The sequence below is a fragment of the Mesorhizobium sp. NZP2234 genome (assembly GCF_013170765.1).
GTDB lineage: Bacteria > Pseudomonadota > Alphaproteobacteria > Rhizobiales > Rhizobiaceae > Mesorhizobium > Mesorhizobium loti_D.
Map to the genome: position 1 here is coordinate 6464918 of NZ_CP033364.1, position 57671 is coordinate 6522588.

The 57671-nt window shown below is 59.5% G+C and carries 48 protein-coding genes and 8 pseudogenes (2 of these 56 running past the window's edge); 18 read left to right on the forward strand and 38 right to left on the reverse strand.

The features are described from left to right. Nucleotides 1-209, forward strand: the 3' portion of a protein-coding gene (locus EB230_RS31155) for an acetyl-CoA carboxylase biotin carboxylase subunit family protein (protein ID WP_172374693.1). Its footprint begins 1039 nt before the window's first position; 209 of the gene's 1248 nt are visible here — the last part of the coding sequence; its start codon lies off the left edge, out of view; it ends in the stop codon at nucleotides 207-209. A gap of 294 nt (nucleotides 210-503) precedes the next feature. On the opposite strand, the pseudogene EB230_RS31160 reads toward EB230_RS31155, so the two are convergent. Further along, nucleotides 504-632, reverse strand: a pseudogene (locus EB230_RS31160) (IS256 family transposase); the annotation flags it as partial. A 357-nt stretch (nucleotides 633-989) separates the two neighbouring features. Here EB230_RS31160 and EB230_RS32860 point away from each other — a divergent pair. Further along, nucleotides 990-1619: a transposase gene (locus EB230_RS32860; RefSeq protein ID WP_246738885.1), complete on the forward strand. Its 630-nt coding sequence runs from the start codon at nucleotides 990-992 to the stop codon at nucleotides 1617-1619. Between the two features lie 594 nt (nucleotides 1620-2213). Here EB230_RS32860 and EB230_RS31170 read toward each other — a convergent pair. The 4 genes from EB230_RS31170 to EB230_RS31185 all read right to left on the reverse strand — a co-directional run bounded on the left by EB230_RS31170 (nucleotide 2214) and on the right by EB230_RS31185 (nucleotide 8192). Beyond that, a complete protein-coding gene (locus EB230_RS31170; protein ID WP_210261333.1) occupies nucleotides 2214-3686 on the reverse strand; it encodes an aldehyde dehydrogenase in 1473 nt (490 codons plus the stop codon). Nucleotides 3687-4123: 437 nt separating this feature from the next. Next, a complete protein-coding gene (locus tag EB230_RS31175) occupies nucleotides 4124-4540 on the reverse strand; it encodes a DUF2267 domain-containing protein (RefSeq protein ID WP_172374695.1) in 417 nt (138 codons plus the stop codon). A 501-nt stretch (nucleotides 4541-5041) separates the two neighbouring features. Next, complete coding sequence (locus EB230_RS31180) at nucleotides 5042-5971, reverse strand: isopenicillin N synthase family oxygenase (protein WP_172374697.1); 930 nt, start codon at nucleotides 5969-5971, stop codon at nucleotides 5042-5044. A gap of 520 nt (nucleotides 5972-6491) precedes the next feature. Next, nucleotides 6492-8192 carry a GMC family oxidoreductase N-terminal domain-containing protein gene (locus EB230_RS31185; protein WP_246738886.1) on the reverse strand — a complete coding sequence of 567 codons (1701 nt, stop codon included), beginning with the start codon at nucleotides 8190-8192 and terminating at the stop codon, nucleotides 6492-6494. A 548-nt stretch (nucleotides 8193-8740) separates the two neighbouring features. Here EB230_RS31185 and EB230_RS31190 point away from each other — a divergent pair. Together EB230_RS31190 and EB230_RS31195 are read left to right on the forward strand one after the other, a co-directional pair. After that, on the forward strand, nucleotides 8741-9454 hold the full coding sequence (locus tag EB230_RS31190) for a hypothetical protein (RefSeq protein ID WP_172374708.1): 714 nt from the start codon (nucleotides 8741-8743) through the stop codon (nucleotides 9452-9454). A gap of 834 nt (nucleotides 9455-10288) precedes the next feature. After that, nucleotides 10289-10531, forward strand: a pseudogene (locus tag EB230_RS31195) (helix-turn-helix transcriptional regulator); the annotation flags it as partial. Between the two features lie 1197 nt (nucleotides 10532-11728). Here EB230_RS31195 and EB230_RS31200 read toward each other — a convergent pair. From EB230_RS31200 to ectB, 4 genes and pseudogenes are all read right to left on the reverse strand, one after another. After that, nucleotides 11729-12085 (reverse strand): annotated as a pseudogene (locus tag EB230_RS31200) (ISNCY family transposase); the annotation flags it as partial. A 323-nt stretch (nucleotides 12086-12408) separates the two neighbouring features. Further along, a pseudogene (locus EB230_RS31205) lies at nucleotides 12409-13061 on the reverse strand (transposase); the annotation flags it as partial. 379 nt (nucleotides 13062-13440) lie between these two features. Next, entirely contained in the window at nucleotides 13441-14283 is an 843-nt protein-coding gene (locus EB230_RS31210) for a hypothetical protein (protein WP_172374712.1), read from the reverse strand. Continuing rightward, a complete protein-coding gene (ectB, locus tag EB230_RS31215) occupies nucleotides 14273-15532 on the reverse strand; it encodes a diaminobutyrate--2-oxoglutarate transaminase (protein ID WP_172374714.1) in 1260 nt (419 codons plus the stop codon). Before ectB ends, EB230_RS31210 begins: the two co-directional genes overlap by 11 nt. 605 nt (nucleotides 15533-16137) lie before the next feature. Here ectB and EB230_RS31220 point away from each other — a divergent pair. The 7 genes from EB230_RS31220 (at nucleotide 16138) to EB230_RS31250 (ending at nucleotide 20031) form a co-directional block, all read left to right on the forward strand. After that, a complete protein-coding gene (locus tag EB230_RS31220; RefSeq protein WP_172374716.1) occupies nucleotides 16138-16506 on the forward strand; it encodes a hypothetical protein in 369 nt (122 codons plus the stop codon). Beyond that, a complete protein-coding gene (locus EB230_RS31225; RefSeq protein ID WP_172374718.1) occupies nucleotides 16503-16823 on the forward strand; it encodes an iron-sulfur cluster assembly accessory protein in 321 nt (106 codons plus the stop codon). The genes EB230_RS31220 and EB230_RS31225 overlap by 4 nt, the downstream gene beginning before the upstream one ends. A gap of 26 nt (nucleotides 16824-16849) precedes the next feature. Continuing rightward, entirely contained in the window at nucleotides 16850-17311 is a 462-nt protein-coding gene (locus tag EB230_RS31230; protein WP_172374720.1) for an iron-sulfur cluster assembly scaffold protein, read from the forward strand. 236 nt (nucleotides 17312-17547) lie between these two features. After that, nucleotides 17548-18183 (forward strand): 7-carboxy-7-deazaguanine synthase, encoded by a 636-nt coding sequence (gene queE, locus EB230_RS31235; RefSeq protein ID WP_172374722.1) that lies wholly within the window; start codon nucleotides 17548-17550, stop codon nucleotides 18181-18183. Next, nucleotides 18180-18533, forward strand: coding sequence for a 6-carboxytetrahydropterin synthase QueD (gene queD / locus EB230_RS31240; protein ID WP_172374724.1), 354 nt, complete (start codon nucleotides 18180-18182; stop codon nucleotides 18531-18533). The genes queE and queD overlap by 4 nt, the downstream gene beginning before the upstream one ends. A 123-nt stretch (nucleotides 18534-18656) precedes the next feature. Next, the gene (locus EB230_RS31245; RefSeq protein WP_172374726.1) at nucleotides 18657-18938 is read left to right on the forward strand and encodes a hypothetical protein; all 282 of its coding nucleotides are present in this window, start codon (nucleotides 18657-18659) and stop codon (nucleotides 18936-18938) included. Between the two features lie 55 nt (nucleotides 18939-18993). Next, nucleotides 18994-20031 carry a LacI family DNA-binding transcriptional regulator gene (locus tag EB230_RS31250; RefSeq protein WP_172374728.1) on the forward strand — a complete coding sequence of 346 codons (1038 nt, stop codon included), beginning with the start codon at nucleotides 18994-18996 and terminating at the stop codon, nucleotides 20029-20031. A 340-nt stretch (nucleotides 20032-20371) separates the two neighbouring features. On the opposite strand, the gene EB230_RS32865 is transcribed toward EB230_RS31250, so the two are convergent. Continuing rightward, entirely contained in the window at nucleotides 20372-20617 is a 246-nt protein-coding gene (locus EB230_RS32865; RefSeq protein ID WP_246738887.1) for an XRE family transcriptional regulator, read from the reverse strand. A 31-nt stretch (nucleotides 20618-20648) separates the two neighbouring features. Beyond that, nucleotides 20649-20819, reverse strand: a complete 171-nt coding sequence (locus EB230_RS31260) for a hypothetical protein (RefSeq protein ID WP_246738888.1) — start codon at nucleotides 20817-20819, stop codon at nucleotides 20649-20651. Between the two features lie 384 nt (nucleotides 20820-21203). Between EB230_RS31260 and EB230_RS32870 the strand changes: the two genes are divergently transcribed. Further along, on the forward strand, nucleotides 21204-21635 hold the full coding sequence (locus tag EB230_RS32870) for a hypothetical protein (RefSeq protein ID WP_246738889.1): 432 nt from the start codon (nucleotides 21204-21206) through the stop codon (nucleotides 21633-21635). Nucleotides 21636-22320: 685 nt separating this feature from the next. Here EB230_RS32870 and EB230_RS31270 read toward each other — a convergent pair. From EB230_RS31270 to EB230_RS31305, 7 genes are all read right to left on the reverse strand, one after another. Then, nucleotides 22321-23334, reverse strand: coding sequence for a 1-aminocyclopropane-1-carboxylate deaminase (locus EB230_RS31270; RefSeq protein WP_172375226.1), 1014 nt, complete (start codon nucleotides 23332-23334; stop codon nucleotides 22321-22323). Between the two features lie 1313 nt (nucleotides 23335-24647). Continuing rightward, complete coding sequence (locus tag EB230_RS31275) at nucleotides 24648-24968, reverse strand: exopolysaccharide production repressor protein (protein WP_172374730.1); 321 nt, start codon at nucleotides 24966-24968, stop codon at nucleotides 24648-24650. Nucleotides 24969-25005: 37 nt separating this feature from the next. After that, on the reverse strand, nucleotides 25006-25326 hold the full coding sequence (gene fdxB / locus EB230_RS31280) for a ferredoxin III, nif-specific (protein ID WP_172374732.1): 321 nt from the start codon (nucleotides 25324-25326) through the stop codon (nucleotides 25006-25008). Further along, nucleotides 25323-25526 carry a CCE_0567 family metalloprotein gene (locus tag EB230_RS31285; RefSeq protein ID WP_027033222.1) on the reverse strand — a complete coding sequence of 68 codons (204 nt, stop codon included), beginning with the start codon at nucleotides 25524-25526 and terminating at the stop codon, nucleotides 25323-25325. Before EB230_RS31285 ends, fdxB begins: the two co-directional genes overlap by 4 nt. Before the next feature lie 1546 nt (nucleotides 25527-27072). Continuing rightward, nucleotides 27073-29085 (reverse strand): class I tRNA ligase family protein, encoded by a 2013-nt coding sequence (locus tag EB230_RS31295; RefSeq protein WP_172374734.1) that lies wholly within the window; start codon nucleotides 29083-29085, stop codon nucleotides 27073-27075. 315 nt (nucleotides 29086-29400) lie between these two features. After that, nucleotides 29401-30180 carry a phytanoyl-CoA dioxygenase family protein gene (locus tag EB230_RS31300; protein WP_172374736.1) on the reverse strand — a complete coding sequence of 260 codons (780 nt, stop codon included), beginning with the start codon at nucleotides 30178-30180 and terminating at the stop codon, nucleotides 29401-29403. Between the two features lie 761 nt (nucleotides 30181-30941). Continuing rightward, on the reverse strand, nucleotides 30942-32246 hold the full coding sequence (locus EB230_RS31305; RefSeq protein ID WP_172375228.1) for a lysine N(6)-hydroxylase/L-ornithine N(5)-oxygenase family protein: 1305 nt from the start codon (nucleotides 32244-32246) through the stop codon (nucleotides 30942-30944). A gap of 721 nt (nucleotides 32247-32967) precedes the next feature. Here EB230_RS31305 and EB230_RS32505 point away from each other — a divergent pair. Next, a pseudogene (locus tag EB230_RS32505) lies at nucleotides 32968-33537 on the forward strand (GDP-mannose 4,6-dehydratase); the annotation flags it as partial. A gap of 85 nt (nucleotides 33538-33622) precedes the next feature. Here EB230_RS32505 and EB230_RS31315 read toward each other — a convergent pair. Then, entirely contained in the window at nucleotides 33623-34468 is an 846-nt protein-coding gene (locus EB230_RS31315) for a radical SAM/SPASM domain-containing protein (RefSeq protein ID WP_036241273.1), read from the reverse strand. Between the two features lie 1211 nt (nucleotides 34469-35679). Between EB230_RS31315 and EB230_RS31320 the strand changes: the two genes are divergently transcribed. Beyond that, the gene (locus EB230_RS31320) at nucleotides 35680-36423 is read left to right on the forward strand and encodes an acetoacetate decarboxylase (RefSeq protein ID WP_172374738.1); all 744 of its coding nucleotides are present in this window, start codon (nucleotides 35680-35682) and stop codon (nucleotides 36421-36423) included. 24 nt (nucleotides 36424-36447) lie between these two features. Beyond that, nucleotides 36448-36849 (forward strand): hypothetical protein, encoded by a 402-nt coding sequence (locus tag EB230_RS31325; protein ID WP_172374740.1) that lies wholly within the window; start codon nucleotides 36448-36450, stop codon nucleotides 36847-36849. Between the two features lie 725 nt (nucleotides 36850-37574). On the opposite strand, the pseudogene EB230_RS31330 reads toward EB230_RS31325, so the two are convergent. From EB230_RS31330 to nifH, 10 genes and pseudogenes are all read right to left on the reverse strand, one after another. Beyond that, nucleotides 37575-38186, reverse strand: a pseudogene (locus tag EB230_RS31330) (FAD-binding oxidoreductase); the annotation flags it as partial. 185 nt (nucleotides 38187-38371) lie between these two features. Next, nucleotides 38372-39259: a universal stress protein gene (locus EB230_RS31335; RefSeq protein ID WP_172374742.1), complete on the reverse strand. Its 888-nt coding sequence runs from the start codon at nucleotides 39257-39259 to the stop codon at nucleotides 38372-38374. A gap of 99 nt (nucleotides 39260-39358) precedes the next feature. After that, nucleotides 39359-40144 carry a response regulator transcription factor gene (locus EB230_RS31340; protein WP_172374744.1) on the reverse strand — a complete coding sequence of 262 codons (786 nt, stop codon included), beginning with the start codon at nucleotides 40142-40144 and terminating at the stop codon, nucleotides 39359-39361. A gap of 24 nt (nucleotides 40145-40168) precedes the next feature. After that, nucleotides 40169-40648, reverse strand: a complete 480-nt coding sequence (locus EB230_RS31345; RefSeq protein ID WP_172374746.1) for a NifX-associated nitrogen fixation protein — start codon at nucleotides 40646-40648, stop codon at nucleotides 40169-40171. Nucleotides 40649-40665: 17 nt separating this feature from the next. Further along, nucleotides 40666-41163: a nitrogen fixation protein NifX gene (gene nifX / locus EB230_RS31350; RefSeq protein WP_172375230.1), complete on the reverse strand. Its 498-nt coding sequence runs from the start codon at nucleotides 41161-41163 to the stop codon at nucleotides 40666-40668. Next, on the reverse strand, nucleotides 41129-42511 hold the full coding sequence (nifN, locus tag EB230_RS31355; RefSeq protein ID WP_172374748.1) for a nitrogenase iron-molybdenum cofactor biosynthesis protein NifN: 1383 nt from the start codon (nucleotides 42509-42511) through the stop codon (nucleotides 41129-41131). Before nifN ends, nifX begins: the two co-directional genes overlap by 35 nt. A 9-nt stretch (nucleotides 42512-42520) precedes the next feature. Further along, nucleotides 42521-44011, reverse strand: coding sequence for a nitrogenase iron-molybdenum cofactor biosynthesis protein NifE (nifE, locus tag EB230_RS31360; RefSeq protein WP_172374750.1), 1491 nt, complete (start codon nucleotides 44009-44011; stop codon nucleotides 42521-42523). Between the two features lie 60 nt (nucleotides 44012-44071). Beyond that, entirely contained in the window at nucleotides 44072-45613 is a 1542-nt protein-coding gene (gene nifK / locus EB230_RS31365) for a nitrogenase molybdenum-iron protein subunit beta (RefSeq protein WP_172374752.1), read from the reverse strand. A gap of 131 nt (nucleotides 45614-45744) precedes the next feature. After that, the gene (nifD, locus tag EB230_RS31370) at nucleotides 45745-47250 is read right to left on the reverse strand and encodes a nitrogenase molybdenum-iron protein alpha chain (protein WP_172374754.1); all 1506 of its coding nucleotides are present in this window, start codon (nucleotides 47248-47250) and stop codon (nucleotides 45745-45747) included. 104 nt (nucleotides 47251-47354) lie between these two features. Further along, entirely contained in the window at nucleotides 47355-48248 is an 894-nt protein-coding gene (gene nifH, locus EB230_RS31375) for a nitrogenase iron protein (protein ID WP_006331760.1), read from the reverse strand. A 369-nt stretch (nucleotides 48249-48617) separates the two neighbouring features. Here nifH and EB230_RS32875 point away from each other — a divergent pair. Beyond that, nucleotides 48618-49016: pseudogene (locus tag EB230_RS32875) on the forward strand (IS110 family transposase); the annotation flags it as partial. 34 nt (nucleotides 49017-49050) lie between these two features. After that, nucleotides 49051-49194, forward strand: a complete 144-nt coding sequence (locus EB230_RS32510) for a hypothetical protein (protein WP_157385576.1) — start codon at nucleotides 49051-49053, stop codon at nucleotides 49192-49194. A 147-nt stretch (nucleotides 49195-49341) separates the two neighbouring features. Here EB230_RS32510 and EB230_RS31385 read toward each other — a convergent pair whose 3' ends face one another. Beyond that, complete coding sequence (locus EB230_RS31385; protein WP_172352466.1) at nucleotides 49342-49773, reverse strand: PIN domain-containing protein; 432 nt, start codon at nucleotides 49771-49773, stop codon at nucleotides 49342-49344. After that, nucleotides 49770-50069: a hypothetical protein gene (locus tag EB230_RS31390; RefSeq protein ID WP_172374756.1), complete on the reverse strand. Its 300-nt coding sequence runs from the start codon at nucleotides 50067-50069 to the stop codon at nucleotides 49770-49772. Before EB230_RS31390 ends, EB230_RS31385 begins: the two co-directional genes overlap by 4 nt. A gap of 17 nt (nucleotides 50070-50086) precedes the next feature. Between EB230_RS31390 and EB230_RS31395 the strand changes: the two are divergent. Next, a pseudogene (locus EB230_RS31395) lies at nucleotides 50087-50563 on the forward strand (nucleotidyl transferase AbiEii/AbiGii toxin family protein); the annotation flags it as partial. 512 nt (nucleotides 50564-51075) lie between these two features. On the opposite strand, the gene EB230_RS31405 reads toward EB230_RS31395, so the two are convergent. From EB230_RS31405 to EB230_RS31435, 7 genes are all read right to left on the reverse strand, one after another. After that, nucleotides 51076-51936, reverse strand: coding sequence for an ABC transporter permease (locus tag EB230_RS31405; protein WP_172374758.1), 861 nt, complete (start codon nucleotides 51934-51936; stop codon nucleotides 51076-51078). After that, nucleotides 51933-52874: an ABC transporter permease gene (locus EB230_RS31410; protein WP_172374760.1), complete on the reverse strand. Its 942-nt coding sequence runs from the start codon at nucleotides 52872-52874 to the stop codon at nucleotides 51933-51935. The genes EB230_RS31405 and EB230_RS31410 overlap by 4 nt, the downstream gene beginning before the upstream one ends. Beyond that, complete coding sequence (locus tag EB230_RS31415; protein WP_172374762.1) at nucleotides 52874-53833, reverse strand: ABC transporter ATP-binding protein; 960 nt, start codon at nucleotides 53831-53833, stop codon at nucleotides 52874-52876. Before EB230_RS31415 ends, EB230_RS31410 begins: the two co-directional genes overlap by 1 nt. Next, a complete protein-coding gene (locus tag EB230_RS31420; protein ID WP_172352468.1) occupies nucleotides 53830-54861 on the reverse strand; it encodes an ABC transporter ATP-binding protein in 1032 nt (343 codons plus the stop codon). Before EB230_RS31420 ends, EB230_RS31415 begins: the two co-directional genes overlap by 4 nt. Nucleotides 54862-54866: 5 nt before the next feature. Next, a complete protein-coding gene (locus EB230_RS31425) occupies nucleotides 54867-56429 on the reverse strand; it encodes an ABC transporter substrate-binding protein (protein WP_172352469.1) in 1563 nt (520 codons plus the stop codon). 190 nt (nucleotides 56430-56619) lie between these two features. Beyond that, the gene (locus EB230_RS31430) at nucleotides 56620-57411 is read right to left on the reverse strand and encodes a DeoR/GlpR family DNA-binding transcription regulator (RefSeq protein ID WP_172374764.1); all 792 of its coding nucleotides are present in this window, start codon (nucleotides 57409-57411) and stop codon (nucleotides 56620-56622) included. A 54-nt stretch (nucleotides 57412-57465) separates the two neighbouring features. Beyond that, a protein-coding gene (locus tag EB230_RS31435) for a histidinol-phosphate transaminase (protein ID WP_172374774.1) crosses the window boundary here: on the reverse strand, nucleotides 57466-57671 show its final stretch. 1501 nt of this gene lie beyond the right edge of the window; 206 of the gene's 1707 nt are visible here — the last part of the coding sequence; its start codon lies beyond the right edge, outside the window — the gene reads right to left on this strand; the stop codon is at nucleotides 57466-57468.

Here is a 57671-nt window from a genome sequence, read left to right on the forward strand (position 1 = left end):
CTGCTGTAACAGGTGTCGCCGAGGTCAGATTGTATGTTAAGCCTGAGGCGCCGATCGTGAGGAAAGGCGATTACCGAGACTGCATCGGACATGTCGTCGCCGCTTCACCCACCCATGCTCAGACGAAAGCGATAGTGCAGCGTGCCGTCGCCTCAATTGGTTGGTCGATAACACCATTGCCCACTGTTGACGAGCGGGAAAAGGCATAGGAGCGCGGATACGAGATTCTTCGAGACCCGGCCCCGCGAGCAGGCCCTGGTCGACTTTCCCCACATGTCGTCTTCACCGACGAACCAAAGAGACCGACGATCACCTGGCTATTTTCTCTGGTGCTCGGCTTCAGCCGCTTTAGTTGGCGTGCTTCGACAGGATCTGCTGCTGCTTATACGTTGTCATGCCGCTGTTTTCGAGGCGTTGGGCCGCGCTCCTCGTGACGTGCTCGACGTTCCCATGGATACAGCGATAATCGGCGAAGGCGAAAAGGCGGCTTCATAGCAGACGAGCCTTTCGCCGAAGACGAAGGCGAACTGTGTGTCCTCGAACCACTCGCGCGGGGCGCGTTTCCATTCCTCGGCGGCGTGGTTGAGAACCAGTATAGCAGCTTCATTGCGGGCATTAGGAAAGTGACCCCGTTGGGTTCGACGCCTCGTGGCGTTTGTAACCGGTATGATCATGACGGCGCCATCCGATCCCTCTGTAGATGAGCGATTTTCGGCGTGGTGCAACCATCCGGGACAGGGGCGCCGGGAGCATGCCAAGTGCTGGCAGGCCGATCAATTCGATGAGCTGCGACTCGCGTTAGTAGCTGGCCGCCCTGCGACCTGCCCGGTTGCGCCGAGAGCGCGGATCCGTAGGTTGTCGCGTCCGTTGGCTCCCGACTATTTGAGGAGAGGGAGCCGATCAGACGTGTGATTGGGATGGATTATCAACCGCACCTTTGCGGAAGTGGCGGTTTGGGAAGATGGCCGCGCCATTATGGACGGGTCGACATGACCCGCTCGGGACTGGAAAATTTTGGCCGCAGTTTGCGACGGACGGATGGGGTTGTCTTCGAGGCTACGGGGAACGCCATGGCGGTGGTGCGGGTTCTGTCGCCCTATGTCGGCCGGGTGATTTTCGCCAATCCGACGCAGGTTAAGGTGATCGCCCATGCCAGTATCAAGACCGACAAGATCGATGCCGTCGTTCTGGCGCAGTTTCCTAGCGGCTTTCTGCCTCAGGTCTGGGTTCCCGATGAGCGGACCGAGCGGCTTCGCTGTCTGGTCCCGCCGCCCAACCAGGTCGTGCGGCATCGGACGCGCGTGAAGAGCGGGGTACATGGCATCCTGCAGGCGCACCTCGTGCCAAAGTGCCTGCATGCCGATCTGTTCAACCGTCGGGGTCGCGCCTGGCTCGAGCGGCAGGTGCCTCCTGGCAACGAGCGGGCCGCTTCGCCACCACATCCGCGAGATCGCCTGGCCGAAGATCTGGCTGACCTCGATCGCGACATCGCGTGGGAAGCGGTTGATGATGTGCAAACCGGCAGCGTCAGACGGTCACCGGCGTCAACGCCATCGTCGCGAGCGGTGTCATCGCCGCCGTCGGCGACATCCGGCGGTTCCGCGAAACGCAGAAGCTAATGAGCTACACGGTCTCACTCCCCGTGTGCGTTACGCCGGTCTTGGCTTGGCGCAATATGGGCGGATCGGCAAACATGGGCGTTCCCATGCCCGCGCCATGCTGGTCGAGGCCGCCTGCGCGGCGAAGGCGCCCGGACGCTCAGGGCCTTCTTTCTGCGCATCTGCAACAAGCGTGGCCATCAGGTCGCAGCCGTGGCGGTCGCCCGCAAGCTCACGAGGCTGATGTGGCATTTGCTGAGAAAAGAGCAGGACTACTTCTGGGCTCGCCCGGCGCTGGTGGCGGCGAAAGCAGAGGCAGCTCGCTCAAGGCTGGCGCGCCGGGCGAGCGCGGTGTAGGTCGCCGCGGTTCGGCTTACGCCTACAACGTGAAGGAGTTGCGAGACAGCGAGAAAGCCGCGGCCGAGAATGCCGAGCGTGCCCACGAGCAAATGCTTCGGCATTGGCGGCAACGGGGGCCGAAGCGGCGCACCGACGGCGAAGCCAACAACAAGCACGCGAACCTGGAAATTTTGAGCTCAAGTTCTGGTTCTCGCGCCAACGCCAATGCCTGCGCTTCAACAATCTCACTAATCCAGCGCAGTTGGGCACGCCGCATTACACTGCACTCGACCCTTGAGCCGGGAAGATCGACTTAATCTCGAGGAATGCTGCCAGCCCCTCAGGTCCGAGTTCCCGACCAAGGCCGCTTCCCTTGACACCGCCGAATGGCGCGTCGATGTGAAGTGTGTAACGGTTGATGCCGACGACGCCAGCCTCCACCCGACGCGCAATCGCGATGCCCCGCTCGGGGTCCGACGTGAAAACCGCCCCGCCAAGGCCATACGTCGTGCCGTTGCATATCGCGAGCGCTTCCTCCTCGTTGTCGTACGGAATCACTGACATTACCGGCCCGAAAATCTCCTCCTGGGCGATCCGCATCAAGCTGTCGACGTCGCGGAAGAGCGTTGGCTCGATGTAATATCCGACGTCAAGTCCCCGCGGACGACCACCGCCGGCCACTACCTTCGCACCTTGTGTCCGTCCAGATGCGATGTACTCCTCGACGCGATCGCGCTGCCGCTTCGCCACCAATGGTCCGACCTGTGTGGCGGGATCGAGCGGGTGGCCCACGACGAGACCGGCCATCTCGTTCGCAATTCCCTCGACGACTTCATCGTATCGTGCGCGCGGAGCTAGGACGCGGGTCAGGGCGTGACAGATCTGACCACTGAACGGGATGCACGCCGGCGCAACTAAGGGTAGAAACGCGTCAAGATCGACATCCTCGAGCAACAACGCCGCCGACTTGCCGCCAAGCTCGAGCGTAACGCGCGCGAAGCGCTTGGCGCAGGCCAGTGCAACCTGGCGGCCAGCATACGTTGACCCGGTGAAGGACACCTTGTCGACGCCCGGATGCGACGCGAGCAACGCTCCTGTTTCGCCCCCCCCGAAGACGATGTTCACGACGCCGGGGGGAATGCCCGCCTCGTCTAGCGCTTCGATGAGCAGGTATGAGTCCAGTGATGCTTCCGGTGAAGGTTTGATGACCGTCGTACAACCAGCGGCCAGCGCCGGTGCCAACTTCCACGCGATTGCGCCCTGAGGTCCGTTCCACGGTATGATCAATCCGGCAACTCCTACCGGCTCTCTCCGAATGACCGTTCGTAACTCGTGTCCGAGGCGCTCGGATTCGACTTCGAGCTGATCAGCTAGCTCGGCATAGTAGCGGTAGTACTTCGATGTGCCGCTGCCATTCGATTGCACCGAGCTTGCAAGGGGCATCCCGATCTGCGCGGTGACAATCGCGCCGAGTTTCTCGGCGCGATCCTCGATTGCACGCGCGAGCTTGCGCAGATAAACGGCTCGCTCAGACGGCGGCAGCTGCGGCCAACCGGAATTCCGGAACGCCGCGCGTGCGGCGTCCACAGCGGCGGAAACGTCGTCCTTGTCGCCATCGGGAATTGTCGCAAATTCCCGCTCATCCGCCGGGTTCACGACCGGAAGCCGGGCGGACGAATGGGCCGGCCGGAGCTCGCCCTGGACATAGATATTGGCGTGCTCGCCCGTCATCAAGTTGGTTGCCGTCATTGCTTTGCATCTCGCCACATAGTTTGATCCTTCCAAAAGGGGGGCTCAATCAGTTCTGTCCACTCAGCATGCGCTGCTACGCATCGACCTTGACGGCAGGAGCCGTTTGGCGGCTTTCCTGCATGCTGGTCAGCAACCAGACGCCGGCGGATGAATGGACGACTCGCACCACCAGCCGATCGGTTCATTGCTGTGGCACGAACTCGGCCAGGGCGATCGACAGCTTTGGCTCATTCGGTCATTCTTGTTGAATCACACTCAAACGCATTCTGGAGCTCGATCGAGGCATTACTAGGATCGGGGAATCCCCTCCAGTTCCAACCTTGCGGCCGCCCCCTACACCTCCGGAGCCAAACTCAATCCGTGCCAGAACCAAGGCCGGCGTTAAGGAAACAGGTGCCACGCGGACATCGGGCGCTCGTGGGCAGACGCCTGTCTCAGGGCCAAAGGTTTTGCAGCACTCTTGGAGTGGCAGCCTTGGCACGCTTGACCTCTGCTGTGGGCAAACGGTCGACAAATTGGGCCAGCACGAAGCGTGCAACCACTTCCGGATCGACCGCCGGGTCTCGCTGGACGCCGACGTGGATCCGTTCGAGAAATGAATTCCGGTTTCTGGCGTTAGCGCGCCGGCCGGGATTCCAACCCTCGTAGTAGAAGCCGCGAAGCAAAGTTGGCAACCGAGCGCCCATGTAAACGGCGTGGTCGCGATCCAGGCAGTCGCGCAGAGCGTGCAGCGTCGCAATCAGAGCTTGGTAGACCCGCTCACGATCGTGCCAGCGAAGTCTCCACATCAGATCGCTGATCCAATTCTGAGTTATTTCGAATGCGTTGTTGAATTCATGCCTCGCGCACATTAGTTTCTCTCATGTCCTTGAAGGGTTGTCAGGATCTCGAATGCGCCTTATCGGCCTTGAGGTTGCCCCTGGTCAGGCGAGGCTTGCGCTGCAAAGAAAAGGACCACAAAAAATGGCTTCCGTCGGTGGCCAGCCGGCGATGCCTGACAGATGCCCCCCTTGAAAGCTGGAGTTCACACGGTTTCACAAACATACCAACCGGAGTGTTCGCGAATCCTCGTGCGGGCACGGCTCGACCCAGACAAACACTCTCTTTGGTTCTGATCATCTCATTCCATCCCAGATTGATCGCTCAGCTTCCGTATCAGAAATCGCTAGGATAGTCGTTCGGCGCAACCTAAACAATTTGGCAATCCCTGGGTGGCTCATTCCAAGGGTCTAGAGGCTGCCGCGCTATACTCGACGGCGCACGAATTGCTTCTCGGAGAGTTCTTCTTGGGATCAAGTCGGCGTGTGCTACGTCGTCACCGCAGTTTGCTTAGGCTTCAAAAAGCCGAACACCTACTGCAACTCACGCGCGCGCCCGGCCCCATTCCCCTTTTCCCATATTGACTCGTAGTTTCGCAGCATCATCTCCGCGACACCAAAGGTGTTGCCTTGCCGCGAAGCCAGGCGAGCGTCGATGTCGGGATAGATAAAGAAGGGCAGGGAAATTCGTTCGGCCGGACCACTGTGCACTACCTGATGCGGCGTACTCTTGAACCGGTTATCGCTCAACACCTGTAGCATGTCGCCCAGATTGACAACGAGACTGTCGGGGAGGCTCGGCGCCGGTATCCAACGCCCGTGGAACCACACCTGCAAGGATCGCGTGGGGAGTTCCTCCTGCAGCAGCAGCGTGAAAAAGCCATTGTCGGTATGCTTAGCGGCCGCGCCACCGGTAGACGGATATCGGATCACGCGTTGCAGAACCGTCGGCGGGCTGAAATGGCGTTGGAACCAGCCTTTTTCCATATCGAGCAGGTCGGCCAGCGCGTTCCCGAGCTGCGGGACGACGCCATTAAGCACGGTAGCCTGCAAAGCAAGGAGGCTCCGCGCGAAACCTGGAGCTAAGGCGTCGTCCGGAAGGCGTGTGCGTCCGGCAAATGGACGCCGGTCGCTTTCATTCTCGATACCGAGGTCGAACATTTCCTTTGGGTCCGGCCCGGCCTCGGGATGTAGCATCTCACCGTGCAACGGACTGTATCCACGGGCGGTGGTGGGGTGAACGTTTTGAAAGGCGTGACCATAGCGTTCCTTCGTAGCCAGGGGCAACGCGAAGAAGCGCCGGGAAGCGTCGATCGCTTCTGTTATCTGTTCTTCCGGGATTCCGTGCTCGATAAGGTAGAAGAACCCGTATTCTTCGCAGGCCGTGCGTAATCGCTGATGCTCTTCACGTCGCGTTGGATCGGATGACAGTCTCGCCAATGAGATTTGTGGTAGTGTAGTCATAATCGCTCCTCCGTCGGTGCCGTGCCTTGTGGGGCCACCTAAGCCAAAACTTGTACTGCATACCTATATCTATTCTTGCCGAACCGGCGCAACACAAAATGCATTAAGAATATGATGAATTACTGTACAACTTATTTAAACGTCCTTTAACATCGGTAGCAGGCGAGGTTTATGCCCTCCTTGAGTTCAAGAAGCACTTTCCTGCAAACGCGAAAGCCTGTTCGAGGATATGCGCGGAGATCTGCCTAAATTTCACGCTGGCCTTCGGTACGGACCGCGTACATGCAGCCCGCATCGCCTTGCGATGTCGATATAGACGCCACGACCGCCACGCTCCAGTTCGTTCGCAATGCGCAACAGCAAGCATCAGTATGAATGTCGATAGGGGCGGAATTGCCAAACACGTGTGAGTGGAAGTGACAGCCAGTTCTGCCTCTTCGGGAATTGTCTGGCATTTTGACAGCTCATAAACCTCGATCGGCTTCGCGAAAGATGAATCCTCGCCAGAAGAAGTTTTTGATCACCTTCTCGCTGACGATTCCCGGTCTTCTTTCAAAATTGCGTCAGCCATCTTCTCAGCCACCATGATCGTTGGAATGTTTGTATTGGCGCGGGGGCAGAACGGCATCACCGAAGCATCGGCAATCCTCAAGCCCGAAACGCCACGAACCCGGCCCGACGGATCTGTCACCGCAGCAGGGTCGGAGGCTGGCCCCATCTTGCAGCTCGACGTCGGATGCCAATTGCCTGTCGCGTTCTGTCGGACAAACCGGTCCAGATGCTCCTCGTTGTTGATCAGATCTGAAATGCTATGACCATCGGTTATGAAATGGCTAATGAGGGCGCGGCGCAAGCGTGGAGAACTGTCCATGAGAAAAGCAAGCACCGAGGTGAGCCCGTAATTAACGCAATTGACCTTGCTGACCTGCTTCGCTCGTGCATTCCACGCTGACGGAAACGGGTCGAGCGCGACCGCCGACAGTGAATCCTGCTTCAGCAGGCGGGCCATGAAACAGAACCCCTGCTTCAGTCGCTCGGCGTCCCGCTTGTCGCTCAACCAGTTGAAATCTACCTGCGGCTCTACGGTATGAGAGCGATCCTTGAGCACGATCGTCCCTGTCGAGTAAGCTCGGTTGACCCACAAATAGAGGGAGCCGAGGCGCTTGCCCAGCGGGTGCCAGGCCGACTTGGCAACCCCCGATATTGCCATGTCCGTCGACGGGCACCCATTGTAGCCCGACGAGTAACGGGCGTGCATCTGGATGTGGCCGCTCACATTGGGCGCCATGCGATCCCTCGGTTTCAAATACGCAGAAACGGCGATCCCTGGATGTTCTTGAAGGTTCTGGCCCACACCTCTTACATCTGCCACAACCGAAATACCGAGATTTGTCAGTTGCTCGGCCGGGCCGACCCCGGAGCGCATCAATATGGTGGGGGAGTAGATAGCTCCCGCGCAGAGGATCACGTTTGAAGCGAGATACGACTGCTGGCCGAAGTTGTTTTCCGTCTCGACCCCCGTAATGGCGCGGCCTGAAAAGGCCAGACGCACAACCGTCGTTGTCGGCAAGATTGTCAAATTGGGTCGAGCGCGGACGCTCTCGGACAAGTAGGCCATCGCAGCGGAAACACGGTGGCCGTTTCGGTTGGTCAAGGGAACGACCGAGTAGCCGTCACCAAAACCACCATTGAAGTCCGGCCTGAAATGAATACCCTCATTTTCATACGCTCTCGATACCGCTCGGATAAAGCCGGACCAATCTGATCGCCGCACCCGTCTTATTGGCAGCGGACCAGCGTTGCCGTGAAATTCGCCGCCGAAATCTAGATCGCATTCGAGGCGACGGAAGTAGGGTAGAACCTCCTCCCAACTCCAGCCTGCTGCACCGCTCGAGGCCCAGTCATCGTAGTCTTCGGGACCACCGCGGTTGGCCACCTGGGCATTGATGCTGGAGCCGCCCCCCATGACCCGGGCCTGCTCGTAATGAATGGGCTTGCGGCCATCTCGAACCGTGGTCGCGTCGAGTGAAGGCCATTGATAATCAGGATTGAAGTAAGCACGTGTTGGATTGCCGTCCAGGATGTCTTCAGGCACGGCATTCGGGGGCGTATCAGGACCGGCCTCGATAAGCAGTACGCGAGGTCCATCGGCGGAGAGCCTGCTCGCCATGACGGATCCAGAGGAACCGCCACCGATCACGATATAGTCGAAAACCAACACAACCCTCCCACCATCGTATGATGCTTAGACGAGGGATAAGGGGCACTGTCAGCGCTCCCCAAGCAAAGGGACCACTCGTCAAGCTTCAAATATATTTGCTGCCGCGGGAAATCCACACTACACCCTAGTAGTTGGTGAGATGCCGAGAATCAGTTAGGATGAAGAAACATGGAGCGAACGTCCCTAGGGCGGCGTGATGAACGGATCACGTAGGCGACTCCTTCTGACAACCGTGACTTTCATTCAACCTCTAAGATAAGGGGCCGCAATGAGCTTCAGCGCCGACGCATGATGCAGCAGTCCGCTACTGTCGCCTAGTACGCAGAGGTTCCGTCAAGTCAGCCGCTTTCTTGCCGGGCATCGGGACGTATGCGACCGGGAAGATTCCGGAGCGGGTCTCCAATTTTTAGTAGCTTCCTGTTGTCTACGCTAAAAAGCCACTCCGCTTTATAAGCTGATGCGTCAACTACCAGATCCCATAGTATCGGTGCTTTGCTGGAAGCTCTAAATGCCCTGCGGGTTCAGCGCACTGGTTAGGGTGCATCAACATGCAGAGCGGCGTCACGACTCTAGAGCTTTCGAGGTGTATCTGTGCGGCAGATGAGTTGGGGCGCAAGATGGGCCTTCACATTACGATGGGTGATGATTTTGAGAAGTATGTTGAAATTACCAGCAGCCTTCCCGGGAAGTCACCGACGTATCCAAGCTTCCGTCCCGACTGTTCTGATCTTCCGCCTGGAAAGGCCTTTTGGATCGTCGGGCGGGATCGGGACGGAAGAGTAGCGCATGTCCAAGCACTGCGTTTAGATCATCTGTCCAACACAGACGTTGCCGAGCAACTTGGGTCATTGAGAGCCTGGTTCACGGATCCTACCTTAACAGCCGGGCCCGGCTCCTCGTCTCGTTGCGATGCGCCCACTGCCCGCAGCATAACCGGGCTGGTCGCCTATCATGGTGACATCTGGTTGCGGAAGGACTTTAGGGGTCGCGATCTCTCCACTTTTATCGGGCGCATTGCATTCGGACTGGCATGGGCTAAATGGTCGCCGGACTTCATCTATGCGCTGGTTGCCGACTGGCACATAGAAAAAGGCGTGGTCGATCAATATGGGTATCTACATCAGGAGCCACACGGATCAGTCCTGCACTTGCCCGCGTTCGGTATAGACGACGACGATTGGCTCGTTTGGCTGACGCGAGACGAACTGTTAACGACGCTTCGTACTTCTGCATCGCGAGCGCTCGGTGAGACTACCGTCTGACGGACGACTCTCCATAATGGACAATATCGCAACACGATTATCTGAACAGGAACCAGAGGCAGCATAAGGCCACGTCGCCCCGGTGAATGGCAGGTTTCCAACACATCCCCCCGGGAGCCTACCCTGCGTGAACTCGGCACCTCAGCAACCGTCAAGCGATCAGCGATCAAGTTGCAGAATTGGGCTCGGGGCGATAGGTTCGGTGGAATAGGATGCCACCATCGCTACACTTACCTGAGCTGCCGCCATTCCGGCTACACTGTTGGTCGTGCGTAGCATGCGGGTCAAGATCGCACTTTGCAGCTCGGCGTGGTCACATTGTTTATGTGGCACCCTCAGCGTCTCTGCCTGCTTGGACGTGGGTTAGAAGACACCGGGGGAATGGAATATCTCTCCAACGGAGTAATCCAGACTGGCTGAGGTGCCGAAGCTGGAATATTGTCCGGCAGGTCCAAAGAGGTCTCCGAGGCCGCTGAGCATCACCGGTTCAAGTGACAATGGATCAGGAGATTGAATGTTGAGCTATACTAATCAAAAGAAGGCGAAAGACGACGATCTCCCACGAGATATAACGCCCTCTATGGAGATCTAGCCAAGATAAATCACATTCAAAGATATAATAATCAAGTTTCTCGATTTGTACATTTTGACGCAATGTAATTTTAAAAGTAACAACTATTCGAGTAGCAACTATTTGCTTGAGCTTTGATGCCGACCTGTTAAGGACGGCGCGCCGAGCCTAGCCTTGAGGCTGGCATGCTATTTGCGCAGTCAACAATATTCGGTGCAAATGGCTGCGGAGCAGAGACTATGGAACGCCCCCCGATCGAGGAAATTCCCAACCTCTCCACGAGAGAGCGAGAGTGCATACTGTGGACCGCCAGAGGTAAATCCTCCTGGGAAATGGGAAAGATACTCAATATCTCCGAAAACACCGTGAACTTTCATATGAAAAACGTGATGCGAAAATTGGGCGCGGGTAGCAGAACGGTCGCTGCGATCAAAGCCGTGAGCTTCGGAATTCTCGAACTGGAGGAAGTGGTGACAGCCACTGAACTGTCATCTGGCGATGATTAGAGCTCAATCCCTTCGAGGGCTGCCGGGACCTCATAGCCGAGCAACGAACTTAGCCCTCGCGTGTTGAAGAAAACGATGCCCTCCGTAGCAGACGCTGCCGGACGCGCCTTATGCACAAAAAGCTGATAGTGCGCCTAATGCTAGACCACGTCTAGCTAACGTGCCGTCCTACGGGAGGAGCCCCGCATACCATCTCGCACGCAAGGCGATCGCGATGGCGATCTCGCCGGCTGTCGGTGTCGCGCTTCGCCCATAACAGCCGGAACTGGCAGTAGCCCATCAAAATGTGCCCCGTCGTTGACACGACCGAATTCATCTACAGCCGCGCGCAGCCGGGCAAATCGGCTTCACCAATACCATCAACGCCGGGCAGCCCAACGTGCTGACCTTGTGCGGGGTGCTTCCATTCGAGCCTGGCCGTCACCCTCACCGGCACTCCTCGGTCTGACGGCGGCGAAGTTCTGGACACGAACGAAAGTCAAGGGAACGCTCGCGGTCAAGCGGCACATCAATCCCACGTGCGTGCCTATGGAGGCGAAGGAGAGCTACCGCTGGCTGGAGAACCTTCGTCAGTCCATCGCGCTCGTTGGCGCGCCCGAGCGCTGCGTGCATGTGGGTAACCGGGAGAGCGACATTACGAGCTCTATTGCACCGCGCAGGACCTTGGTACCAGCTTCCTCGTGCGGGTCAGACGAACAGGCTGGCAGAGCGGCCTGCCGTGCAACCCCACACGATCCTACTCATCGCGTCTTTGCCCAACTTGCGGCGGTGCCTTGGGCGGGACGTCATCGCATTACGGTTGATCAGGACGAGACGACCTGGCTGCAGGTGAAGTTCGCCGCCATCACCACCTTGCCGGCCGGTGGGCAAGCAGAAGCGCTACAGTCCGCATCCACGCCCTCGAAGAAATCCGCCACCCGGTCGCGAGCCGATCGACTGGATGCTGATGACCAACTTGCCGATCGAAGATCTTTCCGCGGCGGTTGAGAAGCTAGATTAGTTTCCGTCCACAAAAGTGCGCATTTCGCAGCGTTTACAAAGAGTTACACCCGGCCTATTGGCCTTGACGACGGCATGGAAAGGATCATGGGCGCTGACTTGTCGTTGGCACGATCAGGCGCACGCCACGAGGGCGACAAATGGCCGGAGCGACGCAACTGCGATGCCGGGTTGGCGTCAGGTCGCCTTGAGGCGCGGGCCACGCCAGGTACAGCGCGCCAGCCCGTAGGCGCGCTTCAAGCACGATATTCCGGCTTCGATGCCGACACGGAAGTTGCGTAGCGTGCGATAGACCCACTTGCTTCTGACCATGTCCCCGATCCGGAGGCCGGCTTTCTTGTGAAAGGCCATGTCGCAGACGCCCACGCCCTCGCTGTGGCCAGGTTGTTGCGAGTGGCGAAGCCGCCATCGGCCGCCGCTTGCCGCGGCGCTTGGCCCAGATGCCGACGTGGCGCGCCAGCATCGGCAGCATGCGGTCGCTGTCGGCCGGGTTTCCTGCTCGGTCACCAAATCGAGGATCATGCCGCTCCTGCCGGTGCTCAGGTTGAGCTTATATGAGGACGGTAAAGACGGAACGGGTGTGTCAGGGCAACATTTCTTCACCTTCTCGATGTGTTGCGGAATCCATGGTCCGAGCCCGATGGCATGACGCGGCCCGTTTATCCGAGCCCAATCCAACTTATATACGGTCGCTGCTCGAAACAGCGGCACCAACATCCCGCTTGCGGCGGGTACGGGCTCAGGAGGACGGGACCATTCTTGTGGCGAGGCATTCCAGGCCATCCCAACCTTCGGTTCGTCCACCTGGATCCGCCAGGGCTGATCAGGCCCTTGAAGAAGTGCTTAGTTCACATTCCATGGGTGAGCGGCAATCGGGATCAGGCGCTCTTCATGACCGCCCCCTCAATGACGACGCCAGCGTTGACGTATTTCCACAGCGCCACGAGTAGCTTGCGGGCGAGCGCCACAATCGTCGCCTTCTTGAGGCGCCCGCCGTTCTGCTTCACCCGCTCCTTGAACTACAAGGAGAGCGCCGATTGCGATTGATGGCGCAGCCATAGCCACGCGAGTTGGATCAGCGTAGTTCGCAGCCTTGGATTGCCGATTTCGAAACGCCCTGGTCGTGTGAGACGGAGCCGCTTTGCCAGGGGGTCGCCGCCAAGCCGGCGTAGGCGGCCAGCTGTCGTCGGTTGTCGTAGTGCCGCGACAGGCCCTCCGTCCACAGCACGGCGGCAAACTCCTGCCCGATGCCCTTCAGGTCGAGCAGCATGGCCGGGGCTGGCGCGGCACTCTGCTCGGTCGCAAGCATGGCGTCGCGCTCGGCCTCGACCGCCTTGATCTGTTCCATCAGCAGCTCCAGCCGTTCGAGTTCGCGATCAATCTGCTGCTTCAGATAGTCCGGCAGCGGACGCCCGTCGCCGGTCTTCAGCGCCTCAAGGCACCTGCGCCGATCGCGCCGCAACGGCTCGTAGCCGGAGACACCCTGTGCAAACAGCAGGCCATTGATGCGGTTGACATGGCGGTTCCGCTCGGGAGTTGGACGCGATACGACATCGCGTTCGACATCTCCTTTGGATCAAGCCGATGATGTGGGTAATCGAAAGCCAAACCGGATGCGTACGCCGCATCCGACATCAGAATGCGAGCAGCTCGTTGAGCCTCGCGTTCTCCTTCTCAAGGGGTCTTCAGGCGCTTGGGGTCGGATGGGTCCAGTTGTACAGCGTTGCTTCAGAGGGGCCGCGCTTGCGAGCAACGGCGTCCGCGCCCGCTTTCTGTTCATCGGTCCGTACGTCAAACGGGGCCGGACTCTACTCCCAACTGGAGAAGGTCACTCCTGCCAGGTCACCGTAACGGATGACATTGACCCTTAACTGCTCGCGAAATCCGGTCGGTCGCTGCGATATCCAACATCAAGTCCACCAGAGAACAAGATCCGGCCGTGCAAATCCGAAAAAGCAATTCAGCAGCACGCGACGCTTTCCGTTGCCTGATTGACCGGTAACCCCATGAACGAAACCGCCGTCAAGTAGCGCGATATCCCCCGCCTCGAGCTGGATTTCGCGACTAGGCACGGCCTCGAGATAAGCTGCGGAGTAGGGATATCCCGTGGTCTCCACACCCTGCGACTTTCGATCCGCGACTGTCGGCTTGTGACTCCATAGCCTCAGATTGCCACCTTCCTCAGGCATGCTGGGATAGAAGTTGAGTGCCGCGACGGTGTTCTCCGCCACCGCAGAAAGCTCGTAGTCGTTGCCAGCACACAAGACTTGAGCGACATCGTCGTGGGGATCCAAGGAATACGTGCCGCTGCCAGACCAACTGAGCGCGCGACAAACATTAGCCTGACCGTGTTCTGAACGAGCCAGCCGCAATTCAATACCCTGGTTGTGAAGCCCGCGCTTCAACGCGTCGAATGTTGCTCGGACCGGATCAACCAAATTCTCAAAAAGGGCGTCGACGAAAGGCTTCGCATTTTTCGACTCCGCGAAATAGGTGGCGGCATCCTTCCTGTAGTGGGATGCGCCGACATATTGTCCGGGGACGCCATCTTTGCGCTCGTTGAGACCGGGACTGCTAACAAAGTTCGTGGTGATCTCCTCCGCTACTTCGGTGCTGAAGGCTCGCTTGATGTGCAAAGCCGTGATCTCACCTTTTAGGACCGAGATGATCTCCGCAGTGCTGATCGAGCCGGTTCGTTCTTTGATCCTAAGAGGCGAGATGGCCGGCGTTTGAGGTACTTGCTTAGTCGCCATTGGTTTTCTCCTGTAGTGCCTGATCGAGGATGGCAATGCCGTGATCGAGTTCGTCATCTGAGATGGTTATCGGCGGAAGGACTTTGATGACGTCGCGATTTGGTCCCGAGGACTCGATGAGCAAGCCGTTTTCGAATGCGACATCGTGCACACGGCCAACAACGGCCTGTGAACGGCACTTGAGGCCGGCCATCAGACCACGGCCGCGCTTTTGTTCGATGGACCCAGGGAATTTCGCAACGAGGCGATCAAGGTGTTCTTGCAGTTTGACGGCCGTCCGCTCGACGGCTGTAGTAAACTGCCTATCGGACCACATTGTGCACATGGCCGCGGAAGTCACAAAGGCGAGATTATTGCCTCTAAAGGTCCCGCTATGTTCTCCCGGTTTCCATATGTCCAAATCGGGGCGAATCAGAACTATGGACAACGGACTACCTGAACCGCTCAGGGATTTCGAAAGACACACGATATCGGGCTCGATTTTCGCGAACTCGAACGAGAAGAAATCGCCCGTTCGTCCCGAACCTGCCTGAATGTCGTCGACGATGAAAACAACGTCGCGCTTACGGCAAATGCGCTGAATTTCTGCGAGCCATGGTGCGGATGCGGTGTTCATGCCGCCTTCTGCCTGGATGGGCTCCAGGATGATTGCGGCCGGCTTTTCTATCCCGCTGCCTGGGTCGCCCAACACGTGATCAATGTAACTCGCGGAATCGAAAGTTTGGTTCGGATAATTCTCGTAAGGGACACGGATCACATCGTGGCGAGCAACGCCGCCAAGCTGTCTGGTTGACGCTGAACCCGACACCGCCAAGGAGCCGAGCGACATGCCATGGTACGAATTTGTGAAGGCCATGACACTCGAGCGGCCGGTATATTTTCGCGCCAGCGCCAACGCCGCTTCGTTAGCGTTCGTCCCGGTCGGCCCAGGAAACTGTATCTTGTAAGAAAGGCCCCGAGGCTTCAGGATCGACTCGACAAACACTTCGATGAAATCACGCTTTGCAGCTGTGTACATATCAAGCGACAAAACAATATTTTTATCCGCGAGATATTGAATTGCCGGCGCCATAATATCTTGATTGTTATGACCGTAGTTGAGCGCGCCGGAGCCCGCAAGAAAATCAATATAGGGCTTGCCGGCCTCGTCCCAGATTGTCGCCCCAAGCGACTTTGTAAAGACTGTTGGAAAGGATCGTCCATAGCGACGAACGTTAGACTCGTAAGCTTCAAAAATGTCGATATCCATTAAAGGGCCTCTCTGTATGCGGCTCGCGGTCAACGCTGCAGGTTCTATGTTCACGCATTCCAAACCATTGAGTTAGACGATTGGCTACGGCCAATATCGGACTTAAAGCGAACGTATCATGGTCAGCGACTTGCATTCGCAAAGAGTCTGTAAACTTGTTTGACGAATCTGTTGCAACGCTTTGGATAGCGATCGCGTGACAGTCAGTACCCGCCTTGCGGCAACGCTATCGGCGTTGTTGGCGGGGACGACTGACACAACCGCACTGGTTTTTCCAGCATGACTGCAACCACGATGCTTGGGTATTTCTCCATGTCGGCCGTGACGGGATCCTTGCCGACGAGTAGCTGTGACAGCTCCTTCGATGTGACGGCGAGACCGGTGCTCGCTCGAGTTTCGTTTTGGAACGCGGACGAGCCAGACCGCGATTTGCGATAGAACTGGGAACTGACCGCGGCCTCTAATCGAGGCCGTGGTCGCCGTGCCGGTGATTGGGCTGTTCCCTGGGCGGCGCGTTGGCCCACCTGGCTTGACGGCATTTACAATGCCTCAGTCGGCCGTCGCGAGATGACGGCCGCACTGCAGGCCACGGGCCGAGCACGCGAGTGGTGTTCACCACCCACGAGCTGACGCAGACGGCGCGGCTTCGACAAGGCGCGATCGAAGCGGTATCAACCCCGGTGTTCGCCACCGCACCGGTGGTGACGACGGCGCGGCTTTTGGAGCGGAGCACGACTAAAAGTTCCCACCCGGTCCACATTCATATGATCGAAAACGCTGGCTCAGGCGACGACACTGGCGATTTGTCCGATGCCGCTTTCTGTGCGCAAGGTTTCACTCTGTCCGACATCCGACAATTGTTGGATGTGAGACAGGCCCCAAATCCGCTAACAATGCCTTCTATTGAATTTTCCTCTCTGGCACGTTCTGTGCAGTGCGACTTGCGAATGCATCAGCAAGAAATAGTCCCATGATCACACTCACTGAAAACGCCGTCGCCGCCGTCAAGGCCGCGCTTTCCCGCGCCGACGAACCGGCGGAAGGCTTTCGCATCATGGTCGAGGCAGGCGGCTGCGCCGGCCTCAAATACCGGATGGGTTTGGAAAGCGTCTCGCGCGAGGGCGATGCCGTCATGGAGACGGCCGGGGTCAAGGTGTTCGTCGACGCAAGCTCCCAGCCCCATCTCGCCGGCACGACCGTTGACTTCGTCACGGGCCTGGAGTCCTCGGGCTTTGTCTTCGACAATCCCAATGCGCGGGACAAATGCGCCTGCGGCAAGTCCTTCGGCTAGCCGCCATCACGACAAGGATCGGCGCCGTGCGGGATAATACCAACAACGTCTACCTCTTCAGCGACAAGCTCTATTTCATCAACCCGCACAATGTCGGGGCTTTGGACATCCCCAATGCGGCCGGCGAGGTCGGCGCCGTTGCCTGCTGCGACGGGCTTAAATTGATAATGGGCTTCGACCCCAAGACCGAGACGATTACTGCCGCAACGTTCCAGACCTTCGGCCGCGGCTCGGCCATAACCGCTTCCTCGACGTTTACCGAATTCATCGTCGGCAAGACCATCGATGAAGCGCTTCAGATCACCGATCAGGACATGGCGGATTTTCTCGGCGCCCTGCCGCCGCACACGACCTACTCATCGCTCGACCGCCTCATTCTGGAGCGCGGCGTGCGGCTGATGAGCGAGTTCTTCCGTGCGGTTAGGAAGGCTTTCGAGAAGACACCAGGATTCTCACGCCTCGTGCTCGTCAAGGCATCCTCGCGATGAGCGGCGAGATCGAGGCGTTTCTCTTGGTGATAGGCTTCGAGGAGCGAGAGGCCCTTCCCCGCAGTCTCCACCCGCTGAAACCTAATTCTGCGTGGAGTTCGGGCGAGCGGGTTTTCGGTAACGAGCCTCGACGGTGGGACGCGCTGCAAAACGTGCAGTGGGACATTTCCCACCTTTTGCCGCGTCTCGTAAGCCAGCAGAGATGCTCCCTTGCTCACTCGAAGGCCGCTTAAGCAATGCCCTATGCGGTCAAGGAAATTTTCTACACCCTTCAAGGTGAAGGACGAAATGCCGGGCGGGCCGCCGTATTTTGTCGTTTCGCCGGCTGTAACCTTTGGTCGGGACGTGAAGGCGACCGGGCAAAAGCATTCTGCGGATTTTGCGACACCGATTTCGTTGGGGTATATGGCCCCGGTGGCGGACATTTTGACACCGCGCGGCAGCTTGCGTTGGCGATCGAACAAGCCTGGCGCGGGTCGGGAGCTGGGCAGCGTTTTGTCGTGCTCACCGGAGGGGAACCCCTCCTCCAGATCGATGAAGAACTCCTGGAAGCGCTGCATTGCTTGGCGTTTGAAATTGCCGTGGAGACCAACGGTACCATCCCCACACCCGCCGGCATCGACTGGCTGTGCGTCAGTCCGAAATGCAATGCACGCCTCGTGGTCATGGCAGGGGACGAGCTAAAGCTTGTATATCCTCAGATTGGCGCGGAGCCCGAACATTTCGAAGTTCTCGCGTTTGAGCACCTTTTGCTTCAGCCGATCGATGGGCCCGAGGGCGAGGCGAATACGACCGCCGCAGTGGCCTATTGTCTTGCCAACCCACGTTGGCGCTTGAGCCTTCAAACCCACAAACTTCTCGGGATCCCATGAAAATTACGCAAGCTTTCATCTTCGAGGCAGCGCACTGTCTTCCGCGGGTGCCAGAAACCCACCGCTGTCACCGCATGCATGGCCACTCATACTGTGTGGAACTGCGTCTGGAAGGGCCCGTCGATCCAGACACGGGCTTTGTCATCGATTTCTTCGATGTCGAGGCTGTGTTTGGACCGCTTCTGCAACGTCTCGACCATCAGTGTCTGAATCAGATTGAGGGTCTCGAAAATCCGACGGCGGAAAACATTGCGGTCTGGATCTGGGACCAAACCAAGCCGCTTCTTGGCCAAATGTGCTCGGTAACAGTCTATGAGACATCGCTGTGCTGGGCTGAATACGAGGGTTGATCCTCACAGCCTCAGTGTCGATGTTTGACGAAATGGATCTGCTCGACCGCCGGAAGACAATCGCGCAGACAATTCAGCAACGTCGATCTCATGTGCTGTCGAATCCAAAAGGCGGTTGCCGTCATGAAGGATGCGCGCCGCCTCAAGCGCGGGGGCGAAGCCATCCCTATGCATCAGGATGGCGAAAGTGTTGTTGAGGTCCCGAAAGCGCTGTCCGTTGAGGTCAGCCAGATTGGCGCCTTCGCGTTGCAGCGCGCCGCGCGGCTTCGGATCGCACAGCCGCTGCGCGCGTGGCTCGAGGAAAACGGGCGGCTGCGGGCGAACAATCTGGCGGATTGGGCGTCAGGCGGCGCGGAGATTTTCTTGCAACATGTCAGGCCTCTCCTACGCCTCTTTTGCCGCTGACATGGCATCTGCACTTGGAAGACGTCATTCACGAATTGCATATGGGAGGGGGCTAATGAACAGGCCAACGATCGCCGATCTGGCGAAAGCCGCGGGCGTAAGTGTTTCCACGGTCAATAGGCTCTTGCACGGAACTGGCACACTGCGACCGCAGACGGCCGACCTCATCCTGAGCGCAGCGCAGCAGATTGGCTTCCGCAGTTCGGGGCCGCTGCATGAACGCAGGCGGGACAATCTCCCGCATCGGCACTTGAGCTTTCTCATGCAGCAATCGCACCGGCCGCTCTGCCGGATCCGGGCCGAGGCGCTTCTCGGTGCCTGCGCGCGACGCACAGATGCGGTTATTGAGCCCTACGTGCTCTTCGAGGACGACCCTTCCCCCGAAGCGGTTGCTGCCAGTCTGCTCAAGATAGGCGGAAGCGCCGATGCAATCGCGGTGATCTCGGCCGATCACCCGCTCGTCGGCCAGGCGATTGATGAGTTGCGCGTCAAAGGCGTTCCGGTGATCGCCTACGTCACTGACCTGTCCGCCGCCAGCCGGGCCGGCTTTGTGGGAACCGACAACTGGAAGGCCGGCCGCACCGCAGCATGGTTTATCAGCCAGACGTCCGGTCGGCCCGGCAAGGTCTTTCCTCTCATCGGCAGCAACCGTTATCAGTTCCAAAACATATCGGATGCAAGCTTTCGCTCCTACATGCGCGAGCACGCGCCCGAGTTCCACGTCAGCGAAACCCTCGTGACCCATGAGGCGCCGAAGAACGCCTATGCAATTGTTCGCAGGCTGATAGCGGAGGAGCCGGAGCTCATGGGCATCTTCGTCAATGGCGGCGGCATTTCCGGCGTTCTGCGTGCCATGCGCGAGCTCGCTGTGGAGCATTGCAAAATCCGGGTCGTCTGCCGCGACATCGGGCCCGAGACACGCAAGGGATTGAGCGAAGGCTTGATTACTGCTTCCTTGTGCCATCCGGTCGACAGGATGCCTGAAGAACTCGTCGACATGATGCTGCGAATGATCGAACGCACGGACACACGGCTAATCGAACAGCGGAGTGTTCCGTTTGAGATCCTTACGCCAGAGAGCATTTGGACTTAAGAATCGGAAGAGCCATCGTCGTCCGGATAAGGTCATCCGTACCGCTGCGAGGCGACGACCGCTTTTGGAGGAAAACTGGGCGCAAGGGCAGTTCGGCACTCATGATCCTCGTTTCCAGCGAAATAGGCCAGGAGGACGAGGAGAAGGAAATCTCCGAGGAAGACGATCCTGTCGAGAGCTGGACCCCACGCTTCCGCCATTAGGCTGCTTCTGCGGCCATTCGTGCCGATTTGCGCGGCTTGTGGCGCGCCACAACATCCCTCAATCGAGGCCGCGCACCGGGCGATCTATAGAGAACTTGCCTGTTCGCCCATGACTTCGGCGGATATGTCGAGCTGTTTCATAGCGAGCAACCGAGCCGTTTGGCTTGAGTGAGGCGCCGACGGATAATGACGGCGCGGATCTCGCGGGCAAGCTTGGCTTTCCGCAATTCCTCTTCGGAATTGTCAAAGCCCAAATCCGCAAACACGTTGCCGCTGGTCATTTCGCCGGTGATTCTTCGGTCATGACTTTGTTTCCTTTCCGATAGTTTTCGCGATGCCGCCTTCAATCGCGCCTTAACGAGATCGATTTCGCACTTGGGCATCCCTGCCTTCTTCTGGAAGCAAAGATGTAGATCACACCAGCGAAGCGACGGCATGGACGGCGCGACAAGTATCCCCGCCTAAGTCGTCGACCACCGCAAGGATTCGGCCGCCAAATCCCTTGAGGGCTTTGACCGCCAGATGCTGCTCGCCATTTTGGGCATCGTTGATTGCAACACCCATGACGATGCAGACATCGACCAATCTGACTCCGCTCAGCCACTGAAAGAATGATTCGGGTCAAACAGCCGTTTTCGCCAAGTGATCATATTTCCTATGAACGCATTTTGGACTGCACGGACCGTTCCAGCTCGGCGCAAAACCCTCCCAGATACTCGTCAATCGCGCTCTGCAAATGCACCCAGTAGAGCACTTTGGCGGTGCTACATCGATAATGAGCCCAGTTTTGCTTTTTTTGAGAAGATGTCCCTCTTGCTTGGCCGCAGCGAATATCCCGGTAAAAATTGGCGGCAGCGCATCGCGTTTAGCGCTGGCCGGGCGGAGCTGGTCCGGGTTGCGAAGCCCGGCGAGCGCGGATCGTCTTGGGCGATGTGGTGATCAGGTACGGTTCTTGGAGCGCCAGGATTCATGTCCGATTTCGATGTGATGCGTGAGAGGATCGAGCAGTGCGGTCGTTGTTCCGTCGAAGTAGCCGCGCCCGCTGTCGCCTATAAGCGCCCGGGCGATGGCAATGGCCAGATGCGACTTCCCGTTCCGGGCCACCAATCAACACGCCATTGGACAAATGCCATCAAGGGCATCTCACCGCCGGGCGGCGGCGAACAAGAAGGAGAGGAAGTGATGGAAGGCAGGCTTGATGACGTGATCGCAGCCCTCCCCGAGGAGCGTCGGGAGCCTGTCGATGCACGTTTCGAAGAGCTACGGACGGAGGTCGAGAGCCTCGGCGATCTGCGCCGTGCGGCTGGCAAGGCCAGGCAGAGCTTGCCGCGACCCTCAAGATCAACCAGCCCTCTGTCTCGAAGATCGAGCAACAACCGATATGTATCTGTCGACACTTAGAGCTGCGTAGAGGCGATCGGGGGACAACTCGACCTCATCGTCGCCTCGCCGCGCGCGCCCCTCCGTATAGAGCGGCTCAGCGACGTCGTAGCCCCCAACCCCCTCCGCACGTAGTGCTAAAAGAGCGCCAGGTGGAGGAACCCGCCCGAAGGCAACGCGCCGGCTGAACGCGCCGTTTCGGTCAAAATTGCCGAAGGGACGACAGTCTCGTCGACGCTCGCAATAGGTATGAGCAAGCCCTCGTTAAGCCGGATACCGACTGCCCGCTGTCACGTCGCGGGGGACGCCTCTACCCTCCCCCATGCTGGCCCAGTTCACCGCCGCGCTGGCGGTGTCCGGCGATGTGCTCGCCGACGACGACCCGCTCGAGCACGATTGGTCACAGCTTCCATACCTGCTCAAGTAGATACCACGCGCCTGCGGATATCTTCGGTAGCTTACAATTTATGAAATTTACGGCGATTATCGCCGCACCGCAAAATGACAAAAAAGTCAAACGGCCATGTCCTCTTATGCGGCTTCAGGACACATTGAGTACAGGCAAATGCTGCCAAGCATGCCAGCACCACGACCCCACGGCGTGGCGGCTGTTAACAACTGCCCGCTGAAGTTTGCCAACGGGCCTTCGGTCAAACTTGGCGCAGCGCTGTTACGGCAGGCACAGCACGTGGAGATCTGTCGAGCATCAGCCATTGCGAAAGGTGTAGCCATAACCGTTGATGGCCGGCGCGCCGCCGAGATGCGCGTAAAGTATCCTCGAGCCCGCTGGAAAAAAGCCTTTTTGAACGAGGTCAATCATCCCTTGCATCGATTTGCCCTCATAGACGGGATCGGTAATCATACCCTCGAGCCGCGCACACAGACGGATCGCCTCCTTGGTTTCCTCGGATGGAATGCCGTACCGCGGGTGCGCGTAGTCCTCGAGCAACACCACGTCATCCTCGGCAAGTTCCGATCCGAGCTCGACGAGGGTCGCCGTATGTCGGGCAATGCTAAGCACCTGCGCCTTGGTCTTGGCCGGGGTAGCAGAGGCATCGATACCGATCACGTTGCGCTGCCGACCGTCCTTGGCGAATCCGACGAGCATGCCGGCATGCGTTGAACCGGTGACCGAGCAAACGACCATGTAGTCGAAGGCAAACCCAAGTTGTTCCTCCTGGGCGCGTACTTCCTCCGCGAACCCCACATAGCCGAGGCCTCCATTCGGGTGAACAGACGCCCCGGCCGGTATCGCATAGGGCCTGCCGCCCCTTGCCTTGACCTCATAGAGCGCTTTTTCCCAGCTGCGGCGGATACCGATGTCAAAGCCATCGTCGACCAGACGCACCTCTGCGCCCAAGATGCGGCTCAAGAGAATGTTGCCGACCCGGTCGTAGACGACATCCTCATGTGGAACCCAGCTCTCCTGGACCAGGAGACATTTCATGCCGATCTTGGCGGCAACGGCGGCGACCATGCGCGTGTGGTTGGACTGCACGCCGCCGACGGTGACAAGGGTATCGGCATCTGACGCGATCGCGTCGGGGATGATGTATTCGAGCTTGCGCAGCTTGTTGCCGCCGAACGCCAGACCGGAGTTGCAGTCCTCGCGTTTGGCGTAGATTTCGACCTTGCCGCCCAGATGCTTGCCGAGCCGGTCGAGCTTCTCGATGGGTGTGGGTCCAAAGGTGAGCGGGTAACGCTCGAATTTTTTCAGCATATTCTCTCCGGCGATGATCATTCAGCTGAAATAGCCACGCAAAACTCGTTCCATAAGCGCTGCTTGGATTGGTCGGCTGCGCTCTTCGACCTCCCATCAGGGCCTTGGGGATTTTCAGCGCTTTCCTTGCGATTGAAACGAAGCGATCCACATGCCGGCATGCTGCGATGAGGCGACCATCGCCTAGGAAACCTACGACGACACGCGGTCGGCATCTGCGTTTTTGCCAGCTTTGCGAGCGCAGCCAGACCGCCAAACCAACAGACTTCGATAAAAACGCAGTGGCTCTTGTTTGCGATTGGACCGGCAGGAACTGCACGGTTGCCGAGCCTAATTCCGCGAGGCGATTTTTGTGGCGCTCAACGCCTCACAGAGGTTTCAGCTGCTCGATCGAAGTGCTCGTCTACCTGATCGAAACGGGTGCCAATGCCCTCGAAAGGCTGGCCTCGCCGCGGCCGTAAGTCGTCGGATTGTAGTTGACGAGCGTGTCGGTCCTAGCGGCATCCAGCAACTGATTAGTAATCTGTGTCATTGTTGCTGACGTGAACTTGCTGCTGTTCTGAACGCGAGTCGTCTGAAAGGCATGCCCGGCAGAGACGGAACTCCCTGCCGGGCCGGGTTCGCCTTGGGAGGTGGCGTAAGCTAGCGACTTTCGTGGCGGTGGGACCACTCAATCCGTGCGTGTTGCGCAATAAAGAGCATGTACCGTGCCAAGCCAAAAAAGCATTTAAAAAACACCCAAGAGTCAGCTTCCTCTACGTTGCATACCCGACATTGTCGGTTATCGGACAATGCCGAACGTGCCTCTCGGCATCGACCTACGCCTGAACCCGAGCGCCCCCGCAAGCTCGTTCGCTGCCATTTCGACCTGGCGAACTGGTGGTGACCGGGTTTTAGCTCCGACTGTTCTCCGGCTGACGGATAGGGCGGATGTCGCTTTTAGAAGAGGAACTGTCTGTACCTTCAATTCAAAAGGGCGGGGCCACGAGAGACGGCGCGGCGAATGCGGTCGCGCAGATGATCGCGAGATCAACACATCCGGCAGACGCGCAAAACCGCAGCCTGATCAGGGTCCACCCCTAGGGCGCTCTCCAACCGAGGGTCGGACGCCGATTCCCCGCCTCAGGTGTCAAAATCGCACGCCGAAACACAGGACCGTCATCGGCGAATCCGCCCGGAGAACCGAAACTGCATTCCCCTGGGCGGTAGAACGATGAGAATGCCGTCGCCTTCGACCTTACCAGGGACCCATGGCCAGAATAATCAAACTTGAACAAAGGGATGAATCTGAGCTCTGATCTTGTTACGGCGCCTCAAGGGAGGAGAAGCGATATGCCGAGCGTTTGATTGCGCTGGGGCACATCTTGAGTTTCATTCCTATGCTCATCGTCGCGCGACTGGTACCGAACTTCCTGGGACCTATCGAAAAGCTCAGCCCCTTGCCCGGCTTTGCCAGCGCAGCTCGATCGCCAAATCAGAAAGAGGACACTTGCGAAATAGCCCAGCTGAAGAAGTAGCGAACAGCCCAGCGTCGTGACGACTGCTAGACGGAAAGAGTGCGAGGCGAAGTAAACCGTCACAGCGTTGCCGCACAGGACCAGCCCGAGTAGCCGACAAAAGATGATGAAGCGCATGCCGTTCTCCTGATTTTGTCTCGTCAAATCATGCAGCTCATGCTGCGATCTGGTCGGCCGCGACATGGGTCTGGCAGTTCTTTGGGCAGACGCGGCCGCAGGCTCCGCAGCCAATGCAGCGGCCGGCATGGTCGACAACCATGATCATACGATTGAGCTCACCATCGAAATCATCGTTATCGGCGTTGTCGCAGGCGCCGAGGATTTCACCCGCGCCATCGACGCCGTAAAGATGCATGACCTCGCGCGAGCAGACTTTGAAGCAGCGGCCGCAGCCGATACAGATTTTGCCATCGATAGCGATCAGATATTCCGGCACCCATATGGAGCCGTCGCGGCTGATGAATGTGCTCCTCATCGCAAAGTCTTCATTTTGGCAAGCTCTCTCCTGGCACCATCCAACTCGGCATAAACGGCATGCGTTTTCTCGGCGACTTCCTCTATCTCAATCCATTTGACCGGGAGACCCTCGGCAAGGTCGCGCAAGTTCGTCTTGGCAATTGCCGCGCGCAGTTGAAGCTTTCGGACTTTCTTCGCCATCTCATCCAGGTTTGACATTGATCCTTCTCGAAAATGGGTTTCTTCACGCCCGCGCCACTTTGGGATAGGCAATAGCTGCAGTCACATCGCCGACCAGTTTCGCGCCGGTATCCGCGAGTTTCCGGAGAGTCTCGAAGCCGAACCGGTAGACGTCTCGACAGAGGTCGGTTTGATTTCTGTTGTTGACTATGTCACGCCTGAGCGCTCCTCGATCGCAAGCTCCACTACGGTCTAAAACATGTCGCGCCCAGACAGCGCGTCCGGATCCGGATTCCCAATGATTGGATATTCCGGCGCAGTCCCTTGGTGATAATGAAATCGGCCAGCAGGCCCGGTGTCCGATTTCCGTTGGCATGAGCCGTGGAAATCCTGAGCACGGATCAGCGGGCGGGCAAGGGCCTCGCCACCCTTGTTGACGGCAGGGCCAAGCGCTGCGTGAGACATTTCGTTCCTCAATTTCAGGTCTCGTCCTCAACGGAGGATTTCTGCTTTCGGTTACGCTGACTTCGGGCCCGCTTACGCAGCCGACGTCCGGCCTCGCCAGGCCGGTTCCACGTGAATGCTGCCCCTGTGGCCGACCTTGAACAGGTCCTGGACTGTGACGTCTTCAACGACGGCCCAAATTCGCGTCGAATATCGCCGCCGCGGCTATTCGGTTGGAAGTCTAAGGTCCGAGCCCTGACCTGGAGCAAACCGTCGACCCTGTGCTCCATGAACACAATTACTGCGGGCGCGCCGCAGAAAATGGGCGAATTGACCAGGGGTCCATTCCACTTGTCATCCCGACACCTTGCCGGGCTGAAAGTTCGTGAGAGGTTAGCCACGCAGCCAGTCGTCCACTTTGATCAGAGGAGCCGGGGACTCTCTACGCAACATGTTGTTCTCCATTCCCGCACCTTTCCTGATGTTTATGCGCGAGCTGGTTCTTCTCTCAGAACGGAACACACCGGTTAGGAGACCATCAAAGTCTTGCGCGTTCTCATGCGATCAGCCCTCACTCAGTATTGCCGATCTCAACCAGCAAACGTCATGCCAGCGCGTTGCCCGCAGTAAATGCATGATTCCGCCTCGAAACCTTACAAGCCCAAGACGGCCGGTTGTTTTGAACCCGACATGTTTTCTGCTGCTGTCAGCTTTTGGACACGCGTCATGCGTCAGACGCTTGAGGGCGAGAGCGGCTTGGCTGTCTGCCCTGCGGTAATGTTGGCGTCGGCTCATCTAGCATCATTCGCCGCCGGCGAAGCGCGGGCGCGCACAGCTAGGCCGACCCAGCGCCCCGAACCGCATGACCTTCTTGATCGGCTGGCTATAGGTCGGAAATTCCGCGATTCCGAAAAAGTTGGTCAGCGCAGTGCAGCCCGCTCGGCATTTGCCGCACGAATGACAAGTGCTCGAAAGCTGTCAACCGAGCAATCCTCCAAGGCGCCGGACAGCGTCTCGACGATTTGTTGGTTAAGGCCGGCCAGTGTTTGTGTCTATGGTCTGGGAGCGGCCTTCGGCAGCCAGCGGTAGCAAGTAAAGGTTCGGCATGATCGGCTTTGATTGCCCCCAAATCTGGTCGAAATTACGATAGGCTATTTGCCTCCTCCTGACCGAGAACAGGAATGTCTGCTCTGGCGTAGAAGCCTAGCACGGGTCCGAGATCGAAGGTCGTTTCTGGCGCAAGGCGCCGGACGGACGTGGGCCATGTTTCGGTTGAGACGCCATCGATACCTCGCGCCAGCGTGCTGGCGAATCGGGGCATCAGCGGTGCGAGCGTCTGCGCCAGGATCGCAGCAGCCGTCGTCTGAAGGGCGAGCGAAGTGCGGGTGCGGGCGGGATAGAGACGTCGCGCCGCTTCATAGTCTTGCGCCTGTCGGTAGACTACGCAATCGCTCACGAAATCGCAGGCATGCGCGGCCGCGCGCCGCACCGAGAAGCCATCGTCCGAATAGGCGCGTTCCATCGCCGCGCGATGGATCTCTATCCGAGCAAAGAAAGCGCGATCGTCAGGAGCCCAGTCGCCTGCGTCGGGCACACAGCCGCCAAAGTCCTGCTTGATTTCCCGGTGCAGCGCATCGAGCCAATCCAGCCAGATCCCCTGGAACACCTCGTTCTCGGTGCGGCGTAGCGCGTCCAGCGTGAAGTTCGTCCGCTCACCCTCCGGGCGTGTCAGGCCCAAATGAAGACGGACGACATCGACTGTCTTTGGGCCTAGAACTTCTTTGCCCCAGACCGCATGGCCGCGGCTGGTCGAGAACTTCTGGCCGTCTAGCAGGTAGAACTCGTTCACGTGATACCTGACGTGCGGCGTCCAGTGGGAAAAGACCTCGGCGTAAACGGCGGGGCAAAGTAGCGCGTGGTAGAATGAATTGTCGAAACCGAAGAAATGGACTATCTGCCAGTCGTTGCTGGGCAGGGCCGCATTCCAGTCACGACCGAGCGAGCTAGCTAGCGCCTGGATGTTGTAAAGAAAACCAAACGCCATCTCTGGCCAGACCCAGGTCACCTGCCCCGGTAACCCTTCGGCCGGTAGCCCCCAGTCCGACGGGTGGGTGATGGGCACGGAAAAGTCGCCGCGTTGGCGTAGACGCGCGAAGAGGTCCATGATCCGAACGGGGGCGGCCGACTCCCTTAAATGCCGGTCGATATTGACGTAGCACCGTTCCAGCGCAAGTTCGGGACGGCGCATGGAGCCGACCACCGGCGCCTCGGCCGAGTGCCGCGACCGGACTGCACCTAGGTCGTGGCATAGGTTCGGCGCGCCGCATTCCTCGCAGATGTTGCCAGCAGCGGAGCCGCCGCAATCGGGGCAGAGGCCGCTTACATCCGGTTCGTAAAGGTAGTCGCCTGTCACAGCATCAAAGAGCGCAGGGCTCGGGCGCAGATCTACCGCCGTGCTGCTCAGAAGACTACGGAAACACGCGGCTTGAAACTCTGCATAAGCGCTATCGCCCAAAGTGGAGAGGAAACTGTGGACCTCACAGTCGAGAAGCGCAAGCGTGGCTTGAATCTCGCCGGCGTAGTGGCGCGCCACCTTTGCGGGCGTCGATTGATTGGCATCGGCATGCGTGGCGACGTAGCTCTGGTAATCGTCGCTTCCAGTCAGGTGATAGGCTTCGACCCCTTTCATGTGCAGGAAACGCGTGTAGACATCGGCGCCAAGATACGGGCCAGAAAGATGCCCCAGGTGCAGATCGCCATTAGGCGTCGGTGGCGCGGAGAAGACGAAGGTCGGCTGGTGGGGAGTCGCGACTTGTGCCGCAGCTTCGAGAGCGGCCTTGCCGTCGCGCCAGTAGACATCGACGAAATTTAGGTCTTCCTCTCCATCGTTGTGCAGCACATGCACTTCAAAAGGGTGGAACAGAACGACATCGCCGGCCGCGACCGGGATCTCCCCAAGATCGGTCCTGACCTTGCCCGCTCCAGACAGGATCACGAAGGCCTCGATTTCGTCGTGCCGATGGGGCTCGGATGTGACGCCCGGTGCCACCTTGCCGAATGAAAACCCGGTGCCCGCGCTTCCCGTTCCAAGCGTAGCCGTGTCAATACCGAACGCCCGCGACAGCTCCGTTCGAGAAAACGTGGATTTGCGCATCACGAACCTCAGCTATTGAAACAGTGATATCTTCGGCTGCCAACGCAACAGCTTCTGCTGCAAGTTGCGATGAGAGGCGGTAGCCCGACACGTTCGCCTCCGTCAGAATAATCCGGCTCTGGGGCCCCAGGCGGGCGACGACGGGCGCCAGGAGGGCTTTAGAAGACAGCCCGGCGACACCTCCACAATCGACATACCGAAGCGTCGTAACGGATTGCGGGTGATGATCCAGTAGCCAGCGATCAGAACGCCTCTCCGCGCATTTTTCTAGCGGCCGATCAGTTTCGTGTGCATGCCTCGCCTGGTTCCGTGAGTTCAATCGCGATAGAAAATACCGTTTGGGAGCTTCAGGTTGTCGAGATCAGCCACTTTGCCCTCTGGCGGATTAAGGGCGCGCTTAAGCACGTTATATTCAGCGCGGGTCGGTCCACCGGTTGAAGCACGCTGGAACACCAAGTAGAGCGTCCGCCGCGAACGATTGCTTTTATTCGGCTTTGAGTAATGCGGTGCATAATCGTCGAAGATGAAGATGTCACCAGCCTTCCACACTACGGGTTCCCAGGAGAATGTTTCGGCGACCTCAGGATCAATCACCCCGCCGGCATCCATGGGAAATACCCCCTTCTTGTGGTTGCCGGGGCTGAAGAAAAGGCCACCATTGTCCGGGTCGGAATCGTCAATGCTTATGGCAACGATCGCATGGACCATCCGGTCGGGCAGCCTGTGTGGAATGTGATAAATGTCCTGATGCGGGCGATAACCGCCGCTATCGGGATAGTGGAAGATCAGCAACTCCTTGAGTCTGCGCGAATCTTCGCCAAGCAAATCCTCGACCGCAGAGTTTATGCGCTGATCTTCTAGGAGGAGAAGACGCAATGGGTCATGGAAGTCGAGAAAATTCTCGGCCTTAGAGGTGATCTTTCGATCATCAGTCGTCTTCTCGAACCACATGAGCCATTTATCATCGCTGACATCCCAGCGTGATATGTCTTCAACAAAGCTGGATATACCTTCCACGGCCGCGGGATCGAAGAACCTTTCGAGCCTGATGTATCCGTCTTTCTGCCACTTTTCTCTTTGTGCATCAGTCAACATCGAAAGGCCTCCTGTTGGAAAAAAAGTGGTTGGTCGAACATTCCGGTTAGAGGCAGTTGGGCGCTGGCCAGGGTGTGGCCCACGGAGACGATACTCCACGGCATGTGGGCGGCGACGCTAAGTGCATTCTGCTCCGGCTGGATTTCAAGGCTGTGTTGTCCCTCCTCAATGGAGCGATTGTCCAGGCTCGTAAAGATTTGTCGATCCGGTACGTCTTCATAAGAGTCATGGCCGAGCATGCTGTTGGTGCGACTGCCCGATAAGGCGACCTTTCGTGCAGCTTGACGCGAAGCAAGCCGTGGGCCACGCGAATGTTTACGACAAGTTCCCGGTCCGGTCGGCCGATCAGGGAGGGCACGTCGGCGGCATGAGTCCATCGATCTCCAAGAACGGATACTATCCGCGGAGAGTTCAGAGCTAGACTGGCCATCCCAGGCCAAGCCGGGCCCAGGGCTTCCCTAAGCTCGTCCCGATCATTTACCTCACCCGGTCCAGCCACCACACGCATCGCTACGAGCCGGAAGCCTCCGCTGACGGCCGACGCAGCCATGGCCGCCAGGGCCACTGCGCACTTCGAGTGAGCGACCTGGTATGGTTTCGACGACCGTGGGGCAAATGGACGCCCGCAGAATAAAGCGATGCGCCCATAGGTCCAAGGGCATGGTCAGTGACGATGAGTTCGGAGCGGACTCCGGTCGTCGCCGCAGCGGAGGCGGATAAAATTCCTTGGATGCCACCGCCGATGATCAGTAGTCGCTGAGTCATATCCCGCTGCCCATTTCTTCGGCTACCGGGTCGGGCCAGCTCTCGACGGTGGTACGGCTGATAAAGCCAGGATGCTCAGGGTTCGCGCACGGCGCGCGCTGTAGAAGGCTGTCAAGAATGCGGCGAGCTCGCCAGGCCAGCAGGCTTAGGTTCGGATCGGCCAGCCCGCGCTGCCCGGGATTGGCGTTCTGTACGAAGATGCGTCTGTCACGCGGTCCGTCCCAGCACACCGAAAAATCCTCGTTGATGACCAACTCATTGTCGGTCTGTTGCAGCCGATCCGCCATCGGTTCCAAAAAGCTTGGCACGGCGTTCTCGTAACCGGTGGCCAGGATGACGATGTCGGCGGTGACTTCTTCGACGTCGCCCAAGCCGCGCTGCAGCGTCAAGTTATGACCCGCGCCGGCGTTGATGCAGCGCGAAACGTTGCAACCCGGCCGCAGTGCGATGTCACATAGGTCTGGCTCAAGAAATTCGTGGCGATACAGCGCCTGGTAGACCGCGCGCAAAGTGCGATCCGAAATACCATCCGAGGCGAGCACGAAACGCCGCAGGAACAGCTTGCGCTGCGGCTCGCTCATTACTGCGAAACGATCCGAAAAACAGGGCATGAACAACTCGTTTGTGAACGGGCTGTTGTCGAGGGGCAGGTAGTTTTCGCGCTGCGAGACCCAGGTGATCGAGGCAGGCCGCCGTTCTCTTGGCCCACCGACCAAATGCAACAGCACCTCGGCTCCCGACTGGCCTCCACCAACGACACAAACATGTTTATGTCGCACCTCAGGATGGATGTGCAGCAAATCGGATGAATGGAACAGGTTGCGTCCGATCCAGCCCTGAAATTGAGGTGGAATCCGCGCTTGCTTGCCGATGCCGACCACCAGGTCTCTGGCACTGAGAACTGCATCGTCCGTGCGCACCCGAAACTCGCCGTCATAGCGTATCTCGTGGACGGTCTCGCCGCCGCGCACAAGTGGGTTTCTGCGGAACGCCCAGTTCAGGTATTGCTCGAACTCAGCCCTGAGCACAGCATCGAACTGTGCATTCAGGAAGTGATACAGACGCCCGTTCTCGTGCAGGTAGTTTATGAAGGTGTAGCCAGACCGCGGATTCACCAGCGTGACCAGATCCTTGATGTGGCTGACCTGGAGCTCTGAGGACTCGAATGCACTGCCTGGATGCCAGCGGAAGTCGACTTGCCGATCCAAGAACAGTGCCCCGTGCCCGATTTGCTCGTGTATCTGACACGCAAGGCTCAAATTGGACGGGCCAGCACCGATCCCAATGCAAGAGAGATCCAGTTGTCCTGCTCCTGCTGACGCCTCCCAATCAGGCGCTATATGCGGCGAATGTCGGCCATGGCCGCTGGGCTTGCCCTTCCCGCACGCATCGTCGACACCGCAGGACTTGCAACAGTTTGTCCGCGCGTTCGTAGTATCGGGTGTGACGCCCGCGGATGCCGGCTCCGTGATGAGATCGGCACTCATGCCGGCGATATGTTGCGCGTGGCTGGCATCGAGAATCCCGCCTCGATGACCCCCGCGTGGTCAGTGACATGCTTTTGCAACCTATCCCTCATTGCAATTGGGCTCAGTTGCCCGCCTCGACCGCGATGAGCCGACCTTCGGCCTGCTTGGCGACCAGCGAGGGCACGGTCATCAATGCGGCGACAGCATTTTTCCGTGGGTTTGATCATAGAAGACCTCCGCTGCTGCTTTCGGGAGGTCCCCTGCATCGAACGTGCCAGAGCAAAACATCAGCAAAGGGAACGGAAGGCAGGTTCGCAATCCTGTCGAGTATCCGACATTGAGGCCGAAACCTTGCACCGGCGCCGATTTTTGCACGCAATCGTACTCTTCGACTTCATAGCGTTGCAGGCTCTCTTGGCACTTTCCACACGGCCGTCATCGAGGACTGGCCCGGCGCCGAGTGTCGATCCCTGAAAAGGAATTTCCGTTATCAAGGTCCTCATGAGGACTATCCCGACATGGTCCTGCATTACGGCGACACGACGGATGCGGCTATGCGGTGGCGAAGCTCTACGGCTACTGGAGCACCATGAACTACCGCGAGGTATACGGGCTCTATGGCATCCTGTTCAATCACGAAGGGCCGACGCGCGGCGAAACTTTCATCACGCGCAAGGTGACGCGTGCGGTGGCTCGATCATGGCCGGCAAACAGGACTGTCTCTATCTCGGAAATCTGGAAGCAAAGCGCGACTGGGGCTCGGCGCGCGCCTATGTCGAGGGCATGTGGCGCATCTTGCGGCATCAACCTGACGATTTCGTGCTGGCAACCGGCGAGACGCACACGGTCCGCACCTTTGTCGGGGCTTGCCTTCAGGCGAGTCGAAAAGGAGATCGTCTGGGAGGACGAAGGCGTTGACGAGGTGGGCCGTGAACGCATGAGTAATCAAGCGCTGATCCTGATCGACAACGCTGTTTCGGGCCAATCGAGGTTGACCTGCTGATCGGCGATGCCTCCAAGGCAACCGACAAAACTCGATTGGAAACCGAAGACCACTTTCGAGGAGTTCGTCTCGGAAATGGTCGAGGCTGACTGCCGCGCCTACGGGATCGTGTTAGCGTGACGTGAAAACACGATGACTTCGCGGGCATGTGCATCTTGCCGTTTCAGGGACGTCGGCATTTCAGGCCCGCCGCGGTCAGCCGGCGTCAGTCAGTTCTATCGTTTGGATCGGCAAATTCACACATCCTGCAAAGCAGAAAACCAGCCGCTCCATTCATGCGATCGACGATTTCGCAAAAAACTGGGCTTTTAAAGAGATCGCCATATTCGTCGCATAGAAGGTTGCCCAATACGTGACGCCGCTCAAAATCCATGGAGCAGAGAGTGACCTCGCCGTTTGGAAGGAGTACATTCCGATACTGCCGTTCGTCCACGCATATCAGCGCTCCGACGACTGGCTGCCGTGGTTCTACAATCTTAGGGTCTACGCTTCCACCCCTGCTGCTCACCGGTCGCGCGCGAACTAGGGCTTGGGCAGGGATAATGTCGGCGATATCGGGATGGGGCTCACCCAAAACCACGAATCGGATCGAAGGGATGTCGGCGTCGACGAGTTGACCAACCAAATCGCGATACTTGGCTCCGACAAGGCGGCTATTCATGTGGGCGCCATCATCAAAAACATGAACCACGAATACCCCCAACCGCAGCGCCTGCAAGCGTTGTAGATCCTGCCCCTTCATTCCCACAAGCGTCGTGAAAATCCTGATGCCGTGGCCTTTGGCGGAAGCGTGCTCGACCATTTCGGTGCAATCCGGATTGAGCCATGGCTCAGAATACCCGGCAAAACTAATGTCGACGGAGGCTGGTACGCGCGCCAGACAGCGCTTGAAATCTCCAAGACTAAGATGCTTCGTATCAGATACCTTTCTTTGCCGGTCAGCGAACTTGTCCTGCGGACAATATGAACATCCCACGATGCATCCTGTGGTCGTCGTTATCTCCAAAACTCTGCCGGCTGGGATAGCAGAGCGCAGTTCCGGTAAAATCATTCGTTGTGACTCCCACTCGTCTTGGTCATGCATAACGTCCAGTATGGTGTCTTTGGCTTCATGACACCGACGGTCAAGACAGTCCGAATGAGCCCAGCCATCTCCGCCTTGGCAGCAGTCAACAGCCGGTACCTCAATCGGCCGAGCGGACTATCAACGAACTTTGGGCGCATCGGCGCGGCAGGGCGGCGCAACCGCAAAGTCGCGCGTCAGCCGTTGCCAAGGTGTAGCCGTGACCGTTGAGCGAACGCGCCGCCGAGATGGCGCAGCAGACCATCAATCGTCTCGCGTTCTTATGCGGTCAGCCCCGACTCAATATTGCCGCATCTCCAGCAAAGGCCGTGCCAGCGCGCTTAGCCGCAGCAACTGCGCGAGTAGGCTTCGAGAAACCTCACGCCCAAGGCGGCCGGTTGTTTTGGACCAGACATGTTTTTTGTCGCTGTCAGCTTTTGGACATGCATTTCAGACGCTTGAGGACAGACTTGGCTGTCTCCCCTGCGGTAATGTTGGCGTCGGCTCATCATCTAGCATCATTTCGGCGCCGGCTGTGTGCGCGGAAGATCTACACGACCTGACCGCCGCGTGCAGCGACTGCCTGCCGGCTCATAGCTGATCTTTTGTCCTGAAGCCGGCGATGGGGCTAGGCCGTCGAGTGCGTGCTGCCGGATGCTGCGTATGCTGTTTGGCTAGACGGCGGATACCGCGTCACCTCATATTTTCGCGACAGAGGTTTGGTGGCGTCGCAGGCCTTCTTGCTACATCACCGCAGTGCTCGGGAATTTGTATCTGATCCGCGTGAGGCGAAGAACTTCTCTCTCGACTGGCTCGCCGAGGCCGTCTGTCCTGCGGGCACCGAACGATTTCTCATTTGGCATGGCGCATGCGCGTCGATCCGCAAACCCCGTCACAAGGACAAATCGGAGCTAGCCGCCACTCCACCTCCTCCTACCACGAGGGCAGACGGGAAGCAGCGCCTTCAAATAAGGAACAAAATCACTTTACCTCGAATCTTGCCTCTCTTTCACAACCGGAGCCATGGAACCGCGTCCGCGACCATCGCCTCGCGCCCCAAGGCAATTGCCCAGCGCAAATGGCTACGCGCGATTACGCCATGCATCCCTTACGAGGCTACGACAGCACCTCGGAGAGCCTCGCCGCCATCATGCAGACCGATCTAAGCCCACCTGATCCAGCACAAAGGAATTTCAAACATGCACCAAGATACCGTCCGTGGGAAAGCTTTCGCCATGCCCCTGATCAGCCCGGCCTACCCGGCCGGCCCATATCGCTTCCGCAACCGGGAGTACCTGATCATCACATATCGCACCGATCCGCAGAAACTGCGCGACCTTGTGCCGGAGCCGCTTCAGGTGTGCGAGCCTATGGTCAAGTTCGAGTTCATTCGCATGCCGGACTCGACGGGCTTCGGCGACTACACGGAAGGCGGACAGGTCATCCCTGTCTCCTTCTGTGGCCGCAGGGGGAGCTATACCCACTGCATGTTTCTCGACGACCATCCGCCGATAGCGGGCGGACGCGAGTTGTGGGGCTTTCCCAAGAAGCTCGCTAGCCCAACGCTCCGAACGGAGACGGATACCCTTGTTGGCACGCTGGACTACGGGCCGGTCCGCGTCGCGACGGGTACCATGGGCTACAAGCACCGAGCCGCCGACCTCGCGAGCGTGAGGGCCTCGCTCGCTGAACCGAATTTCCTCCTCAAAATTATTCCGCATGTCGACGGCACGCCGCGCATCTGTGAGCTCGTGGAATATCATCTAGAGGACGTCCATTTGAGGGGCGCCTGGACCGGCCCGGCAGCCCTGAACCTCTGGTCGCATGCGCTTGCCCCCGTCGCCGAACTGCCGGTGCTGGAAGTAGTCTCGGCAGTACACCTCGTCGCAGATCTCACGCTCGCGCTCGGGAAGGTCATCCACGACTATCTCGCGGAAGCCTAGCCTCGCCATCGGAAAGGAAGAACCATGAACTTTTACAGTGATATCTCATTGAACCAACGCGATGGGGAGCTGGTGGACGGCTTCTCGACAAGGAACGCCACTGACAATCTCATACAACGTCTTTCCAGCTACCTAGCCTTAGAGGACATTCCGCCGCTTTGCAGCGAGTGCAGGCGCCTCGCGAGTAAGAGCGATTGCCCTTGCCCATCCTCCCTGCTTTTGGTGCAACATATGCTCGCTGCCGTTTACCAGCGGCTTGACGCCATTGACTGCCTCTCAGAGCAAGGCGCCATAAGACTGAAGGCTTTTACCGATTATCTGGCGGCGGTCGTTCGAATAGCTTCAGAGAGCGGCGACGCGGCACCCTGGGTTGATCTAGCAACCCGGTTTAGCGCTCTTTTCGATCCCGACGAGGTTGCCCATTGATCTCGCGCTTATCGCTTTTTCGTGGAACGAGCAGCCTCGTCGGCAGATGCGTCATCGATCGCCAGCGGCGTGCCGGCGCATATGCGAGCGTAAAAGCGCCGAACAGCCGGTGATGTATCTCGAACGTGACGACGCCGATTGGCGCGATGCGCGTTGGCTCGGGGCCCTCGTGCCCAAGCATGGGTGCGTTCCCATTCCGCGGCATCGTACTCGCGATCCCGTCTGTGCCGTGCTCAAGCAAACGAGCGAACCGCCCCAGGTTGCGGATTTAGACAATCGTTGATGGAGTTGGCTGGCGAATTGGCGCGTTCGGCCTTCGGTTGGAAGACCGTCTTGAGGGGGGCCAACGAAACGGAATCGGCGAAGCCACGCTGGAGTATGCCTTCACTGGGGTCGCGTCCCTGCACGTGCTGTAGCGCAGCGTTCGCGAAGCCGCTCGCGAGCGCGCCCTCATAGCGCTGAGCGGGCGAGCGGCTTCGGGGCGGGCGCAGAGGCTGGGTAGACGGGCCGGACTCACCTCACCCGGTCCAGCCACGACATGCATCGCCAAAGGCAAGGACCCCGCTGACCGCGCCCGCAAGGGGGAGATTGGCCGTCATCGCTGCCTTCGCCAATCTCCAAGGCTAGAAGTTTGGAGCCGCCAGGGAAGCTGCCGGTCTCCCCCCCTTGCGGGCCCTTGCGGGGGAGATGGCCGGCAGGCCAGAGAGGGGGGCTGTCCGCCAGCGTTAGATCACATTCAATTCCCTGAACGCCCGCCCTTCAGCGACACGGCTGTACCCAAACGCCGAGCAGTCCACCGTGCGGTAGCCGCCGTGCACGATCAGCTCGGCCAGCGCCTTGCCGACCGCCGGCGCCTGCTGCAGGCCGTGGCCGGAAAAACCATTGGCGAAGAGGAAATTCTTAACCTGCGGATGCGGGCCGATCACCGCGTTCTGGTCGAGCGTGTTGTAGTCGTAATGGCCGGCTCAGGCGCGTGTCGGCTTGATCGCCTCGAAGGCGGGAATGCGGGTCGCCAGCACCGGCCAGATCACCTCTTCGAACAGCGGCCAGTCTACCTCGAAATCGGTGGGGTCGGCCGGGCCGTCGCCTTCCGGTTCGGCACCGCCAGTGAGATAGACCGAGCCTTCCGGCCGGACATAGATGCCGGAGGGATCGACCAGCAGCGGCATATCAGAATATTTGTCGCGCGCCTCGAAGACGAAGACGTTGCGCTTGCGCGGCTCGACCGGCAACACCAGCCCCGCCATGGCAGCCACCGTGCCGGCATTCGGCCCGGCTGAGTTGACGACGATGCCGACTTCCAGCCTGTCGCCATTGTCGAGGCTGACACTGGTCACGCTCTGGCCGTTTCACCTCCGCCTTGCGCATGACTGGAGAGATTTCCGGCGGGCGTCGCCTCCCGAGCAATGCTTTTCATGTTCGTTACTCTTCGTAAGATCGATTATTTCGATGGAGCCCATCTACGTATGAATGCAGGCGTCACAGTAGAGCTTTGAACAGCATCGGTGCGGGTCCGGAACCGTCATCGAGCCAAAAACAGCGGCAATGTCGGCTTTCCAAAGATCCATCTGGTCACACCGCCAAAGAGCCGCTCACGCAGCCGACGGCTGCCATAGGCGCCCATGACGATCATGTCCGCAGAAATGTCGATTGCGTGCTGCGCAAGCACCGTGGCCGCCGATTTGCCGGCACTTGGTAGGAGGTCAACCGACACCCGAGCACCGTGCCGAGTGAGATAGGCAGCGATGTCGGCTCCAGGCTCCGCGCCGTTCCCGTTGTAGTTGGCCTTCGGATCGACCAGGGCGACACGAACTTCCTCAGCAACGCATAGGAGGCCCAGCGCTTCTCGAACCGCACGGGACGCCTCGACTCGCGAATCCCAACCGACCAGGACGCGCCGTGGCCACAGCGTCGCCTCAGCCCCCTTCGGCACAACGAGCACCGGCTTTCCCGTATCGAACAAGCAGCCGTTGACCACAGGAGGTCCGAGATTCTCGTCGTTGAGGAGCCCCGGTCCGATGATCGTGAGGTCGGCGCAGAGCGCCCGCTGTCGTGCCACTTCACCGAGGCTGGCCGGATCGTAATAGTCGGTGTCAACGTCATAGGCGAGCGACATAGATTCCAGCAGTTTCTGAATATCTCTGGAGCGTTTTTCCAGTCTGACCGCGTTCTGTGTAAATCGATCGATTTGCCGAAACCGATCGTTCAATCTGGCAATTGCCTGTCCACGTGCTACCGGCCACTCTGGGACACCATCTCCGATCCGCCGATGCGACATAAGGAGCGTCGGAGGGGGTATGATCAGTACGGAAAGGTGCGCGCCGATTTCCGCACACAAGCCGGCAGCAGTTCTGACGTCCTGATCGGAATGGTCACCGCCGGTCAAACAGAGTACCGTTTTAAAGCCCATTTTCCTGCTTCTTCCTGAGTATTCGAGGAGGGCGTTTCAGGCCGCAAGACCGGCTCACAGCGCGAGGAAAAGGGAGTGGCACCAGACCCGGCACTCGATTCAGCCGTCCAGCTTCTCGAGCGAGTAGCCGGCCGACCTGACGGTACGGATGACGATACCGGTCGAGGCCGTCTCCAGCGCCTTTCTGAGCCGACTGATGTGGACATCCACTGTGCGTAAACCGACATGGATATTGGGTGGCCAGGCCCCGCCGATCAGCTCGTCCCGGCTGAAGACCTTGCCGGGAGCCTCGAGCAAATGCCGCAGCACGTTGAACTCGATCGGTCCGAGATGGATGTCATGGCCATTGCCGCAAACCCGGTGGGCATCGAGCTTCATCTCAAGGCTGCCATAGGAAAGCCAGCTGTCGTTTTCAATCCCGTTTGAACCCGGCTTCGGCAGCGCCAGCCTCGTCCGCAGATAATCGAGCAGCTTGGCCGGCGCCATTGGCCGCACAAAGCTCTCGTCAATGCCGGCCTTCAACAGATCAAGGTGCTGGTTCTCGGCGCCGGGCGCGATCAGGGCAATGACGGGCAGGCCGCCGGTCCGGGGTTCCCGCTTGAGCCGGGCGCAGATTGCGGACCCGGTAAGGCTCGTCGGACCGCAGTCCAGCACCACGGCCTGGAATTCCCGTTCGTCGGCCTTTGCAAGTGCTTCTTTGGCGCCGCCTGCCGGCTCACTGACGAAGCCGTCCACCTCCAGTATGTGGCTGAGGAACAGATAGAACTCCGCATCTTGCGAACAGATCAGGACGAGTGGCTTCATCAGCGCTACCCCGAGAACCACATTGGCCTCGACCGCGTCGGCCGCGTGGGCTGGCCATCGCGGCTCCTCAAGGCCTGACATGATCCTCTTGCTCGAAAATTGGTTTCATGCCCGTGCCACCTCGGGATAGGCGTCGATGGCTGCGATGGCATCGTCGACCAATTTCGTACCGGCCGCGGCGAGTTTGCAGAAAGTCTCGAAGCCGAACCGATGGACGTCGCGCACGGTCTTGGACAGAACGACCAGCCGCCCGGCAGTGAAAAGCACGCGCCCGAACCCCTCATGGCTCATTTCGATCATCGGCGATGCCATCAGGCCGGAGCGCTCCTCGATCGCAAGGGCGACGGCAGTGTAAAACTTGTCGAGCCTCCACAGCACGTCCGGATCGGGATCGCCGATGATTGGGATCGTGCGACGCCGTTCCTTGCTGACGATGAAGTCGGCCAGCAACTCGGCGTCCGCTTTGCCGTCCCACGACCCGTGGGAATCTTGAGCAAGGATCAGCCGCACGAGGCATTTGACGAACGGGCTGCCAAGGGCCGCCTCGTCATCGTTGACAGCAGGGCTGATCGCGACTTCAATCATTTTGCTCTTTCCTTGTTTCAGTCCTCATCCTCGAAGGAGGGTTTCTTTTCGGCGACACCAGCCTCGGCCAGCACCTTGCGCAGCCAGGGCGGAGGACACGTTCTCAGCATCATCTGCGTGCGCAACAGCACCTCTTGGATGGTTTGTGGCTGCGGCACCTTGATTGGATGGATTTTTGCCGAAATAACCTTTGCTGCCGAAGGCCCGCCGATGGCCAGACAAAACAGCAGATGGCAGCCCTTCAGCGCCTCCACCTTCGGCGTGACGCGGTCATCGCCCTCGGTCCGACGCTTCCCGCTCTCATCGGAAATGTCATCGAAGGCCACGGCTTCCACGAGATGCCACTCCTCGCGCGTCACATCGTAGACAGCAAAGCGCTTGGCCGACCCGAAATGGGCATTGAGATTCGTCATGTCTTGCGTGGCGATGGCTACGCGCAATGCGCCTGCCCGTCGGTCCGTCATCGGTGCGTGAACCTCGTCAGTGACGAGTGAGAGGCGACGAACGGAGCTCATCTGGCATTTCTCGTTTCCGGAGTGGATCAAGCGCCTCAGGCGTCGGCGAGCGCTGGTTGGCCTGGAAGATGTTGGCAACATCGAAGATCAGGTCGCGGGTCCCCCGATAGAGGATTGTGAGCTTGTGCTGGCTGCCGAGCCGGTCGAAGATCGGGAAGCCGACGCGCATGAGCGGAATGCCAAGGCGTCGCGACGCCTGGCGACCGTGGGAATGTGTTACGAGAAGATCCGCGCCCGCTGCAAGAGCTTCCAAATCGCCGAGATCGCCGATCTGAACCCACTCCGCCGGTACTTTTTGCAGAATCTTCGACATATCGGTCGTCGTGACCGCCGCCGCGATGTCACAGCCCATGCCGGTGAAGAAGGTTGCGAGTTGATAGAGTTGGTCTGGTTCAGCAGCGATCGCAATTCTCTTGCCTCCGAAATGGAAATGTCCGTCGAGCAATGCATCCTCCAATTGCGCCCGGTGACGGCGAACCCGGTCCGGCACCGCCGCGCCCGAAACCGCCGATAGCAGCGAGACGAACCGGTCGACGGCCTTCAATCCGGTCAGCGACTGGAACACCGCGTAAGGCACGCCGGTCAACCCGTGCAGCGTTTTCGCCGGGTGGCGCATGTGCTCGCCGATGACGATGCATTGCGCGGCCGTGCCAAGCTCGCGGATTTCCTCGACGCTGGTGCCGCCATAGGTAGTGGTTACCCAGCGGTCAGGAACCGTGCCGTCGAGTGAGCCGGAGACGTCCGGCAGGATAACCGGCTTGAGCCCAAAACTTTCAACCATGTCACGCAAATGCTCGACGTCAGCGACAGTGAGGTTGCATCCGGGCAGGATCGCGATCTTCTTCGGCTGCCGGGTCCGTGCGCCCGACCGTGTAATCCCTTCGATCATCGCCGCGACAGCCTTGGCCCAGCCTTCTTCGATAGCGCCGCCGAAATCAGGCGTGTTGGCCAGCACAACCTCCGTACCCCCGAGCTCTTCCGCATGCTTCAGCTTGACGTTGGCGATATCACTCGCGCAGTCTTCGCCACGGGTCTCCACCAGCGCGGTCGTGCACACTCCTATCAGCTTTGGCTTAGTGCGGGTTTTGAGGTTGAGGATCGCCTCTTCCAGATGGTCCGCTCCGCCGAGTATGGTTGCCACCTCATCCATCGCCGTTGTCTGCAAGGGGATCGCTTCCTTGAAATGCCGCACGAAGAGCACGAGCGCGAAGCTGGTGCAGCCTTGGCCGCCGTGGAACAGGGGCATCGCACCCTCGACTCCAAGAAAAGCGAAGGCGGCACCCAGCGGCTGCGACGACTTCAGCGGGTTGACCGCCGCTGATTTGGTATTGCGAAGGATGCGGACCATCGGATTTCCTCATCGGTCGCCGAAGCGGTGAGCCATCGCGCCGGCGAATTCATTGAAAGCGTTCACAGTCGCGGTCCCGTTCTTCGTGCTCGCCAGATCGTCCTCCCCGACAGGCTGGCAATCCCATGGCGCCGGCTCCCGCACCTGGCCCCAGATCGGGTTATGAATGGCGAGGTCGATCTGCCGTACAAGTTCCACCATGCCGTCATAGCCGGCATAAGGATGTTGGCGCTCCTGGTTGATATCGAGCCACGGTGTCTTGGCCTTCAGGGCGATGAATTGCGTACGCCCGCCCGACAGCATGATGTCGGCCTTGTGTTTTGAGAGCATGGCGTAAAGATCGCGCGCTGCCATCTGCTCGAACATGTGGTTTTCGTCCTTGAGGATCCGCTTGATCCGCTCCTTGTCTTCGACGGTGGATTTCTTGACCGAAGTGCCGACGATCTCCATGCCGATCTCCATCAGGGCGTGGACGACTGACCAGGACTTCACACCGCCCGTATTGAGCAGCACGCGCTTGCCTTGAAGCCGCCGGCGGTAGGCCTCGAGTTTCTTCCACGCAATCGCCTCCTGCTCAGCAATCAGCGTGTCTGTGCGATCGAGGATCTCCGCATCGGCGCCCTTCCTCACCAGCAGCTCAGCAATGTTGCGAAGTGCCTCCGAGGTCTCGGTTATGCCGTAGAAGGAGCCCTCGAAGAACGGGATGTCCCAACGCTCCTCCATCTTGCGGGCCAGATTGATGAGTGCGCTCGAGCACACCATCATAGCCGCCCGGGCGCGGTGCGCGGATGCAACGTCGATGTAACGCGCATCGCCCGGAATGCAGGCGCGCACCCGGATGCCGAGCCGATCAAGCAGCGGCTTCACCAGCCAGAATTCGCCGGAGAGGTTGAATTCGCCAAGGATGTTGATGTCGTAGGGTCCGGCGTCGTCGGGTTCCACCGTGCCGATGACATGATCGAGCAACGCTTCGGCGGCCAGTTTGTTGCCGAGGTTCTTGGAGCCGGCCAAGCCCGGCGCATTGATCGGCACCACGGCCAAGCCGAATTTTTCGGCCGCGCGTTTGCACACGGCCTCGATGTCGTCGCCGATCAGCGCCGTCACGCAGGTCGAATAGACGAAGACTGCCGGCGGCGCATATGTTTCCTTGATCTCGCGGATCGCCCTGAACAGCTTCCGCTCGCCCTGCCCCATCACGACGTCGAGTTCGGTGAGGTCGGTTGTAAAGCTTGTCCGCCACAGGGTTGGCCCGGACGAAGCTGCGCCTCTGTTGTCCCAGGAATTGCCCTCGCAGGCGAGCGGCGCATGGACCAGGTGCGCAACGTCGGTAATCGGCTGCAGGACGATCTTGGCGCCGTCAAAGGCGCAGCCGCCGGCTGCCGCCCCGGGGGTCAGCGGCTTCGAGCAGCCCTCCTTGCGCGCCTTGGCATCCTTGCCGCGGTTGGTATCGCAGGCCGGCTCGTCGAAAACGTCCTGGATCTTGGCACTGAGCGAGGTCATTGCGTCAGTCTCCGAAGTCCATTGGGCAATGGTCGGCCTCGACGAAAAGCCGGTACGGGCTTAGCGGGTGAGGTCATAGGAATAGTCCGTCACGCCCGTTTCGCTCGTCTCGCGATCGAGCTTGTCGAATATCTTGTCGAGGATCGTCGTCAGCACGCGTAATCCACCCTGGTAGCCCATGAGGGGAAAGCGATGGTGATGGTGCCGGTCGAAGATTGGAAACATCAGCCGGATCAGCGGCGTGCCGGTGTCGCGCTCCAGATACTTGCCATAGGAATTGCCGATCAGCAGGTCCACCGGCTCTGTAAAGAGCAGCGAGTGCATTGCCCAGAGATCCTTGCCCGCCCAGATCTGGGCATCCTGGCCGAAGGGCGAGGATGCAAGCAATTCCTTCATCTGGGCCTCCCAGGCCGATGTGCCGTTGGTCGCGAGGCAATGTGTCGGCTCGCCGCCGGTCTCCATGACGAAGCGGGCCATGGCGTAGACGAAGTCCGGATCACCATAGATTGCGTACTTCTTGCCGTGCAGCCATGACTGGCTGTCCGCCATGGCGTCAACCAGTCGGCCGCGCTCCATCCGGATTGTCTCGGGGATCTCCTGGCCGGAAATCGCCGAGATCTTCATCAGGAATTCGTCAGTCGCCTGGACACCAAGCGGATAGTGGAAGGATGCCGTCGCCTGCCCGACCTCGTTGCAATATTCCAGCGTCTTGCGGGTGTTGTAATGCTGCAGCGACAGTGTCGCCTCCGCGTTGAGTGCGCCTTTCACGTCTTCGATCTTCGTGCCACCGTCATACATGCGGTATTCGCCGTCCGACGGCGTGTCGAACTGGTCTGAGGCGTCTTGAATGACGGTATAAGTGACACCCATCAGGTTGAGGAGGCGCTTGAGTTCTCGGTTGTTTCCGACGCAGAATCCGTCGAAGCCTGGAATGATGTTGATGGTCCCAGCGGCTTGCGAGCGCTCGCTGCCCTTCCAGAAATGCTCCAGCACGCCCTTCACCATGCCGTCGTAGCCATCGACATGGCTGCCGACAAAGGCAGGCGTATGAGCGAAAGGCACGTCGAAGTCGCACGGGACCGAGCCTTCGTTCTTGGCGTTCTCTATGAAGCTCCGCAAGTCGTCGCCAATGACCTCAGCCATGCAGGTAGTCGAGACGGCGATCATCTTGGGGTCGTAGAGCTTGTAGGTATTGGCGAGCCCGTCGACCATGTTCTTGAGGCCGCCAAACACTGCCGCGTCCTCGGTCATCGAGGAGGAAACCGCTGACGAAGGCTCCTTGAAATGTCGCGACAGATGCGAGCGGTAGTAGGCGACGCAGCCCTGGCTACCGTGGACGAAAGACATGGTGCGCTCGAAGCCCGCGGCCGCGAACACCGCGCCGAGCGGCTGGCAGGCCTTGGCGGGGTTTATGACAAGCGCCTCGCGAGCGAGGTTCTTTTCGCGGTATTCCCAAGTCTTGGTCAATTCGCGTTGGTCGGTGACGATCTGATCAGGGTGCGGACATTCGAAATTCAGTTTCTTCTCGGCAAGCATTTGTCTGTATTCCGGCTCGCGGAACAGGGGAGCATGGTCGAGAACTTTTTCGGCCGATTGCGGCATGGTGGTCACCTTTTCCATCTGGCTGCGGCAAGCGGCAGCACAGGGACATCAAAGCGTTAAAGGGCATCCAGCGTGGATCGAGCACGCCCCAAGCATTTATCCGCCTCCCTGCCAGGGAGGGAGGCCAGTCCTCATTCGGCGGCGACCGCCGTCGGCGGCGCGTCCTTCATCTTTTTCCACGGCGCGCGGTAGAGACCCCAGACCGGGTTGTTGATGGCCAGATCCATGTCGCGGGCGAAAATGGCGAAGCCGTCATAACCGTGATACGGGCCGGAATAGTCCCAGGAGTGCATCTGGCGGAACGGGATGCCCATCTTCTGCACCGGGTATTTCTCCTTGATACCGGAGCCAACGAGATCAGGGCGGATGCCTTCGATGAACTTCTCCAGCTCGTAACCGGTGACGTCGTCATAGAGGAGCGTGCCATTCTTCACGTAATGGCCGGTGCGCTGGTAGTCGTCGTTGTGGGCGAACTCGTAGCCGGTGCCGACGATCACCATAGCGAGGTCCTCGTAAGCAGTGATGACGTGACGAGGACGCAGCCCGCCGACATAGAGCATCACCGTCCTGCCTTCGAGGCGCGGTCGGTACTTGGCGATGACGGCATCGACCAAGGGCCGGTACTTGGCGATGACCTTTTCGGTCTTCTCCTCGATTTCCGGGCCGAAATGCTTGGCGATGTTGCGCAGGGAGGCCTCGATCTGGGTGGGGCCGAAGAAATTGTATTCCATCCAGGCGATGCCGTACTTTTCCTCCATGTGCCGGCAGATGTAGTTCATCGACCGGTAGCAGTGGATCAAATTGAGTTTGGCCTTGGGCGCGCGCTCTATCTCGGCGAGCGTGGCGTCGCCCGACCAGTTGCCGACCACCCGAAGTCCAATCTCCTCAAGCAGGATTCGCGAAGCCCAGGCATCGCCGCCAATGTTGTAGTCGCCAACGACATTGACGTCGTAAGGGCCAGACTCGAAATCGACATCGTCCTTGTCGAAGACCCAATCGCGGATCGCATCATTGGCAATGTGGTGGCCGAGCGATTGTGAAACGCCGCGGAAACCTTCGCAGCGCACCGGTACAATCGTCTTTTCGTGCTCCTTGGCCTTCTTACGCGACACTGCCTCGATATCGTCCCCGATCAGGCCGATCGGGCATTCGGACTGCACCGAGATGCCCCCACTGAGCGGAAACAGGTCCTCGACCTCGTCGATGATCTTTTCCAGCTTCTTGTCGCCGCCGAAAACGATGTCCTTCTCCTGGAAGTCGGAGGTGAACTGCATTGTCACGAATGTGTCGATGCCCGTCGTGCCGACGTAATAGTTGCGGCGTTGCGACCAGGAATATTGCCCACAGCCGACCGGCCCGTGCGAGATGTGGACCATATCCTTGACCGGACCCCATACCACGCCCTTGGAGCCGGCATAGGCGCAGCCGCGGATTGTCATCACGCCCGGAATGGACTTGATGTTCGATTTGACGTCGCATTCGGAAAGGCCCTTGTCCTCCCCTCCGGCCTCGTCCTTGCTCGTTGCGACACTGAGGTGCTTCTTGCGACGCTTCGCCGCTTTGTCTGGATATTGGGACAGCACGTCTTCGATAAGCTTCGCATGCAAAGCGCCGTCATTCTCATAGTCGAGGCCCATGGGACCTGCCCCTTTCAAGGTTCGGGTAACGCCTCACCAACGAGGCCTTGTTTCGTATAAAGGGGCGCCAGGTCACGGTCGGCGCCCCCTGTCGGTAGCGGCAGTTACTGAGCGACGGCCAATTTCGCTTCCTTGGCCTGAAGCTCGGCAAGCATTTGCTCGTCCGTCTTCATGATGCCGAAGTCGAGCAGCATATCCTCGAGCTCCTCCATGGTGATTGGGGTCGGGATGGTGCCCTGCCCCGAATTGACATGGATCTTCTCGGCCAACGCGCGGTACTCCCCTGCCTGTTTGGAGTCCGGCGCATACTGGATTACCGTCATCTTTCTCAGTTCGGCGTGCTGGACGATGTTGTCGCGCGGCACGAAGTGGATGAGCTTGGAATTGAGTCTGGCGGCCAGCGCCTCGGAGAGGTCGAGCTCGCGGTCGGTCTGTCGCTCATTGCAGATCAGCCCGCCGAGCCGCACGCCGCCCGAATGGGCGTATTTCAGGATACCCTTGGCGATGTTGTTGGCGGCATAGAGCGCCATCATCTCGCCGGACATGACGATGTAGATTTCCTGGGCCTTGTTTTCGCGGATCGGCATCGCAAAGCCGCCGCACACCACGTCGCCCAGCACGTCGTAGGAGACATAGTCGACATTATCATAGGCGCCGTTCTCCTCGAGGAAGTTGATCGAGGTGATGACGCCGCGGCCGGCGCAGCCGACACCCGGCTCGGGGCCGCCGGACTCCACGCACTTGATGTCTTTGTAGCCGATCTTGAGCACGTCCTGGAGTTCAAGGTCTTCCACAGAACCTTCTTGGGCGGCGAGATGCAGAACGGTATCCTGCGCCTTTGCGTTCAGGATCAGCCGGGTGGAGTCGGCTTTGGGGTCGCAGCCGACGATCAGGATTTTCTGTCCGAGGTCGACCAGGGCGGCTAGCGTATTTTGAGAGGTGGTGGACTTGCCGATGCCCCCCTTTCCGTAGAATGCGATCTGACGCAGACCTGACATGTTGCTTCCTTCCTTCTTTCCATCCATAGCGGTTACCGCGACTTCAATGCCGGTCGGCAGATCCCGCCGCCTCGCACCGATCGTTTCAAAACTCGTGCCAATTCGGCCGGTTGGATCGAAGAAGAAATTTTATGATTGCTTTTCAGCTGTTTAACATTTGGCAAAAATATTAAATTGGCTAAATAAACTTGTGTCGCGGCCCTGACAAAGGCGACAGGAAATGTCGGATGGCGTTGAGTAAGACGTCGGCCGCGGAGCCCGGAAAGAAGCTAGTTGTCAAAATCTGATGGAGTAGATGCCCCCTCCCGACGCCATCGCAATGTGCCAGTTTGGTGATTGCCAGAATCGACCAAGACAGAGACGGCATCCATGGAAGTTACCATCATTGGAATCGATCTCGCAAAGCCGGTCTTCCAGGTTCACGGCGCGGCGAGTGACGGGAAGGTTGTCTTTCGCAAGAAGCTGTCGCGCGCAGTTGCTGCCGTTTCTCGCCGGACAGCCCCGGTGCACGGTGGCGATGGAAGCGCGACCGCCCACGACTGGGGGCGTACGATCGGCGGGCTCGGGCATGCCGTCCGGCTCCTGCCGCCGGTCTATGTGAAGTCCTTTGTAAAGCGGCACGCGGAAGCGGCCCTCAGGCCGACAATGCGCTTCGTGGCTGTCAAAACCGAGGAGCAAGAGGCGCGGTCGATGATCTTCCGCACGCGCGACCTCTTGGTGCGCCAGCGCACGCAGCTGATAAACGCCCTGCGCGGCCACCTCGCCGAAGCACGGGGTCGTCGCCCCACACGGCCCGGCCCACGTGAAGCGCCTTGCGGATGCAATCGAAGACGAGGAAGGCCTCATCCAGCCGATCGTCCGCGACGTTGGTCGTCTCTACCTCCAGCAGATCGCCATCTACAGCGAGAAGATCGCCGAGCTCGAGAAGACCCTCCCTTGGCTGTAGATCATCTGGGAGCTCGTCCCGCTGGATTTGGCGCGCTGAAGGAGCGGGGATCAGCCAAATCCGCGAGCGTTCCAAGTGGATTCTGTCCACTCTATCTGAGTTTCAGCCATCTTGCCCTCCCGAGCATTCCTTAACCCCGCCGCCGCATCAGACCGCTCCGCGTATCGGATTGACGACCTTGAGCCCGGCAAAGTCTTTTTCGTTATCCGTTACCAGCACGCACTCGTTCGCACCGGCGACAGCGGCGATGATCATGTCGAGCCCGCTGCGCGGCTTGCCGGCCAGTTTTCCTCCTGCCATCAGCCGCGCCCAGATCAGCCCTGCCTTGTCGTCGAACGAGAGGATGCGGCCCGCAAACAGCGCCTGCGGCCCCTCAGGCCCAGAGAACCAGTTGTCGAGTGCGTCGCGTTTTTTCCCGCGCGGCTTCTCCAGAACCCTGCGAAGAATTTCCGCAACGGTCAGCGAAGCGATGAACAAATCCTCGTCACGCTGTCTCGACATCCATGCCAGGAGCGATTCCGAAGGCTGCGATTTGACGACATCGCTGATGATGTTGGTATCGAGGAGGTAGCGTGTCACAGGTCGATCTTCCGCCCCTCTTCATGGGGGCGGGAAAGATCGAGGTCAGCTCCCACGAGCGGCGAACGACGCAATGCGGCGAGAATCCCGCCAAGCTTGGGTGGCTCGCCGGCGATGGTCTGGCTGACAGCAGCGCGCAGGCTAGAGGCATCCGGTCCATCTTCGGCCAGGCGGCGAGCCAAAGATCGAATGAGGTCGCGATCGGCATCGCGGCCAAGCACCTCGAAGCGCGCCAAGCCGCGCTCGCTGAGGCGAGATCGATAGCTTTGAATGGCGCGTTTTTGCGATCTGCTCATAGTTGCCTCCGACTAACGACATCGCCTGCGACGCGTCTGGCCTGACCGAGGGCGTGACCTTTCCCACGGCTCGTCCACGCGTGATGCATGCGGAGCGAACCTTCTGGGAGAAGGCGACGGCCATCCATGTCTTCTGGCTGCAGGAGCGCCGGCGCGGCGATCGCTTTGCTCGTCACTGGCACAATGTCGCGCGGTTGGACGAAACTGGTTTTACCCCGTCCGCCTTTGCTGATCGCGATCTGGCGAACGCAGTGGCGCGCCACAAGACCATGTTCTTCGCCGAGAAAGCGCCCGATCGAACGCCCATCGATTACGCGGCGGCTGTCAACGGCGGTCTGCGGCTTGTGCCCGCAGGCGATGGTCTGAAGGCGCTTGAAGAGGACTACGCCCGCATGGTCGACGACGGGCTTCTTCTGGAAGACGCGGAGCCTTTCGAAGCGCTGATGGCGCGATGTGCCGATATCGCCGAGCGAGCCAATTGCGTCCGCGAATAGAAAAAACTGGGGGGACGGCGCCGTGCGAATTTCGCGGATCAAAATTACAAACTTCGCCAATCGGCGCGCTGCGGCCGGGAATGCTCGATGCGCTGATGGCGGCAGAGCCAAGCCTCGCCGATCAACGCGAACAGGTGGTGCGCATGTCGGCGGCGCTCGCTGTCGGCGGGCCGCTCGCCGACCTGGATCTGGCGAGCCTCGGTGGACGCGACGCGTCGCCTCTCCATCTTAATCTGTTGACGCCGCACTCGGCAAAGGGCTGCGAAGATGATGTCGTGATCATGGTGGGACTCGATCTGGGCGGTTTGCCCTGGCACAACGAGCAGCCGGCGGCGCGACGCGAAAGCCGACGGCTGTTCTATGTTGGCCCTGACGCGGGCCCGCGACGAGATCCATATGCTGTATTCCGGTTACGTCGATACCGGCCGCGGGCGAAGGTTCGGCACCCCGTCCTGTGCAAGAGCGTAGCCGTCGACAAGTGTGGAGATCAGCTCCTTTGCATTGGGAAACCGTTATTTGAGGGTCGGGTCGAGCTTATCGCGCAACCAGTCGCCGAGGACGCTAACGGCAACGGCCGTGATGACAATGACGAGGCTTGGAGCGAGCAGCATCCAGGAGGCGCGGGTGATATACTCGCGGCCGGCCGCGACCATGACACCCAGGCTGGTCATCGGCGGTTGAACGCCGAGGCCGAGGAAGGAGAGTCCGCTTTCCACCAGGACGATTTCCGGAAAGGTCACCGTCGCCGCCACGAGAAGCGTCGCCGCGCTGTTGGGCAGGATATGCCGCAGATAGACACGCAGCGGATGGGCGCCGAGTTGGCGCGTTGCGCTCGCATAGCCCTGCGCGCTGGCGGTGATTGCCAGTCCTCGTGCCAACCGCGCATTCCGCTCCCAGCCATAAAGTCCCATCAGGGCGACGAACAGCGTCAGCGAATTACCGAAACAGGCGAGCATTGCCAGCGCCACGATTAGAAATGGTAGCGAAGCCTGTACGTCGATCATTAGCAGCAGCGCATGCTCGACGAGCCCGCGGAAATACGCGGCGATGAAGCCGATCCCGGTACCGACCAACACGCTGATCGCAGTGGCGCCGAAGGCGACCAGCAAGCTGGTGCGGATCGAGTAGAAAAGACGCGAGGCCACATCACGGCCCAGATCGTCGGTTCCCAGGGCATGTAGCATCGTTCCGCCAAAGCCGACGGGCGGCGTCAGGCGATGGCGCAGGTCGATGGAAGTGATCTCATAGGGAGCCATCAGCGGCGCGGCGAGCGCCGTGAAGAGCATGAGGAGAACCCAGCCCACAGCAAGGAGTGTCGGCAGGTCCACCGTGCGAGGCGACGGACGGTTGGTTTCTACAGTTGCCGTTTTCATTGCGATCCTGAGTTTGTTCCACGCAAGCGCGGATCGAACACGCCATAAAGCAGGTCCATCAGCAGGTTGGCCGACGTCATGGTCAGCGCCACGAGAAGGAGGATGACCTGCACCACGGCGAGATCACGGTTCGCAACCGAAACCACCAGCAATTGGCCGATGCCGGGCCAGCCGAAGACGCTTTCCACCAGTACGGCACCCGCGACCTGCCCGCCGAGCATCAGACCGAACAGCGTCAGCACAGGAATGATCGCATTCGGAAAGGCATGGTGGCGAACCACCTGCCGCCACGTCACGCCCTTGGCGCTGGCCGCCACGATGTAGAGCTGCGACAGAACTTCGATCATGGCGCTACGCGTGAAGCGCGCGATAATGGCCGCCCCGCCCAAACCAAGCGTGAGCACCGGCAGTACGAAGCTTTCCGGCCGATCCGCGCCGCCGGACGGGAACAGGCCGAGCGTCACGGAAAAGATCAGGATCAGCAATAGCCCGAGCACGAAGCTTGGCACGGTGAAGCCGAACACGGTCAGCATCATCACCGATCGGTCGACCCAGGTGTCGCGATGCATGGCGGCGTAGGCGCCGACCGGAATGCCGATTAGCATCGTGAGCGCCAGTGCCGGCAGCATCAGCGCCAATGTCAGGGGCGCGCGCTCGAACACAAGCTGCAGGGCCGGTTTTCCAGCGAGCATGGAATTCCCGAAATCGCAGTGAAGTGCCGCCAGGACATAGCGGACATATTGCACATACAGAGGCTGATCGAGCCCCCAATGCCGGCGAAACGCCTCAAGATCCGGGGCGCGGGCGCTGGGACCGAGTATCTGCAGCGCCGGGTCTCCAGAGGCCCGCAGCACCACGAATGTAAAGGTCACTACGATCAGGATCGACAGGCCAGCCCGCAGGACCTTGGGGCCGGCGAAACGAAACACCGCACTCATCAATGCCTCACCAAATGGCAGGCGACCTGCCGTTCCGGTCCTAGCGGCAGGAGTTCGGGCAGGCTCTGGCGGCAGACATCGCGCGCAAGTGGACAGCGTGGATGAAACGGGCATCCGCAGGGCCGATCGGTGGGGCTCGGCGGCTCGCCTGGCAACGCCACATAATGATCGAAGCCGCCCGGAAGCCTCGGCATGGCCGAGACGAGCGCCTGCGTATAGGGATGGGCGGGTTGATCGATAATGGCGTCGGCGCGCCCCTGCTCGACGACGCGGCCAAGATACATGACGACGATCCGGTCGCTGACATGGCGAACGACCCGCAAGTCATGGCTGATGAACAAGAGGCCGAGCCCGAGCTCCTGCTGAAGATCCATGAGCAGATTGACGATTTGCGCCTGGACGGACAGGTCGAGCGCCGAGACCGGCTCATCGCAAACCAGAAGCGAGGGTTTTGGCGCGAGCGCCCGGGCAAGCACGACGCGTTGGCGCTGGCCGCCGGAAAGCTGATGCGGATAGAGCCTGCCATGGTCTTCGCCGAGGCCGACGCCGTGGAGAAGCTCGGCCACACGTTGCTCGCGGCTTGCCGGATCGCCAATCCCGTGAATCGCCAGCGGCTCGGCGATGAGAGCGCTGACAGTCATTCGGCGGTCAAGCGCTGCCAAGGTGTCCTGAAAGACCAGCTGCATCTGGCGCCGCTGCGCGCGCCACTTTTTGCTGTCGATGCGCGGCAGCGGAAAACCCTGAAACAACACACCTCCGCTGTCCGGCGGCTCCAGACCGAGCGCAATACGGCCGGTGGTGGACTTGCCGCATCCGGATTCGCCGACAATGCCGGTCGTCCGGCCCATCTCGACATCCAGCGACACGCCATCGACTGCTACAAGATATTTCCGCGGTCCGTAGAGTGGCGAGCCGAGCGGAAAGCGACGGGTGATGTTGTTGAGACGCAGCAGGGTCATTGATACGTGCCGGCGTCCAAACGAAGGCAACGCACCGAATGCCGCGCGGCGACCTGCCGCGGTTCCGGTCGGCTCGTGCGACATACCGCGATCGCGTGCCGGCAGCGTGGCGCATAGGCGCATCCCGGCGGCAGATTGCGTTGTGGCGGCGCGCCGGCAATGGCGGTCAACCGCATGCGCGGACCGTGCGAGGGCGGAATGGCACCGATCAGGTCGCGTGTATAGGGGTGCTCCGGCGCGGTCAGAAGCGTGTGTTTCGGCGCCGTTTCGACGATCTGGCCCGCATACATGACGCAGGCCCGGTCACAGACGGCCGCCACCGCGGCGAGATCATGGCTGATCATGACCAGCGCCATGCCTGTGTCGCGTTGAATATCTTTGAGCAGCAGCAGGATCTGCGCCTGCACGGTAGCGTCGAGCGCGGTCGTTGGCTCATCGGCGATCAGCAGTTCGGGCCGGCCGGCGAGCGCGATGGCAATCATCACCCGCTGGTTCTGGCCGCCCGACAGTTCGTGGGGGTACGCGTTGAGCCTGCTTGCCGCAGCGGCTATCCCGACCTGGTCGAGCAGGCGGCAGGCCTGGGCACGGGCGGCGGCACCGCTGAGGCCACGGTGCAGGCGAAGCGCTTCGGTGATCTGCGCGCCGATGCGATGCACCGGGTTCAGCGCGCTGGCCGGATCCTGGAAGATCATGGCAATGCGTCCGCCGCGCACCCGATCCAAAACGGATTGTCGTGCGCCCACAAGATCGAGATCACCAATCCTGGCCTCGCCCCCGATCTCGGCGGATTTCGGCAGCAGGCCAAGAACCGCCCGCCAAGTCACGGACTTGCCGCAGCCGGATTCGCCAACGATACCCAAGGCCTCGCCTTTGTTCACAGCGAGATCGACACCGTGCAGCACAGGCACATCGCCGAACGCCACCCTCAAGCCAGCAATGCTGATGGCAGGTTTGGTGGCGGAAGCCCCGATGCCATGAGCCGGCAACAGCGCGGCGCCCGCGCTGTTCTGGAAAGACTTATGCAGCATGGAACTCAGGCCACCGGCTCAGGCGGCATCTTCGGACCGAGATACATTTGCGGCAACGGGTTGGGCTGCCAGCTGACATCCGCCTGCTGCCCATAGATAAAGGGCATGGAATGCAGCGGCGTGATGCAAGGGTCCTCGATCTCGACAATGTCCTGCATCCGTTTGAAGGCCGCCTGGCGCTTGGCGAGATCGGTCGTCGTTTCGAGCTCGTGACCGCGCGCGTTAAACTCGGCATTGGTCCAGCCACCTGTTGACTGGAGGTCATTGGTCGGACCGATAATCTGCCACAGCATGGAAACGGGATCGGCGTAGAAGGCGCCGCCGGACGTGTCATTGATGCCGCCAATGTCGCCGACCTGCGTCCAGTTTTCACACATGATCAGCTTGACGTTGATTCCGGCAGCCTTCCACATCTCGACAAGCGCCTGGTTCTCGGCGAGCTGCATCGGATAATAGGTGCCGACGGAAGGGTATGGGATTTCCTCACCTCTGTAGGATGACTTGGCGAGCAGTTCCTTGACCTGCGCCGGATCATAGGACACCCCCTTGCGGTTGGGGTCGTTGATCTCGCCGAAGATCGGTAGCTGCCAGCTGGTCAGCGCTTTCGCCCGGCCGTCCCAGAGGCCGTCCGCCAGCGCACCGCGATCGATAGCGAGAGCGAGCGCGCGACGCAGATCGACATCTTTCAGGATGGGAGTCCTGAGCGGAGCAAATGTGAGAAAGCGGAACCACATGGCTTCGCCACCAACGATCGAGAGGCCGTTGACACCCTCAATTTCGGCAATGTGGTCCGGAGTGATGTCTGTGACGATATCGTAATCGCCCGACTTCAGTCCGGCGATGCGCGCGGCGATTTCCGGCAGCCGCTTGAAGCGGATCGAGGCAAATGGCGGCTGGCCTCCCCAATATTCGTCGTGCGCCACCAGTGTGATCTCGTCCCCATTGCGGACCTCGCCGATCTTGTAAGGGCCGGTCCCGATCGGCTTCGCCGCCCAGGCGTCATAGCTGCTGGCGCCAGCCCGTGCTCTGGCGCTGATGATCTGCGTGCCCCACGCGCCGAGCCGCTGGGCAAAGACCGGATCCTCTGTCCTGGTGATCAAACGGACAGTGCGATCATTGATCTTCTGCACATCGGCAAGCGAGGAGAGGAAGTTGGCAAACACGGCCGCGCCCGGCGCATTTTCGCCGCGCAGTCGATCCGGCCCGAGCGAGAAGACAACGTCATCCGCCGTCATTGTGGAACCGTCATGAAACTTCACATTGTCGCGCAACCTGATCTCATGGATCGTGGCGTCAATTTGCTTCAATGATGTCGCGAGCGCGAAATTCAGGCGAAAATTGTCGTTGTAGTCGGTCCGTAAAAGCTGATCGAAAATGCTGTATTGCACCCGCCAGGAAACGTTGGCGATGGAGGAGCCGTCCACCGGTTCCAGAATTGTGCGCAGGTCCTGAACGGCAATATTGAGGTTCGGCCGCCGGCCGGTTGCCGCCATGATCGTGTTCGGCAATGCTATTGCGCCAGCCGCCATGGCGGTCATGCCGAGAAATCTGCGACGTGTCGTTTGCATATCAAAATCCCCTCTCTTTCAGTCGGGATGACAATCGGAGCGAATGAAATCCGCTCCCGAGACGGGCTGAGACATAGCGCGGTTATGTGACGGTTTTTTGCAGGTTTGAGACGGATTGTGTTGGTTATTGAAATCAAAAGGAAAAAAATGTTTCACGGTTGGGGCAGCCGTGAGGGCTGAAAGAAGAGGATCAAGTAGAGAACAGTGCGGGGTTGTGACGGTTTTGCGGATATAGAACTTCAACACCGGCGGCTTCGATCTTGTCCAGCACGTCCGATGCAGGCCTCCGGTCGGTGATGATCGCGGTAATCGCCGAATGGGGCAGGATACGGTAACGCGCCGACAAGCCGAATTTGCTGTGATCGGCGAGAATGACAATTTTCCGTGCTTGCTCGCAGAGCGTCGCAGCAAGCTCCTGTCCGACCTGTTCATGGTCGAAGACGCCATTCGGATGCACCGCATTGACGCCGATAAATGCGACGTCGATCTGCTGTTCGCGGAGTGTACGCAAGGCGGTGAATCCGGTTACGGTCCGGAAATCGACATTGAAATCGCCCCCCAGCATGACAACGCGATGCCGATAGCCTTCGGCCGCGGCGATGGCAGTATCGACCATGTTGGTGACGACGCGCATTTCCGGGAGGGCCGATATGCGGCTGGCCAACGACAGAATGGTGCTGCCGCCCCCGAAGAAGAGATTCTGACCGGGCTTCAGAAGACCCAGGGCGATCTCAGCGATGGTGCTTTTTTCCGCGCGCTCGGAAACAGCTCGCGATGAGATGGCCAGCAGCTTTGGCTGTTGCGTTGCGACCGCGCCACCATGGACCCGTGCGACCAAGCCATCCTGCTCGAGCCGTTTGATATCCCGCCGCGCAGTCTCTTCTGAAATATTGAACCGCTGCATCAAGTCTCGGATGCGCACTTCGCCATTCGCCTGGATGATTTCAACGAGCCTTTTATGACGATTGTAACTTAGCGACATGCTTCTCTCTCTCGCGGCATTCGAAAAAAGACTATTCAGTTCGCTGCGCAAATGTCACGTCAGGGCGTCACTCTCAGAGGCCGTTGAGCGGCTTAAGGTGCGCCGCAGAGCTTTTGCCAGCCTTTCGTTTTCCGTCCGACTTCGAACCGTCAGGCGCAGATATCGATCTGCGTCGTTCATGGCTTGATAGCCGCATTCTCTTACGAGGACGGATTCGAACAGAACGAGGCGGCGCTTGAGCTCGGCAGCGGATACCGAAT

Bases quoted from the DNA above. Each gene is read 5' to 3' on its own strand.
- ectB (WP_172374714.1), bottom strand. From the start codon at position 15,532: ATGGATATCGACATTTTTGAAGCTTACGAGTCTAACGTTCGTCGCTAT.
- EB230_RS31225 (WP_172374718.1), top strand. From the start codon at position 16,503: ATGATCACACTCACTGAAAACGCCGTCGCCGCCGTCAAGGCCGCGCTT.
- EB230_RS32870 (WP_246738889.1), top strand. From the start codon at position 21,204: ATGTCCGATTTCGATGTGATGCGTGAGAGGATCGAGCAGTGCGGTCGT.
- EB230_RS31315 (WP_036241273.1), bottom strand. From the start codon at position 34,468: ATGATTTTACCGGAACTGCGCTCTGCTATCCCAGCCGGCAGAGTTTTG.
- EB230_RS31285 (WP_027033222.1), bottom strand. From the start codon at position 25,526: ATGTCAAACCTGGATGAGATGGCGAAGAAAGTCCGAAAGCTTCAACTG.
- EB230_RS31335 (WP_172374742.1), bottom strand. From the start codon at position 39,259: ATGGGCTTTAAAACGGTACTCTGTTTGACCGGCGGTGACCATTCCGAT.
- EB230_RS31340 (WP_172374744.1), bottom strand. From the start codon at position 40,144: ATGTCAGGCCTTGAGGAGCCGCGATGGCCAGCCCACGCGGCCGACGCG.
- EB230_RS31170 (WP_210261333.1), bottom strand. From the start codon at position 3,686: ATGACGGCAACCAACTTGATGACGGGCGAGCACGCCAATATCTATGTC.
- nifN (WP_172374748.1), bottom strand. From the start codon at position 42,511: ATGGTCCGCATCCTTCGCAATACCAAATCAGCGGCGGTCAACCCGCTG.
- nifH (WP_006331760.1), bottom strand. From the start codon at position 48,248: ATGTCAGGTCTGCGTCAGATCGCATTCTACGGAAAGGGGGGCATCGGC.
- EB230_RS31405 (WP_172374758.1), bottom strand. From the start codon at position 51,936: ATGAAAACGGCAACTGTAGAAACCAACCGTCCGTCGCCTCGCACGGTG.
- EB230_RS31275 (WP_172374730.1), bottom strand. From the start codon at position 24,968: ATGCGCTTCATCATCTTTTGTCGGCTACTCGGGCTGGTCCTGTGCGGC.
- nifK (WP_172374752.1), bottom strand. From the start codon at position 45,613: ATGCCGCAATCGGCCGAAAAAGTTCTCGACCATGCTCCCCTGTTCCGC.
- EB230_RS31390 (WP_172374756.1), bottom strand. From the start codon at position 50,069: ATGAGCAGATCGCAAAAACGCGCCATTCAAAGCTATCGATCTCGCCTC.
- EB230_RS31210 (WP_172374712.1), bottom strand. From the start codon at position 14,283: ATGGCGACTAAGCAAGTACCTCAAACGCCGGCCATCTCGCCTCTTAGG.
- EB230_RS32860 (WP_246738885.1), top strand. From the start codon at position 990: ATGACCCGCTCGGGACTGGAAAATTTTGGCCGCAGTTTGCGACGGACG.
- EB230_RS31420 (WP_172352468.1), bottom strand. From the start codon at position 54,861: ATGCTGCATAAGTCTTTCCAGAACAGCGCGGGCGCCGCGCTGTTGCCG.
- nifX (WP_172375230.1), bottom strand. From the start codon at position 41,163: ATGAGCTCCGTTCGTCGCCTCTCACTCGTCACTGACGAGGTTCACGCA.
- nifE (WP_172374750.1), bottom strand. From the start codon at position 44,011: ATGACCTCGCTCAGTGCCAAGATCCAGGACGTTTTCGACGAGCCGGCC.
- EB230_RS31320 (WP_172374738.1), top strand. From the start codon at position 35,680: ATGCACCAAGATACCGTCCGTGGGAAAGCTTTCGCCATGCCCCTGATC.
- EB230_RS31295 (WP_172374734.1), bottom strand. From the start codon at position 29,085: ATGCGCAAATCCACGTTTTCTCGAACGGAGCTGTCGCGGGCGTTCGGT.
- EB230_RS31250 (WP_172374728.1), top strand. From the start codon at position 18,994: ATGAACAGGCCAACGATCGCCGATCTGGCGAAAGCCGCGGGCGTAAGT.
- EB230_RS31410 (WP_172374760.1), bottom strand. From the start codon at position 52,874: ATGAGTGCGGTGTTTCGTTTCGCCGGCCCCAAGGTCCTGCGGGCTGGC.
- EB230_RS31345 (WP_172374746.1), bottom strand. From the start codon at position 40,648: ATGATTGAAGTCGCGATCAGCCCTGCTGTCAACGATGACGAGGCGGCC.
- EB230_RS31430 (WP_172374764.1), bottom strand. From the start codon at position 57,411: ATGTCGCTAAGTTACAATCGTCATAAAAGGCTCGTTGAAATCATCCAG.
- EB230_RS31245 (WP_172374726.1), top strand. From the start codon at position 18,657: ATGAAGGATGCGCGCCGCCTCAAGCGCGGGGGCGAAGCCATCCCTATG.
- EB230_RS32865 (WP_246738887.1), bottom strand. From the start codon at position 20,617: ATGCCCAAGTGCGAAATCGATCTCGTTAAGGCGCGATTGAAGGCGGCA.
- EB230_RS31325 (WP_172374740.1), top strand. From the start codon at position 36,448: ATGAACTTTTACAGTGATATCTCATTGAACCAACGCGATGGGGAGCTG.
- EB230_RS31415 (WP_172374762.1), bottom strand. From the start codon at position 53,833: ATGACCCTGCTGCGTCTCAACAACATCACCCGTCGCTTTCCGCTCGGC.
- EB230_RS31425 (WP_172352469.1), bottom strand. From the start codon at position 56,429: ATGCAAACGACACGTCGCAGATTTCTCGGCATGACCGCCATGGCGGCT.
- EB230_RS31175 (WP_172374695.1), bottom strand. From the start codon at position 4,540: ATGTGCGCGAGGCATGAATTCAACAACGCATTCGAAATAACTCAGAAT.
- EB230_RS31190 (WP_172374708.1), top strand. From the start codon at position 8,741: ATGCAGAGCGGCGTCACGACTCTAGAGCTTTCGAGGTGTATCTGTGCG.
- queD (WP_172374724.1), top strand. From the start codon at position 18,180: ATGAAAATTACGCAAGCTTTCATCTTCGAGGCAGCGCACTGTCTTCCG.
- EB230_RS31270 (WP_172375226.1), bottom strand. From the start codon at position 23,334: ATGCTGAAAAAATTCGAGCGTTACCCGCTCACCTTTGGACCCACACCC.
- EB230_RS31300 (WP_172374736.1), bottom strand. From the start codon at position 30,180: ATGTTGACTGATGCACAAAGAGAAAAGTGGCAGAAAGACGGATACATC.
- EB230_RS31180 (WP_172374697.1), bottom strand. From the start codon at position 5,971: ATGACTACACTACCACAAATCTCATTGGCGAGACTGTCATCCGATCCA.
- fdxB (WP_172374732.1), bottom strand. From the start codon at position 25,326: ATGAGGAGCACATTCATCAGCCGCGACGGCTCCATATGGGTGCCGGAA.
- nifD (WP_172374754.1), bottom strand. From the start codon at position 47,250: ATGGGCCTCGACTATGAGAATGACGGCGCTTTGCATGCGAAGCTTATC.
- queE (WP_172374722.1), top strand. From the start codon at position 17,548: ATGCCCTATGCGGTCAAGGAAATTTTCTACACCCTTCAAGGTGAAGGA.